This is a genomic window from Blautia coccoides, assembly GCF_034355335.1.
GTDB lineage: Bacteria > Bacillota > Clostridia > Lachnospirales > Lachnospiraceae > Blautia > Blautia producta.
The window spans coordinates 4,872,501-4,930,171 of the sequence record NZ_CP136422.1 but is presented as its reverse complement, the minus strand read 5'-3'; the positions used below and the strand labels follow the sequence as shown (position 1 = coordinate 4,930,171).

57 protein-coding genes, 2 tRNA genes and 1 pseudogene (2 of these 60 cut by a window edge) are annotated in these 57,671 nt (G+C 42.9%); 26 read left to right on the top strand and 34 right to left on the bottom strand.

Translation table 11 applies throughout. The features are described from left to right. Positions 1–1,057, top strand: the 3' portion of a protein-coding gene (locus BLCOC_RS22175; RefSeq protein ID WP_174717625.1) for a phosphotransferase enzyme family protein. It extends 50 nt beyond the left edge of the window; 1,057 of the gene's 1,107 nt are visible here — the last part of the coding sequence; its start codon lies beyond the left edge, outside the window; the stop codon is at positions 1,055–1,057. Between the two features lie 91 nt (positions 1,058–1,148). Beyond that, on the top strand, positions 1,149–2,165 hold the full coding sequence (gene galE, locus BLCOC_RS22170) for a UDP-glucose 4-epimerase GalE (protein WP_018596906.1): 1,017 nt from the start codon (positions 1,149–1,151) through the stop codon (positions 2,163–2,165). Positions 2,166–2,319: 154 nt separating this feature from the next. Here the strand turns inward: galE and BLCOC_RS22165 are convergent, their stop codons facing one another. Then, positions 2,320–3,795, bottom strand: a complete 1,476-nt coding sequence (locus tag BLCOC_RS22165; protein ID WP_018596905.1) for a DUF1846 domain-containing protein — start codon at positions 3,793–3,795, stop codon at positions 2,320–2,322. Between the two features lie 240 nt (positions 3,796–4,035). Between BLCOC_RS22165 and ftsH the strand changes: the two genes are divergently transcribed. The 4 genes from ftsH (at position 4,036) to BLCOC_RS22145 (ending at position 10,165) form a co-directional block, all read left to right on the top strand. Continuing rightward, positions 4,036–6,081 carry an ATP-dependent zinc metalloprotease FtsH gene (gene ftsH / locus BLCOC_RS22160; RefSeq protein WP_018596904.1) on the top strand — a complete coding sequence of 682 codons (2,046 nt, stop codon included), beginning with the start codon at positions 4,036–4,038 and terminating at the stop codon, positions 6,079–6,081. A gap of 133 nt (positions 6,082–6,214) precedes the next feature. After that, a complete protein-coding gene (uvrC, locus tag BLCOC_RS22155) occupies positions 6,215–8,092 on the top strand; it encodes an excinuclease ABC subunit UvrC (protein WP_115623379.1) in 1,878 nt (625 codons plus the stop codon). Between the two features lie 187 nt (positions 8,093–8,279). Continuing rightward, a complete protein-coding gene (hprK, locus tag BLCOC_RS22150) occupies positions 8,280–9,224 on the top strand; it encodes an HPr(Ser) kinase/phosphatase (RefSeq protein ID WP_018596902.1) in 945 nt (314 codons plus the stop codon). Continuing rightward, entirely contained in the window at positions 9,224–10,165 is a 942-nt protein-coding gene (locus BLCOC_RS22145; RefSeq protein WP_018596901.1) for an ROK family glucokinase, read from the top strand. The genes hprK and BLCOC_RS22145 overlap by 1 nt, the downstream gene beginning before the upstream one ends. Before the next feature lie 111 nt (positions 10,166–10,276). On the opposite strand, the gene BLCOC_RS22140 is transcribed toward BLCOC_RS22145, so the two are convergent. From BLCOC_RS22140 to BLCOC_RS21980, 32 genes and pseudogenes are all read right to left on the bottom strand, one after another. Then, the gene (locus BLCOC_RS22140; RefSeq protein ID WP_115623378.1) at positions 10,277–12,880 is read right to left on the bottom strand and encodes a PBP1A family penicillin-binding protein; all 2,604 of its coding nucleotides are present in this window, start codon (positions 12,878–12,880) and stop codon (positions 10,277–10,279) included. A gap of 726 nt (positions 12,881–13,606) precedes the next feature. Beyond that, a pseudogene (locus BLCOC_RS22135) lies at positions 13,607–14,698 on the bottom strand (IS110 family RNA-guided transposase); the annotation flags it as partial. Between the two features lie 172 nt (positions 14,699–14,870). After that, entirely contained in the window at positions 14,871–16,061 is a 1,191-nt protein-coding gene (locus tag BLCOC_RS22130) for a site-specific integrase (protein ID WP_115623377.1), read from the bottom strand. Between the two features lie 78 nt (positions 16,062–16,139). Next, positions 16,140–16,343 carry an excisionase gene (locus BLCOC_RS22125; RefSeq protein ID WP_002347229.1) on the bottom strand — a complete coding sequence of 68 codons (204 nt, stop codon included), beginning with the start codon at positions 16,341–16,343 and terminating at the stop codon, positions 16,140–16,142. Between the two features lie 375 nt (positions 16,344–16,718). After that, positions 16,719–16,973: a helix-turn-helix domain-containing protein gene (locus BLCOC_RS22120; RefSeq protein WP_074034212.1), complete on the bottom strand. Its 255-nt coding sequence runs from the start codon at positions 16,971–16,973 to the stop codon at positions 16,719–16,721. Between the two features lie 3 nt (positions 16,974–16,976). Next, positions 16,977–17,396 (bottom strand): RNA polymerase sigma factor, encoded by a 420-nt coding sequence (locus BLCOC_RS22115; protein ID WP_074034215.1) that lies wholly within the window; start codon positions 17,394–17,396, stop codon positions 16,977–16,979. Positions 17,397–17,690: 294 nt separating this feature from the next. Then, on the bottom strand, positions 17,691–18,695 hold the full coding sequence (locus BLCOC_RS22110) for a sensor histidine kinase (RefSeq protein ID WP_074034231.1): 1,005 nt from the start codon (positions 18,693–18,695) through the stop codon (positions 17,691–17,693). Beyond that, positions 18,692–19,351 carry a response regulator transcription factor gene (locus BLCOC_RS22105; RefSeq protein WP_074034217.1) on the bottom strand — a complete coding sequence of 220 codons (660 nt, stop codon included), beginning with the start codon at positions 19,349–19,351 and terminating at the stop codon, positions 18,692–18,694. Before BLCOC_RS22105 ends, BLCOC_RS22110 begins: the two co-directional genes overlap by 4 nt. Positions 19,352–19,409: 58 nt before the next feature. Continuing rightward, complete coding sequence (locus BLCOC_RS22100) at positions 19,410–21,386, bottom strand: ABC transporter permease (RefSeq protein ID WP_074034219.1); 1,977 nt, start codon at positions 21,384–21,386, stop codon at positions 19,410–19,412. Continuing rightward, positions 21,376–22,146 carry an ABC transporter ATP-binding protein gene (locus BLCOC_RS22095; RefSeq protein WP_074034221.1) on the bottom strand — a complete coding sequence of 257 codons (771 nt, stop codon included), beginning with the start codon at positions 22,144–22,146 and terminating at the stop codon, positions 21,376–21,378. The genes BLCOC_RS22100 and BLCOC_RS22095 overlap by 11 nt, the downstream gene beginning before the upstream one ends. Before the next feature lie 166 nt (positions 22,147–22,312). Beyond that, on the bottom strand, positions 22,313–22,543 hold the full coding sequence (locus BLCOC_RS22090) for a hypothetical protein (protein WP_074034222.1): 231 nt from the start codon (positions 22,541–22,543) through the stop codon (positions 22,313–22,315). Between the two features lie 16 nt (positions 22,544–22,559). Then, complete coding sequence (locus BLCOC_RS22085) at positions 22,560–22,760, bottom strand: helix-turn-helix transcriptional regulator (protein WP_074034224.1); 201 nt, start codon at positions 22,758–22,760, stop codon at positions 22,560–22,562. Then, positions 22,753–23,118 carry a DUF3796 domain-containing protein gene (locus BLCOC_RS22080; protein WP_009265876.1) on the bottom strand — a complete coding sequence of 122 codons (366 nt, stop codon included), beginning with the start codon at positions 23,116–23,118 and terminating at the stop codon, positions 22,753–22,755. Before BLCOC_RS22080 ends, BLCOC_RS22085 begins: the two co-directional genes overlap by 8 nt. An 82-nt stretch (positions 23,119–23,200) precedes the next feature. Beyond that, the gene (locus tag BLCOC_RS22075) at positions 23,201–24,103 is read right to left on the bottom strand and encodes a conjugal transfer protein (RefSeq protein WP_074034226.1); all 903 of its coding nucleotides are present in this window, start codon (positions 24,101–24,103) and stop codon (positions 23,201–23,203) included. Between the two features lie 16 nt (positions 24,104–24,119). After that, a complete protein-coding gene (locus BLCOC_RS22070) occupies positions 24,120–25,127 on the bottom strand; it encodes a bifunctional lytic transglycosylase/C40 family peptidase (protein ID WP_115623376.1) in 1,008 nt (335 codons plus the stop codon). After that, a complete protein-coding gene (locus BLCOC_RS22065; protein ID WP_115623375.1) occupies positions 25,124–27,370 on the bottom strand; it encodes a CD3337/EF1877 family mobilome membrane protein in 2,247 nt (748 codons plus the stop codon). Before BLCOC_RS22065 ends, BLCOC_RS22070 begins: the two co-directional genes overlap by 4 nt. After that, a complete protein-coding gene (tcpF, locus tag BLCOC_RS22060; protein ID WP_115623374.1) occupies positions 27,370–29,820 on the bottom strand; it encodes a conjugal transfer ATPase TcpF in 2,451 nt (816 codons plus the stop codon). The genes BLCOC_RS22065 and tcpF overlap by 1 nt, the downstream gene beginning before the upstream one ends. Beyond that, positions 29,798–30,196, bottom strand: coding sequence for a conjugal transfer protein (locus BLCOC_RS22055; protein WP_077710004.1), 399 nt, complete (start codon positions 30,194–30,196; stop codon positions 29,798–29,800). The genes tcpF and BLCOC_RS22055 overlap by 23 nt, the downstream gene beginning before the upstream one ends. Positions 30,197–30,304: 108 nt before the next feature. Beyond that, a complete protein-coding gene (locus BLCOC_RS22050) occupies positions 30,305–30,808 on the bottom strand; it encodes an antirestriction protein ArdA (RefSeq protein WP_074034356.1) in 504 nt (167 codons plus the stop codon). Between the two features lie 17 nt (positions 30,809–30,825). Next, positions 30,826–31,329, bottom strand: coding sequence for an antirestriction protein ArdA (locus tag BLCOC_RS22045; protein ID WP_074034358.1), 504 nt, complete (start codon positions 31,327–31,329; stop codon positions 30,826–30,828). Then, positions 31,248–31,544, bottom strand: coding sequence for a hypothetical protein (locus BLCOC_RS22040; RefSeq protein ID WP_032542234.1), 297 nt, complete (start codon positions 31,542–31,544; stop codon positions 31,248–31,250). The genes BLCOC_RS22045 and BLCOC_RS22040 overlap by 82 nt, the downstream gene beginning before the upstream one ends. Before the next feature lie 91 nt (positions 31,545–31,635). Further along, complete coding sequence (locus tag BLCOC_RS22035; protein WP_009319866.1) at positions 31,636–32,055, bottom strand: nuclear transport factor 2 family protein; 420 nt, start codon at positions 32,053–32,055, stop codon at positions 31,636–31,638. A gap of 60 nt (positions 32,056–32,115) precedes the next feature. Beyond that, on the bottom strand, positions 32,116–32,622 hold the full coding sequence (locus tag BLCOC_RS22030) for a GNAT family N-acetyltransferase (protein WP_002322989.1): 507 nt from the start codon (positions 32,620–32,622) through the stop codon (positions 32,116–32,118). A gap of 78 nt (positions 32,623–32,700) precedes the next feature. Continuing rightward, a complete protein-coding gene (locus BLCOC_RS22025; protein ID WP_002323342.1) occupies positions 32,701–32,922 on the bottom strand; it encodes a hypothetical protein in 222 nt (73 codons plus the stop codon). Beyond that, complete coding sequence (locus tag BLCOC_RS22020) at positions 32,923–33,057, bottom strand: DUF3789 domain-containing protein (RefSeq protein ID WP_005340705.1); 135 nt, start codon at positions 33,055–33,057, stop codon at positions 32,923–32,925. Positions 33,058–33,069: 12 nt separating this feature from the next. After that, positions 33,070–34,266, bottom strand: coding sequence for a MobT family relaxase (mobT, locus tag BLCOC_RS22015; RefSeq protein ID WP_074430165.1), 1,197 nt, complete (start codon positions 34,264–34,266; stop codon positions 33,070–33,072). 184 nt (positions 34,267–34,450) lie between these two features. Further along, a complete protein-coding gene (locus BLCOC_RS22010; protein ID WP_115623373.1) occupies positions 34,451–35,845 on the bottom strand; it encodes an FtsK/SpoIIIE domain-containing protein in 1,395 nt (464 codons plus the stop codon). Between the two features lie 83 nt (positions 35,846–35,928). Further along, the gene (locus BLCOC_RS22005) at positions 35,929–36,291 is read right to left on the bottom strand and encodes a helix-turn-helix domain-containing protein (RefSeq protein ID WP_115623372.1); all 363 of its coding nucleotides are present in this window, start codon (positions 36,289–36,291) and stop codon (positions 35,929–35,931) included. A gap of 180 nt (positions 36,292–36,471) precedes the next feature. Next, positions 36,472–36,855, bottom strand: a complete 384-nt coding sequence (locus tag BLCOC_RS22000) for a YdcP family protein (protein ID WP_115623371.1) — start codon at positions 36,853–36,855, stop codon at positions 36,472–36,474. 14 nt (positions 36,856–36,869) lie between these two features. After that, entirely contained in the window at positions 36,870–37,196 is a 327-nt protein-coding gene (locus BLCOC_RS21995) for a YdcP family protein (RefSeq protein WP_002606075.1), read from the bottom strand. A gap of 238 nt (positions 37,197–37,434) precedes the next feature. Continuing rightward, positions 37,435–40,479, bottom strand: coding sequence for an SrtB-anchored collagen-binding adhesin (locus BLCOC_RS21985; RefSeq protein ID WP_115623370.1), 3,045 nt, complete (start codon positions 40,477–40,479; stop codon positions 37,435–37,437). A gap of 263 nt (positions 40,480–40,742) precedes the next feature. Continuing rightward, the gene (locus BLCOC_RS21980; protein WP_242998990.1) at positions 40,743–40,856 is read right to left on the bottom strand and encodes an IS110 family transposase; all 114 of its coding nucleotides are present in this window, start codon (positions 40,854–40,856) and stop codon (positions 40,743–40,745) included. 258 nt (positions 40,857–41,114) lie between these two features. Here BLCOC_RS21980 and BLCOC_RS21975 point away from each other — a divergent pair, with 258 nt between their 5' ends. The 11 genes from BLCOC_RS21975 (at position 41,115) to BLCOC_RS21925 (ending at position 51,409) form a co-directional block, all read left to right on the top strand. After that, positions 41,115–42,128: a Gfo/Idh/MocA family protein gene (locus BLCOC_RS21975; RefSeq protein WP_115623369.1), complete on the top strand. Its 1,014-nt coding sequence runs from the start codon at positions 41,115–41,117 to the stop codon at positions 42,126–42,128. 13 nt (positions 42,129–42,141) lie between these two features. Then, entirely contained in the window at positions 42,142–43,473 is a 1,332-nt protein-coding gene (locus tag BLCOC_RS21970) for an ABC transporter substrate-binding protein (RefSeq protein ID WP_029467950.1), read from the top strand. 60 nt (positions 43,474–43,533) lie between these two features. Further along, the gene (locus BLCOC_RS21965) at positions 43,534–44,430 is read left to right on the top strand and encodes a carbohydrate ABC transporter permease (protein WP_029467951.1); all 897 of its coding nucleotides are present in this window, start codon (positions 43,534–43,536) and stop codon (positions 44,428–44,430) included. Next, on the top strand, positions 44,427–45,293 hold the full coding sequence (locus BLCOC_RS21960) for a carbohydrate ABC transporter permease (RefSeq protein ID WP_115623368.1): 867 nt from the start codon (positions 44,427–44,429) through the stop codon (positions 45,291–45,293). The genes BLCOC_RS21965 and BLCOC_RS21960 overlap by 4 nt, the downstream gene beginning before the upstream one ends. 24 nt (positions 45,294–45,317) lie before the next feature. After that, a complete protein-coding gene (locus BLCOC_RS21955; RefSeq protein ID WP_044953419.1) occupies positions 45,318–46,436 on the top strand; it encodes a Gfo/Idh/MocA family protein in 1,119 nt (372 codons plus the stop codon). Further along, positions 46,433–47,575 (top strand): mandelate racemase/muconate lactonizing enzyme family protein, encoded by a 1,143-nt coding sequence (locus tag BLCOC_RS21950; RefSeq protein WP_131918415.1) that lies wholly within the window; start codon positions 46,433–46,435, stop codon positions 47,573–47,575. Before BLCOC_RS21955 ends, BLCOC_RS21950 begins: the two co-directional genes overlap by 4 nt. Before the next feature lie 129 nt (positions 47,576–47,704). Continuing rightward, positions 47,705–48,745 carry a LacI family DNA-binding transcriptional regulator gene (locus tag BLCOC_RS21945; RefSeq protein ID WP_115623367.1) on the top strand — a complete coding sequence of 347 codons (1,041 nt, stop codon included), beginning with the start codon at positions 47,705–47,707 and terminating at the stop codon, positions 48,743–48,745. A gap of 21 nt (positions 48,746–48,766) precedes the next feature. Further along, positions 48,767–49,234, top strand: coding sequence for a RidA family protein (locus BLCOC_RS21940; protein ID WP_115623366.1), 468 nt, complete (start codon positions 48,767–48,769; stop codon positions 49,232–49,234). 16 nt (positions 49,235–49,250) lie between these two features. Then, the gene (locus BLCOC_RS21935; protein WP_029467956.1) at positions 49,251–49,721 is read left to right on the top strand and encodes a RidA family protein; all 471 of its coding nucleotides are present in this window, start codon (positions 49,251–49,253) and stop codon (positions 49,719–49,721) included. Between the two features lie 2 nt (positions 49,722–49,723). Further along, positions 49,724–50,641: an RraA family protein gene (locus BLCOC_RS21930; protein WP_115623365.1), complete on the top strand. Its 918-nt coding sequence runs from the start codon at positions 49,724–49,726 to the stop codon at positions 50,639–50,641. Positions 50,642–50,752: 111 nt separating this feature from the next. After that, a complete protein-coding gene (locus BLCOC_RS21925) occupies positions 50,753–51,409 on the top strand; it encodes a YigZ family protein (protein ID WP_029467958.1) in 657 nt (218 codons plus the stop codon). 146 nt (positions 51,410–51,555) lie between these two features. On the opposite strand, the gene BLCOC_RS21920 is transcribed toward BLCOC_RS21925, so the two are convergent. Beyond that, the gene (locus tag BLCOC_RS21920; protein ID WP_018596898.1) at positions 51,556–52,074 is read right to left on the bottom strand and encodes a peptidylprolyl isomerase; all 519 of its coding nucleotides are present in this window, start codon (positions 52,072–52,074) and stop codon (positions 51,556–51,558) included. 559 nt (positions 52,075–52,633) lie between these two features. Here BLCOC_RS21920 and tsaE point away from each other — a divergent pair. The 9 genes from tsaE to BLCOC_RS21875 all read left to right on the top strand — a co-directional run. Continuing rightward, a complete protein-coding gene (gene tsaE / locus BLCOC_RS21915; RefSeq protein WP_018596896.1) occupies positions 52,634–53,068 on the top strand; it encodes a tRNA (adenosine(37)-N6)-threonylcarbamoyltransferase complex ATPase subunit type 1 TsaE in 435 nt (144 codons plus the stop codon). A 14-nt stretch (positions 53,069–53,082) separates the two neighbouring features. After that, positions 53,083–53,811, top strand: coding sequence for a tRNA (adenosine(37)-N6)-threonylcarbamoyltransferase complex dimerization subunit type 1 TsaB (gene tsaB / locus BLCOC_RS21910; protein WP_115623364.1), 729 nt, complete (start codon positions 53,083–53,085; stop codon positions 53,809–53,811). After that, positions 53,798–54,232 (top strand): ribosomal protein S18-alanine N-acetyltransferase, encoded by a 435-nt coding sequence (rimI, locus tag BLCOC_RS21905; RefSeq protein WP_115625466.1) that lies wholly within the window; start codon positions 53,798–53,800, stop codon positions 54,230–54,232. The genes tsaB and rimI overlap by 14 nt, the downstream gene beginning before the upstream one ends. A gap of 135 nt (positions 54,233–54,367) precedes the next feature. Beyond that, positions 54,368–54,616 carry a hypothetical protein gene (locus BLCOC_RS21900; protein WP_018596893.1) on the top strand — a complete coding sequence of 83 codons (249 nt, stop codon included), beginning with the start codon at positions 54,368–54,370 and terminating at the stop codon, positions 54,614–54,616. Positions 54,617–54,685: 69 nt separating this feature from the next. Next, positions 54,686–55,597 (top strand): ribonuclease Z, encoded by a 912-nt coding sequence (locus BLCOC_RS21895; protein ID WP_018596892.1) that lies wholly within the window; start codon positions 54,686–54,688, stop codon positions 55,595–55,597. Between the two features lie 25 nt (positions 55,598–55,622). Then, positions 55,623–56,654, top strand: coding sequence for a tRNA (adenosine(37)-N6)-threonylcarbamoyltransferase complex transferase subunit TsaD (gene tsaD / locus BLCOC_RS21890; RefSeq protein WP_029467962.1), 1,032 nt, complete (start codon positions 55,623–55,625; stop codon positions 56,652–56,654). Then, on the top strand, positions 56,654–57,343 hold the full coding sequence (ispD, locus tag BLCOC_RS21885; RefSeq protein ID WP_115623363.1) for a 2-C-methyl-D-erythritol 4-phosphate cytidylyltransferase: 690 nt from the start codon (positions 56,654–56,656) through the stop codon (positions 57,341–57,343). Before tsaD ends, ispD begins: the two co-directional genes overlap by 1 nt. 68 nt (positions 57,344–57,411) lie before the next feature. After that, a tRNA-Ser gene (locus tag BLCOC_RS21880) sits at positions 57,412–57,497 on the top strand. A 124-nt stretch (positions 57,498–57,621) separates the two neighbouring features. After that, a tRNA-Ser gene (locus BLCOC_RS21875) sits at positions 57,622–57,671 on the top strand (it continues 39 nt past the right edge of the window).

Sequence of the window (57,671 nt, the reverse complement as noted above, 5' to 3'; positions counted from 1 at the left end):
TCCGGGAAAGCTGGTGGAGGAGATTCCATACGGCAGCGGCCATATAAATGATACCTTCCGTCTGGAATTCCAGACAGAACAGGGCAGGAGGAGATATATCCTCCAAAGGATGAATAAGAGTATTTTTCATAAGCCTGTGGAGCTGATGGAGAATATTGTGGGTGTCACATCATGGCTCAGGAAGAAAATCATGGAAAAGGGCGGGGATGCCGACAGGGAGACCCTGAATATCATATCAGCCGGAGACGGAAGGCCTTATTATATAGATTGTGCGGGAGATTACTGGAGGGCGTATCTGTTCATTGAGGGAGCGAGCTGTTATGACAAGGTGGAGAACAAGGAAGATTTCTACCAGAGCGCAGTTGCCTTCGGCCATTTTCAGGGAATGCTGGCAGATTATCCGGCAGAGACACTGCATGAGACCATTGTCAATTTCCATAATACCGCAAGCCGTCTGGAGGATTTCAAAGCGGCTGTGGCCCGGGATGCCTGCGGTTATGCCGGGGATGTGCAGAGAGAAATACAGTTTGTACTGGAGAGGGAGAATCTGGCCTTCGTGCTTGGAGAGATGCAGGCTGAGAAGAAGCTGCCTCTTCGTGTTACCCACAATGATACAAAGCTCAACAATATCATGATAGATAACGAGACAGGAAAGGCCATCTGCGTGATCGACCTGGATACAGTGATGCCGGGACTGGCAGTCAATGATTTCGGGGATTCCATCCGCTTCGGCGCAAGCACTGCAGATGAGGATGAGAGGGATCTGTCCAGGGTCTCATGTGATATGGAATTGTTTGAGCTGTACACAAAGGGATTTGTGGAGGGCTGTGCCGGCAGCCTGACAGATGAGGAGCTGGACATGCTGCCTATAGGGGCAATGGTCATGACATATGAATGCGGCATGCGTTTTCTGGCCGATCATCTGGATGGAGATGTCTACTTCAAGACACATCGGGAGGGACATAATCTGGACCGATGCCGCACACAGTTTAAGCTGGTTGCGGATATGGAGAGAAAGCTCTCAGCTATGAATGCCATAGTGGATAAGTACAGATAAAATTTTTCTTTTCTTTTCAGGTAAAAAGTGTTAAAGTAGTTATGAACAGAAAATGTGTTTTAAAACAGGATAGTTAGAAGGAGGAGTTAAAATGGCAATTTTAGTGACAGGCGGTGCTGGTTATATCGGAAGCCATACGGTAGTGGAACTGCAGACTGCAGGATATGATGTAGTGGTATTGGACAACCTCAGTAACTCCAGTGAGAAATCTTTACAGAGAGTGGAGAAGATCACAGGCAAACCGGTTACCTTTTATAAGGCAGATATTCTTGACAGGGATGCGCTGAACGCTGTTTTCGAGAAAGAGAGCATTGATTCCTGTATCCATTTTGCAGGGCTTAAAGCAGTAGGGGAATCTGTACAGAAACCCTGGGAATATTATGAGAATAATATTGCAGGAACCTTGACTCTGGTGGATGTCATGAGAAAACATGGCGTAAAAAATATCATTTTCTCATCCTCCGCAACCGTTTACGGGGATCCGGCTTTTGTGCCTATTACAGAAGAGTGTCCCAAGGGACAGTGTACCAATCCGTATGGCTGGACAAAATCCATGCTGGAGCAGATCCTTATGGATATCCAGAAAGCTGATCCGGAATGGAATGTAGTGCTTCTGCGTTACTTCAATCCGATCGGAGCGCATAAGAGCGGCATGATCGGAGAGAACCCCAACGGTATTCCTAACAACCTGATGCCATATATCACACAGGTAGCTGTGGGCAAATTAAAAGAGCTGGGCGTGTTCGGCAATGACTATGATACACCGGACGGAACAGGTGTGCGTGATTACATACATGTTGTGGATCTGGCAAAAGGCCATGTGAAGGCTCTGAAGAAGATCGAGGAGAAAGCAGGCCTGAAAGTTTACAATCTGGGAACCGGGATCGGCTACAGCGTTCTGGATATTGTGAAAAACTTTGAAGAAGCAACCGGCGTGAAAATTCCGTACGTGATCAAAGAACGCCGCGCGGGCGATATCGCAACCTGCTATTCCAGCGCTGAGAAAGCAGAAAAAGAGCTGGGATGGAAGGCGGAATTCGGAATCAGGGAAATGTGTGCTGATTCCTGGAAGTGGCAGTCAAATAACCCAAATGGCTATGATGACTGATCGCAGCCAAGTAAAAATCCCTGTCTGAGGTGATTCTGTATGCTTTTTTCTCTGTAGATGAGAGAGCACTGAACAGGTACAGGCAAAGAATATAATAAAAATATGATAAAAAAGCACCCCGTTCTCACAAAACGGGGTGTATTTTTTCATTATATCAATATAATTTTTTGTGTTCATAGACGGGTTCACAGGTCAGCTGTACGGACAGCTTCTGGAAAATGGTCCTGTCCACAGAGGAAAGCATCACAGAGGAATGTACCTGGCATCCCTTTAATTTGGGAAGCTGTTCCAGTGCTTTTTTTGCCACATCGCTGGTTGCGGCGGAACTCGAAAGAGCAATGAGGACCTCATCGGTGTGCAGGCGTGGGTTTTTGCTGCCAAGGTATGCTGTCTTAAGCTTCTGAATAGGCTCAATGGAGGCCGGTGAGATCACATGGGTCTCATGAGGAATCTCTGCCAGTTCCTTCAGGGTATTGAGCAGCAGTGCAGCGGATGCACCCAGCAGATCTGAGGTTTTTCCTGTGATGATACGCCCGTCATCAAGTTCCAGAGCCGCGGCGGGAGCACCTGTCACTTCTGCTCGGATCAGTGCTGCTGAGGTGACTTTGCGGTCATCTGTGGAGATGTGGGCCTGTTTCATCAGAAGCTCCAGCTTGAAGACTTCTTCCTGTGTGCGTGTGCCCTCAGCAAGGCCGTCGATAGCCTGATAGTAACGGCGGAGGATTTCCTGCTTGGATGCTTCTTTGCATACTTCGTCGTCAAAGATACAGTTTCCTGCCATATTCACGCCCATATCCGTTGGAGACTGGTAAGGACACTGTCCGAAAATGCGCTCAAATATGGCACTGAGTACCGGGAAGATTTCCACATCACGGTTATAGTTGACAGTAGTCACACCGTATGCGTCCAGATGGAAGGGGTCGATCATGTTGACGTCATTTAAGTCTGCGGTTGCCGCTTCATATGCCAGATTTACCGGATGCTTCAGGGGAATATTCCAGATCGGGAAAGTCTCAAATTTGGCATATCCCGCGTGAACGCCTCTTTTGTGCTCATGGTAGAGCTGGGACAGGCAGGTTGCCATTTTGCCGCTTCCGGGGCCTGGAGCTGTGACAACCACAAGGGGTTTGGTGGTTTCAATGTATTGGTTTTTGCCGTATCCTTCATCGCTTACAATGAGCGGAATATTACTTGGATATCCCTCGATAGGATAGTGCAGATAAACCTTGATGCCCAGTTTTTCCAGCTTGTCTTTGTATTTATTGGCGCTGTTCTGGCCTGAATACTGGGTGATGACAACGCTGCCAACATAAAAGCCTCTGCCTCTGAAGGAGTCTATCAGGCGGAGCACGTCAATATCATAGGTAATGCCTAAATCTCCGCGGACTTTATTTTTTTCAATATCGCCGGCGCTGATAACGATAACGATTTCTGCGTGGTCGGAGAGCTGCATCAGCATGCGCAGCTTACTGTCAGGGGCAAAGCCGGGCAGGACCCTGGATGCGTGGTAGTCATCAAAAAGCTTTCCGCCGAATTCCAGATACAGTTTGTTGTCAAACTGATTGATCCGCTGGCGGATGTGTTCTGACTGCATGGACAAATACTTGTCATTATCAAATCCGATTTTCATTTTTCTATGCCTCTATTCTACAAAATATTGGGGTATGTGATGTCGCCTTCCATAGTATACTACAAAAGACAGAGGAAATTCCAGTAGCAACGGGAAAAATATATCATTTTGTTCAGATTACACAGAATAACAGGGAAATTAACAAAAGTTTTATAAATGTGTCGTCTTTTTCATAATCTTCTTATTGATTTATCAAGTTTCAATCCGTATAATAGAAGAGATAATAATAGGAGGAAAGAGATGGATCAAAACCAAAATAAAAACCAGGACCCAAACAAAAAAAGTCCTCAAAATAAGCAGTCCCTTTTGGTGCTCCTGATTTGTATAATAGTCATGCTGCTCTGCATGAATATGATGACAAAAATAGGCAGAGGAGATTCCAGCAAAATAAAATACAGTGAATTTATCACCATGCTGGACAAGGGGGAAGTAGAAAGTGTAGTCCTGAAATCCGACACACTTACCATCACCCTGAAGCATGGTACAGGAGTGGCAGCACAGACAAAGACTACCACACTGATGGAGGATTTGAGCGAACTTACCAAAAGGCTTGAAAAAGCAGGCATCAAAGATTTCGACAAGGAGCAGCCGAATATAGCAGGGGAGCTGATATACAGCCTTCTGAGCATTCTGATACCGGTTGTCTTAATGGTGGCCCTGTTCAGCTTTATGTTCCGCCGAATGAACAAAGGCGGCGGCATGATGGGCGGCGTAGGCAAGAGCAAGGCAAAAGCCTATGTGCAGAAGGAGACAGGGGTCACTTTCCGGGATGTGGCCGGTCAGGATGAGGCCAAAGAATCACTCCAGGAGGTAGTTGATTTCCTTCACAATCCCGGCAAATACACAGCTATCGGGGCAAAGCTTCCGAAAGGCGCTCTCCTGGTAGGACCTCCGGGAACCGGTAAAACTCTGCTTGCCAAAGCAGTAGCCGGAGAAGCCCACGTTCCATTTTTCTCCCTGTCCGGTTCGGACTTTGTGGAAATGTTTGTAGGTGTGGGAGCCTCCCGTGTGCGTGACCTGTTCGAGGAAGCCAAGAAAAATGCCCCCTGTATTATTTTTATCGATGAGGTGGATGCCATCGGTAAGACACGTGATACCAGATTCGGCGGCAATGATGAGCGTGAACAGACATTGAATCAGCTTTTGGCTGAGATGGATGGATTTGATACATCAAAAGGACTTCTGATCCTGGCAGCAACCAACAGGCCGGAGGTATTGGACCCGGCACTTCTGCGTCCGGGACGTTTTGACAGGCGTGTCATTGTAGACAGACCGGATTTAAAGGGCAGGGTAAATATTCTCAAGGTACATGCTAAGAGTGTTTCTCTGGATGAGACCGTGGATTTGGAGGCCATTGCCCTTGCCACGTCAGGAGCCGTAGGTTCTGACCTGGCCAATATGATCAATGAGGCGGCCATTCTGGCTGTCAAGAACGGCAGAAAAGCAGTTTCCCAGAAGGATTTGCTGGAAGCTGTGGAAGTGGTTCTGGTAGGTAAGGAGAAGAAGGACAGGATCCTCAGTGCGGAAGAGCGGAAAATTGTCTCCTATCATGAAGTAGGGCATGCACTTGTAAGTGCCCTCCAGAAGGATTCCGAACCCGTTCAAAAAATAACCATTGTACCCCGTACCATGGGAGCTTTGGGATATGTTATGCATGTGCCAGAGGAAGAAAAGTTCCTGAATACCAGAAAAGAACTGGAAGCCATGCTAGTGGGATATCTGGGAGGCCGTGCGGCTGAGGAGATCGTGTTTGATACAGTGACAACAGGTGCTGCCAATGATATTGAGCAGGCTACCAAAGTGGCCCGTGCCATGATAACCCAGTATGGTATGTCTGACCGTTTCGGATTAATGGGCCTTGCGGATACGCAGAGCCAGTATCTGGACGGCCGTGCGGTTTTAAACTGCGGTGATGCTACTGCGACAGAGATCGACCATGAGGTGATGAAGCTTCTGAAAGTTTCCTATGATGAGGCAAAGCGTCTGCTTAGTGCCAACAGGGAAGCCCTTGATAAAATCGCTGATTTCCTGATCCAGCGGGAGACTATCACAGGCAAAGAGTTCATGAAGATTTTCAGAGAGATCAAGGGAATCAAAGAGCCAGAGGAGAAAAAGCGGATCGGCGAAAAAAATGGAGCCTTGCCGGCTCCGGCAGAAAATGAAGTGCCAGTGGATACGCTTAATGTTCCGACGGATGGGGCTGCATCGGTGAGCCAGTCTCCGGAGCAGGATACGGTCATCCGTACTGTTTCAGGCAGCAGTGCTGAAGAGGAAGAAAAAAAATAATCGTACACCTGTTCCTTTTGACAGGAGGATATGATAGAATAAAAGGAGTTATCGCGCGGCGGTAACTTCTTTTTCTTTAATATTTCCGGGTTAAGAGATATTTTCTATAACCGGAAACTGTGAGGAGGAATACATGTTTAACATAGAGGAAGAACTAAAAAAGCTGCCGGCAAAGCCTGGTGTCTATATCATGCACGATGCCGACGATACTATTATCTATGTAGGCAAGGCCATCAGCCTGAAAAACAGGGTGCGCCAGTATTTTCAGGGCAGCCGTAATCTGGGAATCCGTAAGGAGCAGATGGTGGAGCAGATAGCCAGATTTGAATATATCATCACAGATTCCGAGCTGGAAGCTCTGGTTCTGGAGTGCAATCTGATAAAAGAACATACGCCGAAATATAATATTCTTTTGAAGGACGATAAGACATATCCCTTTATCAAAGTCACGGTTGGGGAGGATTATCCCCGAATACAGATCGTGCGCAGAGTTAAGAAAGACAAATCCCGTTATTACGGCCCATATTCCAGCGCCATGGCGGTAAAAGACGTGGTGGAGCTGACCACAAAGCTATACCGGCTCAGAACATGCAGCAGGAATCTTCCAAAAGATATCGGCAGGGAACGCCCCTGTCTGTATCATCAGATCCACCAGTGTGATGCGCCCTGTCAGGGATATATTTCCAAAGAGGAGTACAGGAAGAAAGTGGATAAGCTGTTGGATTTCCTTAACGGCAATCACAAGGAAATCCTGAAAGAACTGGAAGAGAAGATGATGTCGGCATCTCAGGAGATGAATTTTGAAGACGCAGCCCAGTACAGGGATCTGATGCAAAGTGTAAAGCGGATTGGGGAAAGGCAGAAGATCACAGACCAGCACGGGGAGGACAAGGATGTTATTGCCGTTGCCCAGGATGGGGAGGATGCCGTTGCCCAGGTATTTTTTATACGGGGCGGCAAGCTCATAGGAAGAGATCACTTTTATTTGAAAGTTGACAAGGAAGACCTGCGTTCACAGATCATCTCCAGCTTCCTGAAACAGTTTTACGCGGGAACACCTTTTATTCCGAAAGAAATCATGATCCAGGAAGAGATTGAGGACAGTGAAGTGATTTCCCAGTGGCTGGAAAAGAGAAAGGGAAGAAAAGTACACATACGGATACCAAAGAAGGGAACAAAGGAAAAACTGGTGGAACTGGCCCAGAGGAATGCTGAGCTTGTCCTCAGCCAGGACAAAGAGCGTATCAAGCGTGAAGAAGGCAGAACCATCGGTGCGGTCAAAGAGATTGCCCTGAAACTGGGACTGCCGGGAATGGAGCGGATAGAAGCCTACGATATATCAAATATCAGTGGGTTTCAGTCTGTTGGCTCCATGATCGTATATGAGAAAGGCAAGCCAAAACGCAGTGATTACCGCAAATTCCGCATCAAATCCGTTCAGGGACCAAATGACTATGCAAGTATGGAGGAAGTCCTTACCCGCCGTTTTGTCCACGGCCTGGATGAGCAGGAAGCCAGGAGAAAGGAGAATTTGGACGAGGAATTTGGCAGTTTTACACGCTTTCCGGATCTGATCATGATGGACGGCGGCAGGGGACAGGTGAACATTGCACTGGAGGTGCTGGGCAAGCTGAATCTGCAGATCCCGGTCTGTGGTATGGTAAAAGATGATAAGCACAGAACCAGAGGACTCTATTTTAACAATAAGGAAATTCCCATAGACAGAGACAGTGAGGGATTCAAGCTGATCACCAGGATCCAGGACGAAGCCCATCGTTTCGCCATTGAATTCCACCGTTCTCTCAGAAGTAAAGGACAGGTGCATTCTATTCTGGATGATATTCCCGGTATAGGTCCTGCCAGGAGAAAGGCTCTTATGAAGCAGTTCCCGGGACCGGATAAGATCAAGGAGGCATCCATGGAGGAGTTAAAGGCAGTTCCCTCCATGAATGAGCGGGCAGCAGAGGCTGTGTACCGGTTTTTCCATGAGGAACAAGAAAAAAAGGAATAGTTTGGGCAGGTTTGTTGAACTTCCAAATGCCTTATGATAAACTAGATAGGAAGAACAGCAACTGTCCGGCAGGTCCGCACCTTATGGGGTGGATCGTGAGAACATGTCTGCGGCAGGCGGAATCCATGGCTGAAAGGATATAGACTCTGAACAGTTGCGAAGAATGTTGAAAAGGAGAGCGTGCCATATGAAAGGTGTAGAACTGAAAAAGCTGATACAGGAACTAAGGCTGTATAATAAGACACCGGATATTGATATTTCCAAGAACAGGATCACCACCCCGGATATTAACCGTCCAGCATTGCAGCTGACAGGGTATCTGGAGCATTTTGAGAATGAGCGGGTACAGATAATCGGATATGTAGAGTATACATACCTGCTTCATTTGGGGCGTGAGAAAAAAATAGAGGCCTTTGAACGTTTTGTTTCCAGTCAGATTCCCTGTGTGATCTTCAGTACCATGACAGAACCGGATGAGGATATGCTGGCTCTGGCTATGAAATATCAGGTACCTATTCTGGTCACAGAGCAGACAACCTCCACTTTTATGGCTGAGATCATCCGCTGGCTGAATGTGCAGCTTGCGCCCTGTATCTCTATCCATGGTGTTTTGGTGGATGTATATGGTGAAGGTGTGCTGATCATGGGTGAGAGCGGTATCGGAAAAAGCGAGGCAGCTCTGGAACTGATCAAAAGAGGACATCGTCTTGTCAGCGATGACGTGGTGGAAATCCGCCGTGTCAGTGATGTGACCCTGGTAGGTTCAGCGCCGGATATTACCCGTCATTTCATCGAACTGCGGGGTATCGGGATCATTGATGTAAAGACCCTGTTTGGTGTGGAGAGTGTGAAGAACACCCAGTCTATTGACCTGGTCATCAAACTGGAAGAGTGGAACAAAGACAGAGAATATGACCGTCTGGGGATGGAAGAGGAATATACAGAGTTTTTAGGCAACAGGATCGTATGTCATTCACTTCCTATCCGACCAGGCAGAAATCTTGCTGTCATTGTAGAGTCCGCTGCTGTCAACCACAGACAGAAAAAGATGGGCTACAATGCGGCTCAGGAGCTGTACCGCCGTGTACAGGAAAATATGGCAAAGAAGAGAAGCGAGGAGGACGAAGACTGATGGCTGCATGGTGTTTTGGAATAGATTTGGGAGGAACCAGTGTAAAATGCGCCCTGTTTCAGACAGATGGAACCGTGGAGGAAAAGTGGGAGATCAAAACCCGCGTGGAGAACGAAGGAAAAGAAATTCTTCCGGATATTGCTAAAACGATTCTGAAGAAGATGGAAGAGAAAAAAATTGAAAAAGAAAATGTAACCGGTGTGGGAATCGGAATTCCCGGACCTGTAAATGAAAACGGAGAGATTCCCTGTGCAGTTAATCTTCACTGGGGAAGGAAGAATATCGAAAAGGAACTGGCAGACTTGACAGGTCTTGTGGTAAAGGCCGGAAATGACGCAAATGTGGCAGCCCTGGGCGAGATGTGGAAGGGCGGAGGAGAAGGCTCTAAAAACCTGATTCTGGTCACTCTGGGAACCGGTGTTGGCGGTGGTATCATTGTTAATGAAAAAATGGTGACAGGCGCTCACGGAGCCGGCGGTGAGATCGGACATGCATCTGTGGAGATAAATGAGGAAGAGGCTTGTAACTGCGGCAACAAAGGATGTCTGGAACAATATGCTTCAGCAACGGGTATAGCCAGACTGGCAAGGCGTGCTATGGCATCCTGCCAGGATGAGTCTGTACTGCGCGGTATTGGGAATGTGACCGCAAAGGATGTCTTTGACGCCTATAAAGAGGGAGATGCCCTGGCTGCTCAGGTGGTGGATCAGTTTTCGCGTTATCTGGGCAACGCTCTGGCTGTGTTTTCCTGTGTTGCAGACCCGGATGTGATCGTGATCGGCGGCGGTGTTTCCAAGGCCGGACAGGTTTTGATCGACTGTGTTGAAAAATACTACAGACAGTATGCATTTACAGCCTGCAAAGACACAAAGATCAAGCTGGCAACTCTGGGCAATGATGCGGGCATTTACGGTGCAGCTAAATTGATCCTGAGTAAATAATGTAAGAAAAAAGGTAACAATGCCCGTAACGGTTCAGTACCACACAGTTACGGGCAAAATAAGGGAGCAGCATCTATTGGTTTGAATAGATGCTGCTCCCTTTTCTATGACTTACTCTGTCTCACCGCCGGTTCCCTCTCCGCCTTCATCAGGAGGAGTTGGAGTATCGGGATTGTCGGGAGTATCCGGTGTGTCCGGGTTGTCCGTAGGTGTATCACCTCCCGGATTATCTGTCGGTGTGTCACCGGGAGTATCCGGCGGCGTATTATTGTCTGTGGGCGGATTAGCCGGGTTGTCTGTGGGGGTATCTGTCGGTGTGTCAGCAGGCGGTTCGTTGGTTTCCTCCGCCGGCGGAGTATAGACTCTATTAGAGTGTACATTACACCGTTTCTTTGGAATCTCGTCGGATTCAAAATACTCCGTTATAGTTGGGCAGGCATAATTGGGAAGAAGGCCTGTCTCACTGCAGACGGTGGCTTTTTCCACTGTGGCCGGCATCTTGAAATCCGTATCTGTCTTGTCCTCATGGAGCCTCTGCATAACCTTGCGCCATAAATCCTGATGATAAGTTCTGTAATCACCGGACGGCAGTTTTGTGTTGTCATCGTATCCCGACCAGACCGTGCAGGTGTAGTAAGGGGTATATCCTGCAAACCAAAGGTCATTATAACCCTCTGTTGTACCTGTCTTACCGGCTACATGCATATTGTTCAGCTGTAGTCTGGTACCTGTACCATGGTCTACAACATCCTCCATAGCACTGGTGAGCAGATATGCGGTACTTGGTTTAATGACTTTTGTCTTTTCTGGTGTATTGTCAAGGAATACATTGCCATCTTCATCCAGGATCTTTGTGTAAAACATAGGCTTGATATAAGTTCCGTTGTTGGCAATTGCCGCATAGGCGGCAGTCAGTTCCAGGTTGCTCACACCTCTTGTGATACCACCCAGAGCGGTGGGCTGTCCGATATCAGAGTACACATTGCCGTCTATGGTGAGTGTATCCACAATAGTGGTGAAACCGAATTTAAGCAGATAATCATATGCAAGCTGTGGTGTTATATCGGTAATACATTTTACAGCTACTACGTTGACAGAATTAACAATCGCTTCCCGTATTGTTGTAGGTCCGCCGAAGCTGCCTGTCAGCCAGTTGTTTACCGGTTTGCCGCTTTTGTATTGGTAAGGTTCATCATCATAGACAGTTGCCAGTGTCTTGCCGCACTCATTCAGTGCCGGCGCATAGGTAGACACAATTTTGAAGGTAGAACCGGGCTGCCTTACCGTTCTGGTGGCTCTGTTCAGGGACAAACTGGTTGCTTTTTCACCGCGTCCGCCTACGATCGCTTTCACATATCCTGTATGCTGGTCCATAATGCACATAGAGGACTGGGGCTGAGGCGTAAAATATTTCTGCTCCGCAATGACTGTGCTTCCATCCTCGGTCTTGGCTGCCTTAAAGGCTTCTATATAGGATTCGGCCTGTTCCTGGCTGTCAAAAAGAAGAGAAAAATTAGGATCTTCAGCCTTGAAATAGGTGGTCATCATCTCTTTGCTGAAATTTTCCTCTGTCCCGTCTGGATGGGCGATCGTCAGTGCATAATCAAGTCCCACCTGTGTCCCGGCAGGGAAGTTTTCCGGGTTGCTGTATTCCTCGTCGCAAATCTGCTGGATCTGCGGGTCCTGTGTTGTGTAGATACGCAGACCGCCACTGTACAGAGCATTGTAGGCCTGCTGTTCGGAATAGCCTTTCTGAGTCATCAGGTCGTCGATCACCTGTCTTGTCAGCTCATCGATGAAGTAGGTATAAGTATCGTCCTCCTCAGAGGATTCCGCCTCTACTGCCTGGATGCGGTCATAAACATTGTCTGCCAGACATTCGTCATATTGCTCTTTTGTAATATAACCCTGGTCCAACATGTGATCCAGGACATCTTTACGTCTTTTCGCGTTCTCTTCCGGATTGACTGCCGGGTTAAAACGCGTTGGGTTCTGGCTGATACCAGCGATAACTGTGGATTCCGAGAGTGTCAGCTCGCTCACATCCTTATTAAAATAACCGTGTGCGGCAGCCTGTACACCATAATTGCCATTGCCCAGGTTGATCGTATTCAGATAGCTCTCCAGAATCTGATCCTTATCTTTTAACTGTTTTTCAAGCTGGATGGCCAGGTACTGTTCCTGGAATTTACGTTTAAAACGTTCCACCATAGACTCATTGGTCCAGTCTTTGAATACATTGTTTTTCAGAAGCTGCTGAGTAATGGTACTGGCGCCTTCTGAGAATTTAAAACCACTTGTGATGCCTTTTACCCCCGCGCGGACAATACCGCGCAGATCAATACCGTTGTGTTCATAAAAACGCTCATCCTCAATGGCGACTACTGCATGCTGCAGATCTAGAGGAATTTTATCAATAGTGACCGGCATACGGTTAGAGTTAGGTGCTGTCAGTTTCTGAAGCTGATTGCCGCCAGAATCATAGACAAAGGTTGCTGAACCGATTGGCATTATATTTACGTCCCTAATATCCGGCGCATTATCCAGCAGACCCTTGAAGGCACCAAAACCTACGCAGCCGCCGATTACCATAATGGCAATCAGGGAAATGAAAATGATGCGTATAAAAGAAACATGGGCTTTCTTCCCCATCATGGTAGAGCGGGAGGAAAGCGAATTACGCTTCTTGTCAGTCGCACGTTTTCCAAAATTCATGTAGTTTGCCTCCTTTTCCTGATTATATACCATACCCATACCATCTATACAGAATCAGGCCGAACCATGGCCTGCGGAATCCGTTTTCCGGTAAAGATAAGAGGGCAATATAAGCAGTATACGTCCCTATTATAGCAAAATGGCATACCGAAATAAAGTAGAACTTATAAATTTAATGGAATTTAAGAGAAAAGTTATAACTTATAGCAATTTTTTTGGAGTGATATTGTTGTGTACAGCAGAAGGTGTGATAGGATGCCCACCATCTTGTAAGGGTAGAAAATTTATGGTACGCAGTTTGAAATAAATATTATTTAAATTGTAAACGTTTGCAAAAATGGATCATAAATTCAATGAAATAAATATAACAACAATATAAAAGGGGGTAAATGAACAAAAAACTGTGAATTAAAGAAAAAGTTTTTCATAAACTGTAGCAAACGCGATGTAACTTATGCCCAAAATGGATGAGATAATTTTATTGAAAAGGTAAAAATGCACAAAATGTATTGACAAAATCTGAAATAAAGGATACGATAAAAATGTAAACGTTTTCGTAAATAAAAAAGACTAACTATTAAAGAAAGTCAATAAATAGTTTCAAAAACAGAGATGTTTTGAGTATAGTGGCGATGACTTATTCATCGCAATCAGTACCTTGAAAATTGCATGACAAATAGAGCATCGAGTATGATGCTCTGACAAGAAGATATGATGTTGGAAGAATTAGATTGCTTTTTGGTATTGCTGTCCAGTGCGTTCGAGATGATAAATTAGCCGAACTAGTTTCTTGGTCGCGTGAGACATTGCAACATAGTAATGCTTGCCTTCAGCTCGTTTCTTGGCAAGATAAGCCTTGTAGGTTGGATCCCATAGACAAACATATGCGGTTGCATTAAACAGAGCATATCTAAGGTATCTAGAACCACGTTTTTCCATTCTGGCATAACAGTTATCTAACTGGCCGGATTGATAGGTAGAAGGCGACATTCCTGCATAAGCAAGGATCTTATCTGGAGAGTCGAATTGGCTAAAGTCACCTATTTCAGCAATAATCATGGCACCCATTCGATAGCTGATTCCAGGAATGCTAAGGATTGGAGAATTGATTTCATCCATGATGACTTTAATCTCGTTTTCAATCTCTTCGATTTCAGAATCTAGCTCTCTAATGAGCTTAATGGTGTGCTTTAATTCAAGCGATTTAGCTGGCATATTTGAACCGATAGAGGTTCTTGCAGCCTCTCTAAAAGCGATAGAGGTTTCTTTTGTGTAGTGGCCTTTAGATGCGGTTTCAAGAAGATTTGAAAGTCTTGTGAGATGTGCATTAGCTACCTGTTTTGCACCAGGAAATTCGTAGAGTAACTCATAAACAGAATTCTGATGAAGTGTTGGAACAAGCTTTTCTAACTCAGGGAAAAGGATACATACAAGACGGGATATAGATGTTTTAAGCTTCGCGCGTTCTTTAACTTTATCAAAACGATAGCGAGTAAGTGACTTAAGCTCTTCGTTGTGATACGATGTGTCTGAGTAGGACTTTAAGTTCACGTCAGACATTAGCATAGAAGCAATTGTATGGGCATCAACTTTATCCGTTTTCGTCTGTCTAAGGCTTAGACTTTTTCTGTACAGATTAGTATGTAACGGGTTGATAACAAAGGTGGCCAGACCTTTATCAAGCAGATATCCGAGAAGATTGTAACTATAGTGTCCAGTGGCTTCTAGGCCTACTTTTACTTTAGAAGCATCTTCCATAACGGATTCTATTTTCTGATAAAGCTCGTCGAACCCATCGAGATTGTTTTTGATGGTAAAAACTTACTAAATTTCTGATTATCTTTTCATAAGTTGGTAAATGCCGATATATCCCGTATTTTAGGGCTTTATCGGTATTTTCTTTTTGGAAGATACCTTGCATAAGCTGGCATTTACCAGCATGAAAATGCAACCAAAAGTAGTAAATGAGTAGTAAATATAAGCTCCGATATTAACAAGCCAGTCTTTCCAGTTCTGCTTTTGCAGATTGAAATGTACCGTGTGCATAATAGCCAAGTGTCATGGTTATGTTAGCGTGTCCCATGAGATATTGCAGAGTGTTTGGGTTCATTCCTCTGTTTGCCATATTCGTACAATAAGTATGTCTGAATGAATGTGGTGTGATGTTCGGTAACTTGTCCGTGTGATACTTGTTATACTTCTTAATCACCCCTCGCACCATGCCCTCATAGTTTCCTGCAACTTTAGGCAAGCCCTCACGGTTTAAGAATAGGAAATTGCTGTAACCACCTACAATCAGCGGTTGTGCCTTTCTTCTGTTCTTTAGTATTCTTTGGATTGCTTGATAAGCCCGTTCTGTCAATGGAAGTTCCCGTTTTCCGTTTTTGGTCTTTGGCGTTTCAATATAGTAGCCCATTTCGCTATCTTTCAATAACTGGTGGTCTATATTGAGTATTCTGTTCTGCATATCAATATGCGTCGTCAGTCCGCAAAATTCAGAAATACGAAGTCCCGTTTCCAGCAGAAGCACAACCTCATCATAATACTTACTATAAATCTTGTCCTTTTCCATAAAGGCAAGCAGGCGTTCTTCCTGCTCTGGTGTAAGGATAACTTTCTGTTCCGTATCATCTTCCAGAACATCACTCAGCTTAAATTCAAACGGGTTCTTTCTGATACAGTCGTCTTGTATCGCCATGTAAAATGACGCTTTCAAGGAACGCTTATAGTTATCAATCGTTTTATAGGCATATCCTTTTTCACTCATTCTGATAGCCCATTCTTTAGCGTCCGACTGCTTGACAGTATCAATCGCCCTCATACCCAACGGGTCATTTTTCAGAGCGTTCATAAGATACTGTCGTCCCTTTTCAGTAGCCCTCTTGATGTTCTTTCTTTGGCTGTTCTTCTTCTCGTAAAGCTGGCAGACTGTTATTTTACCGCCGACTGTGTCGATACCGTCGTTAAGGTCTTTTTTTATCTGTGCTTCTTTTTCCCTCAACGATATATCATCACGCTTTCCAGCAGGTGTCTTGTCTGTCGGTACAAGTTTCCAAGAATAGATAAATTGTGGCTTTCCGTATATATCGGTATATTTATAAACGTATCTTCCGTCTTTTCGTTGGCTCTCTCCATTACGCAAATTGCGATTTTTACTGTCTTTTCGTTTTACATTAGACATAGTGTAAAGCTCCTTTCCGTCATGGAATGAGCCGTGATACGCTATACCTTATTATACCATATCTACGGCTCAATGACATTAGATTTCGTCCAATGTATCTATGATTTTTTCAAATTGTTTTCGCTTAATCTGAATACGGTTGCCGTTCACGATAACCCAGCCAGCGTCAAGATTTTCTTCGGCTAATTTACGCAATTTCTTTTCGCCAATGCGGAAGTATTTAGACGCTTCTTCAATCGTCAGCGTATATTTTTCCCAGATAGGCACATCAGTATTGTTCATAATCTATGCACCCCCTTTACTGTGTGTCATTTTTTACAAGCAGGCAGACGGCTTTGGAAAACTCCGTTAGTATCTCAACTATTCCCATTTTTGTGGGCAGAACCGCACCATGCGGACGTATCATTATTCTGTGAGGATAGGTCGTGGCAAAACGACTTTTCCAACAGTCGCTCTCGGATCACTGCGTGGGTCGCTCGCTTTCTTTTGAAAAGGTCGTGGCGTACAGTCCCCGTGGCTCGCTATCTCACAAACGTATCTGTCTGCTTTATTCAGTTGTCAAAGAGCTGTGGCGAAAGCGTGTTGCTTTCATGTGTAAAAACAGTAGCGGAGCAGGAAAGAGGGGGGGACATTAAATCATGCTCCGCTAAAAACTGCTTATTCTTCTGGTTCTAAGTTCATATCTTCAATATCAAAACCTAAAATCATTTTGATAAGTGCTTCTCTGATACGTCCTTTTAACTCCATATCTACAACGATATAAACATTGTCGTATTCATCATAAAGTGAACGTAAACAGCATTTTGATATGTAAGGGTCATAAAATGCCAGCAATTTCTCAATCGCTTTTTCGTTTCCGTCCATAGCTGATGAAATCAAGTAATAGGACGGCTTCTTAAATAACTGTTTCATTTTCTATTGTTCCTCCTTGAGTATTTTTTTCATAGTTTCCAAAGCATGATGTCGGTTTCTAAATACACCGCTTTGCGTGATTTTCTGTAAGTTGGCAATTTCACTTTCTGTCATTTCCAAGAAGTAATACATCAACAGAGTATTGCGTTTTCTTTCTGGAAGTTTCTTCAAGGCTTCTGCCAGTTCATCATCAAGGACACGAATATCAATGCCACATACTGAAAAGATTGTATAATCTGTTTCGTAATCGTCCCAAACAGCCATTTTATCTACAAGGACATCTGGTAATTCGCTGAAAGATATTTCTTTATTCTTACGGCGTTTTAATTCCTTGTAATAATCTTTCACGACACTACGGACAACTTTCTTTAAACAACTTTCAAAACGACATTGAACTGTTTTCTGGAAGTCAGACGGTTTCATCAATCTCACCCCCTTTCCTTTATGATTTGAAAAGTGTTTATCCCTCTTTCCGCACCATATAAGGACAGCTAGGTGTGATTTAATGACCTCTTTTGAAAAATTTTTTAATTTTTTTCGGGTATGAAAAAAGCCCGCACAAAACATATAGTCTGTACGAGCCTTTAAAGCTAAAACATATTCAATTTTTAATAGTGTGCTATTAGGTGGGATTTGATTGCAAATAATTGTACTTAAAGCTTTCCATAACGCAAGCCCCCTTAAAGCACCGTATCAATGTTGGCATGGTTTTTCAAATTACTCTGAAAAATTATGAACTGTTCCTTTTGGAAATGTAATTGTCAGTCTTGTATATTCTTTTTCCGTAGAAGCAATATCCAATTTCAAACCCAATCTATCGCATAATTTTTTCGATAAATACAGTCCCATACCCGTTGCATTTGCTTTGCTTCTATTTGAACCAGTAAAACCTTTTTCAAATACACGGGATAAATCAGATGTTTTTATTCCACAGCCGTTATCTTCAATCACAAGCAGTATATTTGTTCCGTTGTCTTGACTGTATATCGTCAGTTTATTTTCCTGCTTATCAAAATACTTAATCGCATTTTGCACGATTTGAGATAGAATGAATGTCAGCCATTTTTCATCAGTATAAACGACATTCTCTATGTCATGGATATTGATAATTACTTTCCTTTCCATAAGTGCATGACGGAATTTCAGAATGACATTATGTATCACTTCGTCCAACTGCAACTGTTTTACAAAATAGTCTTTTTCTGTATTTTCACTTCTTGCATAATAGAGCATTTGCTCCACTAACTGAAATATCTTGTCTGTTTCTTTTTTTAACGTGTAATTTTTCGCATTATCAAACGTCAAAGACAATGCTCCTATCGGTATTTTAATTTCATGGGCGAAACTTTCCACATATTCTTGATAATCCTGCTTTTCTTCTGTGATTTTATCGATTTCATCATTCATAGATTTGCAGGCTTTTTTTAGTGCGTAGTAATAGGCTTCATTTTGAAATTCTTTTGGCTTTGGTAAAACGTCTGCAATATAGTAGGCTTCTTCCAGTCCATCTACTAAATCAATAATATGTTGTGAAGCGTTACGTTTCTTCCGATACAAGCACCATTGAAAAAGTCCTTGTATGCTGATGAACAGAATTACCAGCAATACAACAAACAGCGTATCTACACCGTAGAAAATCAAAAGAAATGTTACTAAGGCAAGAAAGAAAAGTTGAAACAATATCTCTGTTATTTTTTCTTCTAAGAATGTAAAAAAGTTCACAGTTTCCAACCCTTTCCTCGTATATTTTCTAGTAAGTGAACAATACCGATTTCTCTCATTTTCTTTTTTAGACGGGTCATATTAACCAGTAATACATTTTCGTCCAAATAATACTTGTCGTTCCACAGCTTTTCCAGCAGTTCTTCTTTACTAATAACTTTATCTTCGTTCATAAAAAAGTAGTATAAAATACGAAATTCATTTCTTGTCAGTTCAATGCTTTTCTCTTGATAATTCAAAATGGATAAATGTAAATCAAGGGCACAATCTTTTTTGACAAGCTCACGGAAATTATTCGGGTTTGACAACTGCAATGCACGCTTGATCTTCTCAAGAAGAATAAGCGTGTCATACGGCTTTGTGATAAAGTCAATCCCACCCACTTGAATACTTTTCAATTCGTCTGCATTTGTATCTCTGCTTGTTACAAAGATAATAGGTACTGGCATGACTTGTTTTATTTTCCTGCATACTTCATAGCCATTTTCATACGGCAGGTTAATATCAAGCAGAACCAACTCTACGGAATACTGCTTTAGTTCCTCTGGTAGATTTTCAAAATCAGTCAATAAAACTGTTTCATATCCTTGTGTTTTTAGTAATTTAGAAAGCTCCAGACGAGTGATTTCATCATCTTCGATAATTGCTAGCCTCATTTTCACACCCCCTTGATTTATCATCATAATAATTTCATAGCAGGAGAGCTAGAATAACCTAACTCTCCTCATTGATATTTCGTTTGAAACCGATATATGTTGCTATCCAATAAATTCCATAAATTAGGAAGAAGAAAACTAAATTTAATCCGAAGTAAATTAAATAAAGATATTTATCTCCTAAAATTTGCTGATACACATTATTCAATGATGACATCATCACAAAAGAACATACTATTGACGATATAGCAGGGACACAAAATAATATCAATAATTGTTTTCTAACTGTCTTAAATAACGACTTATCATTTACACCTAATCTTCGTAAGGTCAAATAGCGATATTTGTATTTTGAAGAGTCACTTAATGATTGAATAGCTAAAATCGTACCTACTGCGGAAATCAAAATGAATGCAATATACATAAATAGACTAGCTACCATTGCAGTCATTGCTTTTTGCTCTTCAATCGCAGACCCTCTAACAGAGACTCTATAATACTCATAATCTTTTTCGCCATTTTCATCTTTTACTGCTAATAAATGATTTAATTCTGTGTCTATCTTTTCTGATAATTTTGTCGTTGTTTCTTCTTTTGTATCAATAACTAAATGTTGTTCACATATTTCTAAACCTTGTACATAGCTATCAGGAACAATTATAACAAATCTACCACTATTGACTAGGTTTCTCCAATAAGATTTTGTATCATATCCTTTTAAAGTTAATTTTTTATCGGATAAGCTAATGGTTTCAATGTCTTTATTATCCTCAATTCTATAAGATTGTTTGCTATCTGTAACTATAAAATATTCGTTATTTTCTAATGAGAGTCTATCCATACCTCTTATTGAAAGTAATTTGTTATAATCGCTTAGCTTCATTACTGGGTCAAATTCATAGAACTGCATACCATAATAATTTTGTATCTGATGATTTGGCTCTTTGTAAATATTATATTCAAAGTTTTCCTTTATCGTATAATCTTCATCTACCACATTTATATATTCTTCAAAATTGTCAAATGGTGGCATATCGTCAAATACATGAACGTCATAAGGTGCAATTAAATTTACACTTATTTCATATGTTGCTTTATTGATACTAGAATAGTTCAAAGCCAATAACGAAACTAAAATCAACATTGACAATGTTCCAAATGTAAAACTCATAGTTCGTGCTTTTGACGCAAAAGTTCTTATTACAAAAAGATTATCTTTTTGGTATTTCGTTTTCTTGCTCTTTAGCAAAACAGACAAGAACATATCTGCACAAGTCGCAGATATACCATAAATACCAATAATTAACACAATAACACTAATCATCAAATAAGTAAGTGTTTCCTGCTCACTAAATTTTTCCATAGTACAGCGTGAATGCCACAGAAAAAGTGAAGCAATAGTAAGGATAATGCTGATAATAAAGAAAATGTTCCTTTTTTTGTTATTGCGGAACATTTTCTTTTCATTCTGCTTATCAAAATAAAGAAAATCATGTACCGTCATTTTTTTAATTCTTCGTAAAAGATTAACTAAAACCAATACATATATTGCCAAAAAGTAAATTGCAAGCAGTCCTACTGAAATAAAATTTAATGAAATGAAGATAACTTCTGGAATACCCAACAATTTTATAATCACTAATGACACAAATTGACTGAATACAAAACCAATAGGAATAGCTAAAGTTAAAGCAAGAAAACCTAACATTATATTTTCAATTACAAGTAATCTTGCTATTTCTTTTTTTCTAATTCCAAGAAGCATATATGTTCCAAGCTCTTTACTTCGTTTTTCAAACATGAACCTTGTCGTATAGTTAATTAAAAAGCATATTACAAAAATGATAAGAATATTGACAGCAAGCAATGTATTTTTAAATGTGCCCATACTGGAAGATAACTTTACTACTTCATCTGAACTTGCCACTAAGTTAAAAGCAAATATAAGAGAAAATGCGATAGTAACAGTTATCAAATAAATCAAATAATCTTTAATATTTCTTTTTGTATTTCTAACCGCTAACTTACCTAACATTTCCCACTTCACCTCCGAGCAAGGTTAATATATCCAGTATTTCATTGAAGAAATCTTTTCTGCTTTTTTCCCCTCTGAAAATCTCATTGAATATCTTACCGTCTTTCAAGAACAGAATACGTTCACAGAAAGACGCACTAAACGGGTCATGTGTTACCATTAAAATAGTAGCCTGCATTTTCTTGTTGATGTCAGACATTGTTTCTAGTAACAATCTGGAAGATTTTGAGTCCAAAGCTCCCGTCGGTTCATCAGCTAAAATCAGTTTTGGTTCATTGATTAAAGCCCTCGCACAAGCACAACGCTGTTTTTGTCCACCCGAAACTTCATAAGGAAATTTTGATAAAATTTCTCGAATACCTAATTTGTCGGCGATAGTATGAACCCGTTTCTCAATCTCGGCAGGGTTCTGTTTGTTGATAACCAATGACAAAGAAATGTTTTCCTCAATCGTCAAGGTATCTAAAAGGTTAAAGTCTTGAAAAATGAACCCTAGATTTTCACGTCTGAAATCAGCAAAATCTTTATCCTTGATTTTGGTAATATCTTGATTATTAACTGTAATGTGTCCGCTGGTTACGGTATCAATCGTAGAAATACAGTTTAATAGGGTAGTCTTTCCAGAGCCACTAGCTCCCATGATTGCGACAAATTCGCCCTTATCCACATACATAGAAATACCGTCTACTGCCTTTGTGATATTTCCAGAGTTACCCCCGTAGTATTTTTTTACTTGTTCTAAATTCAAAATGTGTTCCATTAAAAATCGCTCCTTTCTTCCTGCCACATTTATTTGTTTGGGAATACAATTAGATTATAGCAAGGGCAGTATTCAATTACACTTACAGTTTTGAAAGTAAACGGAGAGCAAAAGAGCCGTGATAATGCAGATCACAATTCTGTGAAGCATTTCCACGACCCCTTTATTATAATTTTACCTTTGTCTTTTTCGTAATGGTATAAATGTATTCCTCTGGTGTAGGGCGTTTATTTCCAAAATACTTTCTGAAATTCGCCTGCACTTCTGGGTCGGTACTGTTCATAGCTTCATCAATCGTAGCTTCAATATCAGCCCAAACATCAGCCAATGATACACCGCCAGCCTTTGCTCCAGCTTTCAATGCTTTTTTTATATCTCGTTTTTTTAGTCCTATCATGGTATCACTCCTAAATTCAATCGTCTATTACTGTAAAAACTTCTTCAATCGTTACATGAAATGTCTTTGCAATATTCCAAGCTAATACAAGAGAGGGATTGTATCGTCCTTTTTCAAGGTTGCCAATCGTTTCCCGTCGAACACCGACTGCTTTCGCTAAATCGTCTTGTTTCATATCATATTTTGCCCTAAATTCTTTAATACGGTTTTTAATCATTACATATTCCCCATTTTTCTTTCATTCCAAAGTATGCGGTTGATATAGAGTAAACAATTACAGAAATCGCCCACCCTAGAGCCAATCCATTAGTAAATGCTTCATTTCCAGAACTTTGTTTTATCAAGAAAGAATATAATGTAATGCAGGCTGTGGCAATCATTCCACAATAGAAACCACGGGACGCTGATTTATTCATATATTCATCTAACATTTCATCTTGTTTCATAAACCAATACTCAAAGTTTATTGCAAATACAAAGAAAGGTAAAAATTCCTTTTCATTACTCATAACACCGATAACACCTAATAACGAAAGAAAACCAGTTGCACCATACAAAAACTTTCTTACTGTCATAACATTCACTCCTTATGTGGTATATTTCTATCTTTACAAGAGAAATATACCACATTTAGAAGTCGTTTGTCAATCCACTTGCTTATCCAACAATCTTCCAGTTGCTATCCTTATGTAGCACAAGTTCATACTGCGATACCTGCGTTGCCTTTGTCTGATTATCAAGGAATTTCACAGCTACTTTAACTTTTACATTGTCCCCGTCCTTTGTGAAGATAGGGTTTACCAGTTCAGAATAAAGATAGTCCCTGCCGATAGGTTCAAGCACATTCCCCGATACATAATAGGCAAGCTCTTTTTCTGTGGCTGTTGGATAGAGCTTAAAGAATGTTTCCAGAAAAGAGGTAGCGTCGTTGACGGTATCAGCGTCTACACTTGCGTCTGTTTCTGGTGTCTTAGGCTCATAGTCCGACTTTTCGATTACTGGTGCAAGGGTAGGGTTCTGAATGATTACCATATCCCCGTCAGCGTCTACATGGACTTTTACAGTATAGGTTGCCTTGACATTACTTGTCTGTTCTCCCTCTTTTATCTGCTGATCTACTTCGTAGGTAGCAGAAAAAGTGTCCGTTCCCGATTGCTCGATATGCCATACAATCACATCTGTAACTGTGGAGCTGGTCGGTATATCCGTTCTGATTGTATCAACATTCAAGTCCTGCAATTCCTTTGTCAGATAACCGTTGATTGCCTGCGTCCTTGCTTCGATAGCTTCTTTGCTGTTACTCCATGTGTAATAGGACTTTGCAAAGTTCTTTACGAAATTTTCTATCCCGTTGGTGTCCTGCAAGCGAAGTTCAATGATTTCTTTTTCATGGGTCGTGTGCTGGTCGATAGCCGTAAAATTCTTATACACCCCAAAGCTCACGCTTGCGATAAGCACCACCCACAACGCAATCACGGTTTTCTTATGTGTGCCTACCTTGACAGTACGCACCTTTTTTTCTTTGACATTTTCTGTCTGTTTCTTATTCTTCTTAAACATATTTTTCAAGTCCTTTCTATTGTTTTACTCGTCCTGCACCGATTAAGTGCTGTTGCCAGTAACTACTACTTAGGTCTGCATATCCTATCGGGTCGCCTGCATGGTACATCTGGTTATTTCCTACATAGATACCGACGTGGGTCACATACGAACCAGCGTTATAGGTAGAATGGAAAAACACCAAGTCCCCAGCCTTTGCCTGCGAGAGTGGAAGATGTTGGGTAGCGTCATACTGTGCTTGTGCTGTTCTCGGTAAAGAGATACCAGCTTTTCCATAGCACCATTGCACAAGTCCGCTACAATCAAAGGAAGTGTTCGGGTTACTGCCACCATACACATACTTCCAGCCTTGATATTTCAACGCTTCATTCATAATCGCTTGTGCCGTCGCATTATCAAAGTGTGCCACGGTCAAATATTGATTGACTAATTCCACATAGAACATATTTCCATAGCCATACCGCCAGCCCCCGTTCTTTGCAACAGCTATCGGGTTGGTGTAGGTTACTTTCTTTCCACCCGACTTCTCACGAGCGAAGCTCTCTGCAAGGTTAAAGGTGTGTTTTTTCCCTTTTCCTGCCACATATCCCACATAGCCACCGCCATAGTTATAAGACTGTATCGCTACATTCAAATCGTCGATACCTTGATTTTTGCAGGAAGAAAGCAGGGATGCAAAATACTTACACCCCTGCTTGATTGAGCTTTCCGTATCTAAAGAGTTGGGTGGTAGTCCCAGACTTTCCGAACTCTGCATAATATCTTCTGCCGTACCGCCACTTTCTACTTGAATGATAGCCAGTAGCACATTGACATACTCGGAAATACCGTATTCTCTGGCGTACTTTTCTACCATAGGCTGATGTTTCAAGACTTCTGCGGATAAGTTCATACCCGTAATGCCAGAAGAAAAGTTGCTGTTCTTGTCGTCGCTGTCCGCACTAATCAAGACACCAAAGAAAAGCACCAGAGAAAAGAGGATAGGAAACAGACTGCCAATGAGAGCGATATGTTTCAGTTTCATTTTTTCTTCTGTCCTTTCTTCGTTACAAGGTTACGAGTTTTCTCTATGGTCTGCTGGTTCTTCTGGACGCTCTGCGTCTGCTGAACCTTTGTCCTGCGGTCTTTGGTGTAATTCTGGCGTGTTTCCTGCGATACCACTTTTTCTACATTCTGCCTATGTACTGTCTGTGTAGGCTGGGTCGCTTTCCTATCAGAAACACCAGAAGATAACGGACGCTCTTTCACAACATTTGTCTTGACTGGTTCACTTGCTTTTGAAGTGGTCGCTGTGGCAGGACGTTTCACTTCCTGCATTTTTTCAGCACTCGACTTTGGAATAGTTGAAGTTGTGGCTGGTCGCTTGATTTCCTGCATTTTTTCAGCACTCGGCTTTGAAGCTGTGGCTGGTCGCTCATGGGGACGGGTAGCTCCCGTTGTCGCTGATCCGTCAGCCTTTCGCTGTACCTGCCTTGCTTCTTGTGCCTTTTGAAGCTCCATACGCTTGTCAGCGATATTTTTCTTATGCTGTTCCTGCTTTTCCAATCGTCCCATCTGTCTGGATTGCTGTTCCTGCACCATGCCACGCTTGAAGTCGGACACGCTGGACTTTGCCTTTTCCTTTGCGGAATACACCGCATAAGCGGTCTGTGTCGGCATATCCTTGATATTCTCTTTGACAGCGGTTGCCTTGTCTTTCACTTTATTTTTCGTATCTAAGACAGCCCCCACCTTTGAACCTGCACGCTGTCCCATGCTGGAAGTGGTATTGCCCCGACTGTCTTTTGTGGCTGTGTTCCTTGTCGGTTTTCTGTTTGAAATCGTGCTACCTGCCACCGCACCAGCAACACCGCCAGCAGTAACCGCACCAGCAAGCCGTCTTTCCATACGCCTAGCTCTATGTCGCATAAACAGATACGGTCTGCGGAATATCCTGCGTCCCATGTTTTGACTGTCATTAGCGTTCAAAGAGAACATATTCATTAAGTCCCCTAACTTGATAAAGATACCTGCGAAACACACTATCTGTAAGAACGCCACCATAAAAAACGGGTACTCTTTGGAGATGTTATAAAACATACTGGAAATACTGAACGCCACCGTTACAATGAGCGTTATTCCTGCCCGTGTCATTATGGTATTAAACACCCTCACGATTGCCTGCTTTGCCAGATTTTCTTGACTGGGTATCATGGAAAGAAGAAAACTGATAGGTAAAAACATTGAAAAGATAATAAAGAGTATCTGGCTTAATATCATTATTCCTGTCAGTAGGAATACAAAGATTGTGATACCTATATTAAAAATGAATAGGAAGAACACCATGCCTAAACGGTTCACGACCTGCGGTATCGTCAGATTGTTGTTGTCGTTGTCCTCTATTTCTGTTTTCACGACTTCTTCTCTGGTCTTTCCGTCCTCGTCCTCTGGGCTTGCCGATACAAGAGCTTCCACACGGTCTGTCCCGATTTCCTCTGCATTGCTGTTCCCGAATTGTAAGAGTAGCCACGGCTGTTCCACTTGAATAGAAAATAGGCTGTCCCGTATCAAGTCCACGCTGTCCTTGCCCTCGCTGTCAGAGTTGGGGAGCATGATTTTTGTTCCCAAATCAAGTGAAGCGGTACTGATGTCTGATGAAAATTCATTTATCTTCTTGATGTAGTCGGGGGCATAGGCGATAAACGAAGCGGACAGCAAGAACACCACAAGAAAATTGATAACCGCTTGAACCGCTTTGCTGGTTTCTCTTTTTATCAGTCCCGTATAGGCAACATAAATACCAATGATTAAAATTATCAGTAATAGAGAACCCACATAAAATCCCGTACTCCCGAAGCCATTCTCGGTAACGCCTGCAAGGGTCTGTATGCTCTTTCCGATACTGTCTGCCATATCGTTGATGAAGTCCAGCTTATAGGCTTCCTGCACCACATAGCCCGTTGCATTGCTTAAATAAAGGCTTATCGTCCAGACAAAGTTGGTAATGCAGTAAAGCCCGTACTGCACCGATTTTCCAATCCCGTCCAGCCAGTTCCACGGAAGCCACGACCAGCTATTATCTACATAAAAATCAAGCTGGTAGTTGGAAAGGGGATATTTTGAATATAGATTTTCTGCGTTTATGGTATCGTCCACAAGACCCGTCGCATGAGCCACCGTCCCCAGAAGTGAAAGCAGGATAAGGGAGAGTGCCACCACGAACAGAGCCATTTTGAAAAAGTGGAAAATCTTCTTTTTTGTGAACGCACCTTTTATCCTTTCTTTCATCACTCCACCTCATTTCTCTGTACGGGCGGTCTGGTATCAAAAGCGTGTAGCAGTTCTTCAAAGACTGGGTGTATCTGCACCACACCGACACGTCCGTATAAGTCCTGCAATAAGCATTGTCCGTTCTCTAAATCACGCAAGCGTTTCTGGTTGTTCTCGTCGTCCTTGTCGATACCGAAAAATTCTAAGGTCTGTTTTATCTCGTTGATGTCAGTAGAACGAAAGGCAAACTTCAAGCCGATATTGTTTTTCAGACTTTCCTTTGACACGTCCCCAGAAGATTGTGTAACGAAATAAACGCCTGCCTGCATAGCTCGTCCAGCACGAACCAGCTTGTTAGAGAGCGTTTCTCCTTGTGCCACATTTAAGAACGCCCACGCTTCGTCAAGGTCTACAATCTTAAAAATACTTCTGTCCGAATGGATAAAATCAAGGGCAAAGGTACTAATCACAATCAGCATAGACACCGATAATAATTCAATGGTCGTGTATTCCTCAAAGGTCGTGTCCTTATCTGGCAACACAAGGTCGGCTACTTGAATGATATTGAGCTGGTTATCCAGACTGATTGCATTTTCTACTGTACCGTCCGAAAACAGCAGGTGTGCAAAGTCGTAGTCCGTGAAGCTGTCGATATGGTCTGCGATATTCCTTGATACTGGCGTAGCTTCACGGCGTAGCTCGTCTATCACATGGAGCAAGCCCCGACTGTCACTCTGGGTAACGGAGCGTACCGCCTTACGAAGTACGGGGAATTTTTCGCCGTCCCTAGAGGAAATACCCGTAAGGAATGTCAAGATGTCGATTGCCAGACTTTCAGCGTCTTTTACATTCTTCATAATCACAAACGGGTCAAGAAGTCCTGCATTATCTTTATCGCTGGTAAGATTTACGATATTGATTTCATGGGCTATCTCTGGAAGCGTTTCTTTCCAGTTGCCACGCTCGGACTTTGGGTCTAAGATAACCGCTTGTCCCCCAAAGAGAACCGAATAATACACCAGAAGATTGTTGCAGAACGACTTACCACCGCCAAGCGAACCGACAAAAGCAGAAGCAAGGGCATTTGTAACTGTGCCTTTTACGCCCTGCGAAGCTAAAGACGGTTGCAGGTACACATTTCTTCCCGTATCAACGGAATAGCCCATATAGATACCCGTAGTTTCCCCTAACTGTTGTGTCGCACCAAAACCAAGCCCTGCCAAGAAGTCTGATTTTACATACTGCACATAGTCGTTGATATATCGCTTGCTGGCAGGAAGAAATTCAGAATGAAGCCCCAGCATATCCCCAGCAGGACGCACCAGCTTTACATTGAGGTCGTCGTAAAAGTCTTTGACTTCATCACAACGGCGTTTCAGCTCGTCAAGATCGGGTGCAGACACCCGTATCACGTAGCTTAACTTATACATACTTTCTTTGCTCTGGTCTAAGTCTGTTTCCAGCTCGTCCACGCTGTCTAATGCGTCCACCACATTTGAGCTGGTTTCACTTCCTGCTTGATAAGCGTGATTGTCAAGGTCTTTCAATTCCTTTTTCTTATTTCTTACTGTGGTAAGTGCTTTTCGGTTCTCCACGATTTCTACATTCATAGAAGTATCAACGGGGAATGTGAATTGCTGTTGCTGGAAATAGAAGATTTCAGACGACGGAAAATCAAGCTCGCCTACAATCGCATTGACAGTAAAGTAGGACACATAGCTTTCCTTGTCCTCATGTTCCAATCGTAAATACCGCTGGCTTTCCTCAATCACACACCTTGTCGGACGGATAAGGTCGTAGTATTTTATCAGCGTTTCTTTCTGCAATTTCTTCTTTGGTAGCTGGTACTCATAATCTTCATAGGCGATACCGTCCCTGCCGTAAAGATGTTCCATGAGATACCCAAAATCATTGATTTCCAAGCGACGCACCTTAAAGCGACGGGAGATTTTATTTTCCAGTAACTTTTCCATTTTCATGTAACGGTTGATTTCATCATTCGGCATGGAAACAAAATCATTCATCAGCGTGTGGTTCACTTCATGGAGAAATTCCGTGAACGTCAGCCATGCCGATTTTTTAATATTCTTCAGATTGAGTTGTTCTTCCGTAACCATGAGCTTAAAGCCAAGAAAAAAGCGGTAGTCCACTTGATTGTCCCCAATCATAGATACTAACGCTTCGGTCTGTTCGTCTATCTTCTGATAGGCAACTTCCTTTAATTTTCCAGTTACCAGTTTCTTTGACTGCTCCTGCTGACTTCGGATTGAGCTTTCTGTGGCAATCTGCAACGCATGAATTTTACCCTCACGGGACTGTGCGATAAGCTGTCGAAAGCTGTCATGCACGATAAATTTCTGCTCTGCGGATAAGAAAGAATAGTTGTACGGTATCAGCTCATAGTAAGCGAACACCTCATTGTCCTTGTTCCAGACAAGGTTATTGTCAATATATTTTATCGGTAACATAGTTCACACTCCTTACTGCCGTGATTGTTTCATTCAAGGTCTGCTTATGCAGTTTTACGGCTTTTCCTGCATAAGTGATTTTAGGTCGCAGGGCATAGGTTATCTGTGATTTCAAAAAGTTGTACGGCTTCTTTCCGTCAAAGGTTTTCTGCGACATGAACCAAGTGAGAGCAACGGGAATACCAAAATATTTGAGAAATGCTCCCTCAATCATGGAAAGTGGGGGAATATCCCCAAACAGAATGATGATAAATTCCGTAATCACAAACCATGTAATCTGTGTAAAGGTAACGGGAAAGGGTAAGTTAAAGTCATTGATTGCATACAAGACTTTTTCCACGTTCCAGATACCCGTGTAGCTTTTAATCTTTTTCAAGTTCTTTCAGCTCCTTTCAAAATAGAAAAGGACAGCCATTTTCAGACTGTCCCTTAAAAGAGAAATACGCTGTCAGTAGCAACAATGCTTGTCGCTGATCTTCCAGCGTTAGTATGGTATCTCGCACATACCTCGGCTTGTTTCAATAAAGCAACCGCCCATATCCAAATCTCGCCCGTAGGCTTCATAGTCAATGTAGTTCTGTAAGCTGGGTGGAATGTCGCCAAGTGCCTGTAATTCGTCTATGTAGTAGTAGGCAACGTCTGTCATGGTTTCACAGTCGGGATAATAATAAATATTGTCCTTGTGTTCCACGACTTCTTCCAGCGTCCCGTAGTGGCTGATAAATTTGTCCAGACACTCTACGATATAGTCGGGAAGTTCCTCTATCATTTCATACATCTCATTGAGTTCTTCAATAGAAACATACTCGCCAATCGCAATGGGGAAGTTATCGGTATCATGGATTGCGTATTCCTCATACTGTTCATTCAATCCGATTTTTTCTTTTACATCTTCCTCGTCAATAGGAAATGTGAACCAAGCACCGACTAAATAGCCCTCATTGTATTTGCCAAGATTAGCAATGTAAACCGCCATATCATCAATCATAAGCACCACCTCATTTCCTACTCTGGCAGTTCAAAAATACCGTGTTCCGTTATTAAAAATTTCCCGTGTTCCTGCAAGTGAGAAGCGTAGGCTTCAAAGTCAAAGTAATATTCTTGACAGTCCTCGGACAGATGTTTGAACGTCGGGTCGTTCATCAGCTTTTGCCTTGCAACATCTATCATGATTTTGCAGTCGGGATAAACCGTAATCACATTTCTGCAAATATAAAGTGCTTCTAAATTTTCATACACCGTAAGAAGTGCTGTATATTCTTCCTGCATATCGCTCGAAAGCTGGCGGTACATAAAATCTAATTCGTTGAGCTGGTACACGCTGGTATGTTCGTGGACTTCATCAGCATAAGGCAACACCTTTTCGATAATGCGGTAATCCCCACTTTCTGCACCGACACCCAGCTTTTCTTCAAACTCGGCAACATCTATCGGCAGGTCGAACCAGTATGATATTGTTTCTTCGCCAGTTGTTCCTCTCGTTTCCACCAGCACCCTTGTTTCCTGCATTGTTCCTCACGTCCTTTCTGTTGTTTTATCACATCTTTTATGGTCTGGTACGACATACCAAACACATACTTTGAAAAATCTTCTAACTGTCTTTCTTCATAGTCGGCAGGGTTCAGTCGTTTCATTTCATGCCACACCTTACGCTTGTAAGAGGGCAGGTCGGAAATGTATTCACAGCCGACTTTTACCTGCATATCCTTAAAAATATCGTTCATTTCATCACTCCAATCTGAAATTTAGGTAAGAAAAAAGCAGTCAATCCTAAGACTAACTGCTTTGTGTGTATAGATATAATTTGATTAAGTTTTAAAACCAGCTTATTTTTTCATCTCTAAATTGAGGGTTATCGCTGTGCTGATATGGATTGTAGTTATTCAAATTGCAACCATATTCTTTTAATGATTTGATTTTGTTATCTTCTGTCCATTCAATTAAGGAAATACCGTCAAATTCTTCAACACTTCCCGTATTCATTTCATTTTTAAAATACCATTCGACGACAGTTTGATTTTCTTTATGAAAGAACTGTTTAATATCCCAAATAATGACTTTACCACGAGTATTCCATTCATTAAACCAATGTTTTACTGTTTTAAGATTTTCATATTTAGGACACCAGCTTTCCGTATAAACAACATCTTCTGTAAAAATTTTATCCATTCCTAAATCTTGCTGTTTAAGCCACATATCGAACCATAAGCGAATGATTTTTTCTCTCTCATTCATAATAAAACACCTCAATCCTAAGACCAATTACTTTGTAAATAATGAAGTTGAAAATTTATTTTATAGAATTTTTGCCATATAAAACTCATCAACAAAGGAACCAGCAACAAACATTGATTTTTTTCTTATTCCTTCAATTTTAAAACCATTTTTTTCATACAAATTTTTTGCAGTATTATTACAACATTCAACTGTCAGTTCCAAACGGACAATATTATTTGTTTTAGCCCATAAATCTAAATTATTAAAAAAAGTAGTTCCAATACCTTTTCCTCTATATTTTTTTAAGATACCTATAACAATATATGCCGTATGAAAATTTCTTTCAAATTTTCCTCTTTCTGCTCTAATATAACCAACTATTTTGTCATTTTCTGTTGCCACTTGCAAAAAATCAAAACCTTGAATTACATTGTCTTGAATATCTAATTTTAATTCTTGAATAGTAGTTTTCGCTTTTCTTTCATTTGGTTCGTACATCATGTAATCTGTTTCAGTATCTAAACGATTTAATAACTCCCAAAAATCTTTTATTCTATTGATTTCCAATTTGCTATAAATAATCATATTTTCAACCTCCAATAGTATTCACTTTATTTCATATTCTAAATTATACCATTCTCATATCAGCACCACAATAAAATTTTATGCACCGATAATCTTATTGAATAGTTCTAACAATACATCTTTCACACCGCCAGCGTTGAACACCAAGCCGACAGCAATCAAGGCAACTACCAAGAAGCCGATAAGTTTTGAAAACTCACGCTTGAACCCTAAGTAGATACCGATAACCACAATCGCCATAAGCACTAAGCTCTGTGCGTTTGATAAAAACCATTGATATAAATTCTGTCCGAAATTCATTTAATTGTCCTCGCTTTCTTCTAATTGTTTCATTTCATAGTCAGCTTCTTTGCCGACATTCAAAATACACATCAAGACTACGCCGATACCCATTCCCATAGATACCAGCAGGAAGTCTTTTAATAATACCCACATTTTTCATCACTCCTAACTTTCCACCAAATCTTTTGCAGGGGTCGTCTGCTGTTTGATTATCATTTCATGCTTTTCTGTGAGCTTTGCCTGCTGTTCGATTGTTTCCATGTAGTCTGTACCATTTCCTTTATCAATCTTTTTCAGCATTTTCAAGGTCGGTGCTACCTGCCTTTGTACCCACCGCAATGTGCGGTCTAAGGTGTAAGGCTCTGGCTTTGTCGTCAGCTTCAAGCTCTGTCTGTTATCGCCGATAAACCAAGCCCAGCGGTCATTAAGTTTCCAGTCATTTTTCCGCTTGTCTGGTTCTTCATCAACAAACCGCACATACTGGTTGATAATCGAAAAGGCGGTCTGCTCTGCGTCATAATAGGTCAGCAAATCTCGTACTGCATAATAGGCACGTTCATTTCTAAGCCGTATCTCAAAACGATTGATAATGTCGGCTTCTTCCAGCGGTGTCCCCAGCTTGACGTACTGCTCATAGTCCTTTTCATAGATACAGAAATACACATCTGATTTCAGCGAACCAAGATAAAGAGTACGTCCCATATATTCTCTGTCGTCCTCTCTGTGCTTGATAAGCTCGCCCGACTGGTAAAACTTATAGCTTCTGGACTTTCCGATATATTCCCGTTTCCTGCATTTCTCCGCAAGCTCTGGAATATCCAAAATGCCCGTATGGTCGTTGATAGCAAGGTCGATACGCTTCATCACGCCACCGTCTACTAATGCGTCCATGAGAAAGTCATACCAGCTTCTTTGCTGTGCCAGCAGGTAACTTTCAAACTGCCTGCAACCACGCCCCTTTAATTCTAAAAGGACACCTTTTTCTTCGTCAGCCGACGTATAGATAAAGATGTCCCCTAAAGAATAATGCTCCGTATAACTGTAATGTCCGTAATCTTCATGGAGCATATAATTGACATTCAGTTTTAATATATCTTTGATTATGTGCTGTATATCCAGCGTGGGAAAACGAATTTTTACATAATCAAACAGCATGGTAAGCGGTGCTTCTGGATTGAACCTTGCCAGTTCTTTATGCAGAGTTTCCAGAAGTTCCTTTGACGGCTTCATTTTTCCGCTTTCTATCTTGTTGAGATATTCCCTTGTGATACCAGAAGCCACCGCCAGCCTGCCTTGTGAGATACCATAAGCAATCCGTTTCTCCCGTAATTCTTTTATCCATTGTTCTTCATTCAGAACCATACCCCCAATCTGTAAAGTGTGAAGTTTTTTCAGGCGACTTCACAACTGATTTTTGCTGGAAAACCATGCCAGAAGCCTTATGTTTCCTATGTTTTTTCGTCTATTGTCTATTTGCAAACGTACCCCTCTGTTAGATACCGAGGGGTTTTACCTGCTGGCGTGGCTTACGCCACACCAGCAACGGCTAGTCCGTGCCGTCGCCTTTCACTTCGCACGTCGCCGTCCCGTCCTGCCTTGCTTGTGCAAGAGAGCCGATAGTCTGCAAAAAATCATGTTCTTTCGGGACTAAAGGCGTGTAAAACTCACTGATAACGCTTGTCCCCACATCACAATAGCCACGCCCCTTGATACGCTTCTGAAAAAACTGCTTTTTCACATCTGAACCGAACAGCATACCGTAACCTAATTCGCTGATACGCCCCAATCCCACACGGAAATTGAAGTTATCTCTGATACCGTCCGAGAAATACTTTGCGTCTGGACGCTGGCAGGCAACGATAAGGAAATAACCTGCTTGTCGCCCTAACATAACAATTTTCTTTAACTGGCTAAGTAAGCTCACGCTTTCTTTCGTCCCCAGCATTTCAAAAAATGCCACATATTCATCAAAGATAAGAAAGCAGGGTGGCAGTCCCAGATAGGCGTAGTTTTCGCCCGTCTTATAGTTTGGGTGTCGCTTCATTTCCTCACTTCGCTGTACCATTCCCTCATAAAAGGAATTGACGCAATCAATCATTTCTTCTTTGGTGTGATACACATTTCCCATAACTGTCCCTAAGTCTGCAAGGTCAGCGTTCTTCGGGTCTAAGATATAAAGGACAGCGTTAGTATGCAGTAAGGCTTCAATGAGCGTCAGCAGAAAATACGTTTTACCGCCACCAGTCCCACCAGCAATCAGAGCGTGAGGGAGTGCGTCATATTCCCAGACAAGATTTTTCATCAGTCTAAGACAGCCGTTTTCTGCCCGTACTTCATCAATGGTAATGCGGTTCGCTATCATATCATAAAGCAGGGTATATTCGATATAGCCGTCATGTAAGGTCTTGTCGGTCAGCTCGCAATACAAGCCACTTTCCAATTTATCCTCTAACCGTAAAAGCTGGTCTTGATATTTCCCCAGCGTAATTTCACAGCGGATATGAAGCAGTCCCTTTTCCATTTGATAATAAATCTTTGGAAACCAGACGATTTTTTCCCTTGATCTGCTTTGCAGGTCAGTAAAAAAACCGCTGTCTTGTACGGTATCAGTTTCATACCACTTATTTTCCAGTATCATTCTTGCCAGCTTTTGACGGTGTAGGAGCTTCTTGAAACTGTCGTAACAGAAGCGGTAATACAGAAAAGCGACCAATGCACAAACACCAGTCGCTATCAGTATGGTTATGAAGTTGTATGTGGAAAGCGTCAAGCCGTTCTCTAACAAGCTGAAATGCTCCCAATCGGTACGCATGAGCTGTGTCATATTCAGTAGCAAGAGAACCGCCACGAATATAAACAGAAGCGTCCCTATGGAAAAGTGGTAGACAAGGTACTTGTCGCTGGCTCTGATACGGTGTCCTTTATTAAAAATCTTACGCATAAATCAATCACTCCTTTCTGGATACGAAAAAAGCAGTCAATCCTAAGACTAACTGCTTTGAGTGATATACAAGAATTTACATTTTATTTTACAAAGAATATTCCATACGTAACAATCATTGCAAAAAAGATAAGAACTACTACACCAATAGCAAGACAAACTCTAATAAAATTTTTTGCTTCATTCATATCGCTATATATTGAAGATAGTTTTTCGTTATTCAAGTTTTTTTCTCTTACCTCTTGTACATCAATATCTCTTACTAATTCGTCTAATGTTAATCCAAAATAATCGCTTAACAATACTAAGCGTTGAAAATCTGGATAAGATTGACATGACTCCCATTTTGAAATTGTTTGTCTGGAAACTTTTAACTCATTTCCTAATTCTTCTTGAGAAAGTCCCTTTGATTTTCTAAGGTTTATCAGCTTTTCATTAAAATTCATATATTGCCTCCTAATAGTATTCTTTATTTGCGACCGCAAGAATAGTATTACAAAAATAAGAGTTTTCTTCAACCAATCTTTGTTGGCAATTTGTCAACCTGCTTTAACATTATAAAAAGTATACATAGATTATAACTTTTCTTTACTGTTTATTCAAAGTAAAAAGCTGATTGTATCATTTTATTTCTTCGGCTGTCCCTGCGGTGTAGGGTTCTGTGGATTGCCTGCGTTCTGATTACTTTTATTCTTCAACACAATATCCTCTGCCTTTACATACCAGTCCACATCTGCACCCGTATAGGTCTTTCTTGATACCGTATCGGCTACTGGATTGACAAGCTCCACAACTGCATTGTACGGAAATTCCCTTAATGGTACTTCTGGCGGTACAGACACGGGGATAATTCCACCATGCAGACTGCACTTCAAATCATAGATACGCTTTTTCAGTTGGGTACTCGGTGTCCCGTCCTCGTTCTGCAAGAACACATCACGCACCGCTGTAAACTTTAATTCTCCAAATGTTTTTTCTTTGTCAATAACAAACCCGTTTGATAATCTCATAAATCTTCACTCCTTTACTTTTCTTCAACTGCTACAATATCGTCAGCAACTAACACATAATCGGTATGTCCCATATCCCCGATTGCATAACCTCTGCCGTATAATTTCGGATTGACAAGTTTTACTTTCTGTTCATACTTGAAATGCTTTTCACCAGCTTGCACGGGAATTTCCACGACAACATTTTCGCCTTTTTGTACGTCAGAATAAAGGTTATAGCTTCGTCTTGCTAAGACCCTGCGGTTATTTTTATCTCTTTCAAAGACTGGCTCACTTTCGCCTGCAAATTCAAGAGTTCCAAAAGACTGTGCCATATCTGGCACGACATATTTCATTTCCATATTGTTTTACCTCGTTTCTTTCTATTTTTGATAAGTTTTTTGATTGTGATTTCTTATTCTGGCGGTTTGGGAAGTACCAGCAATCCCCCAGATAGTAAAGGGTAAAATCAATGCTTACGCACCCTTGACTATCCGTGTTCTTGCAGGTTGTAGGCAGACAAGCCAGAATAAGCGGAAGTCTGCCGTTTGACAGCTTCGGCGGAGAGCGTGATTTTTCTTTCATCATACCGTTACCGCCTTATGATTTCTTCATTTTACGGCGTTTGTAAAGATATGTTCCAGCCAGTCCACCAGCAGACGCAAGCAACATCACGATAAATGCCATTACATTTGTACTGTCGCCCGTTTTGGGACTGTCGCTAGGTCTGTTAGGCTTTTCTGGTGTCGGTGGTGTTTCGGGTTTCTCTGGTTCTTCTGGCTTTTTCTTAAAGGTAATTGTCTGTTCCTTATCCTCAATATCCTTATGCTCGGTAACTTTCTTCGGTTCGTCTGGATTGCTCAAATCGTACAATTCTTCAAAAGTTACAAGTTGTTTGCCGTCAAGAGAAGTAGCGTCAAACGTAAAAGCAACTTCCACTTTCATAGTTTCGCTGTCAGCAGTAAAGGTGTAATCACTTTCCACACGCTTTCCATTGATAAGAAGCTCTGTATTTTCTTCTTTCAACATCTGCCAGCCCACAAGTTTGTACTGTGTACCGACTTCTAAGCCCTCTAAGGTTACTGTATCAATGATTGTAACGTCTTTTCCAGCTTCAAGCTCTTTGTTGCCGTCCTTATCGGTAGCAGTCGTATGAATTTTGATGATACGCTCTGTGATAAGTACCGTTTGCCCGTCGTCCTCAATGTCCTTATGTTCTGCAACTTTCACGGGTTCGTCTGGATTGCTTAAATCATACAATTCCTCAAAGGTAACAAGGTTTTTGCCACCTAAAGCAGACGCATTAAATGTATAGGAAATTTCCACTTTCATAGCTTCATCATCAGCGACAAAGGTATAATCGTTTTCTACACGTTTCCCGTCAATGATAAGCTCGGTGTTTTCTTCTTTTAACATCTGCCAGCCTTTGAGCTGGTATTTTGTGCCTTTTGTAAGTCCGTCTAATTTGACAGTATCAACGATTGTTACCTCTTTTCCTGCAAGGATAGTTTTTTCTCCGTCCTTGCTGGTCGCTGTGGTATGGATAGAGATTTCTTTTTCGTATTCATCAGTCAGCGTTCCTAAATCAATCACAAGATTATTTCTTGATACCACGATTTCAAAAGGTGGGATAAGTTCAAAACCTTTGTTACTGTCGCAACGCATTTCTTCAATGATGTAGGTATCATAAGGTAACGCCCCCTTGCTGTCGTCTGGTTCAGAAGTTCCAAACCACACACCGTCCTCGCTGGTCTTGCCTGCGTTGGTATTGTGCTTATGAGAAGCCCAGTCAGCAGAAGTGGAGAATTGCCCGTTATCATCAGTTACCACTACATGACTTTCGCCCGTTGTCTTGCTTGTGATCCTAAAAGGAACATCAGCAAGACGCTTATGTGTGCCTGCACCGATTTTCACACCCTCAATATCTCCACGCTTAATCTGATTGTAGATAGAATGGGCTTCGTCGGTTAAGTCCACGATTTTTCCATTTTCTGTGATTGCAAAATCAATCGGCTTCGCACCGTCAGTTAAGTAACCGTTTGGAGCTTCACTCTCAACGATACGGAATTTTCCATAAGGTAAGAGGTCAGAAGAAGTAGAAGCGATACCCTCAATATCTGTACGAATTGTTTTTACCACTTCATTTTTCTTGTATATCTTGCCCTCAACCAATACTGCATTATCATTTAAGGAAATAATGTCAAAGGCAGTATCTTTCAAAGTGGCACTTCCTTGTGGCTTTGTATCGCCCGTTTCTAAATCTCGTTTCTGAATTTTTACACCGCCACGGATAACCTTGTCTGATACGGAAAACTGGTTACTTCCAGATAGTACGGCAAGGTCGCCGTCCTCGGTAATCTGTGTTACATATAAGCCTTTTATCTGTTCGGACTTATCGCCAGCCTGCATATATGCACCGTCTAACAAGTAGCCGTTTGGAGCTTTTGTTTCTTCAACGGTTAGTGTCCCAAGTGGAAGAACCGCCTTACCGTCCTGCATATAGAAACTGTCGCCAGATACCTTGTATGTGTCCGCTAATTTTGTGATGTAATGAGTTGTCCCGTCGCTGTCTGTTTCAGCGATTGTCTTTGTAACCCATGTACGAGTGGCATCGGCAGGGAGATTTTCTTTATTGTAGAAGCCAGCATAATACTTCCATGTAAATTCCGCACCTGCTAAAGAAGCGTTTCCCTGCGGATTGTCTTTCTGTGTTTCCATATCAATCTTGAAAAGCTCAATCAAAGTGTCCGTTACTTTTGGTTTATCAGATACTTTCAAAGTCGCTGTTTCGTCAGCTTTGATTGTTAATGGATAGATTGTTTTATCCACTTTATATCCTGCTGGTGCAGAAAGTTCCTTGATATAAACTGTACCAGCCGTTACCTCTGCAACATCTGTATTTCCATTTTCATCAGTCGTAAGGGTGGCAAGCTGTTTCGTGCAGTCCTTATCAGCAAAGACACCATAGGTTGCACCTGCAATAGAGTAATTTCCGTTACCGTCGGTAATGCTGGTATTACTGGAAGTCTTTTGTAGTTTTGCATTTCCGACATTCAGCTTCGCCCAGAATTGTCCTAATTCCTGCCCCTCGCCAGAGTAGATATAACCGCCACATTCATAGCGTCCTTTATTTTCTTTGACAAAGGCTCTTGCACCAGAGAAAACTTCGTCCTGTGTCGCCTTTGGAATTTCATCATAAGAAGCTCGCACGTTATCACATTGCCAGCCAAGATGTACGCTCAATCTCTGCCAGACTACAAGCTGTCTTAAAAGGTAAGCGTGATTTTTGCTTATTCCGCTGTGGCTGTCTGTGTACTGTTTTACATATTCAATAGATAAGGCAACGTCGCTTATCTGGTCGGCACTCATGCGTGAGCTTGCGTCATCTCTGGTCTTGTAGCCATTCTTAAAGTCTGTGTTAATGTCGATACAGTAAGCGTCCTCGCCCTCAACGGTTAAATGTCCCTCATTAAAAGTAGAACCAATCGAACCGTCATTCATTACTTTTTCAACAATACCGACACGCTCTTTTGACTCCGTCCAGTATTGCTTACTTTCTGCATGGACGGGTGTAGTCGGTAAAGCAGTAACGACAGTCGCAAGAGCTAAAAAGCCCGTACACAATCGTTTCCATGTCTTTTTCATAAATCTAATGCTCCTTTCATTTTGAGTAATAAAATAGCCGTCCAATAAGAACGGCTGGAAATAGAAAAGGAACGTCATTTTAGGCGTTCCATAGTCTATAAGTTATTCGATTTTTCTTGTTTCAATACTGATGTGCTGTACCATATCTTTGCATATCTAGGAAAACTTGCGTATCAAGGCTCATTCGTTAGTAGTAAATAAGTAGTAAATTGATGTGTTTGTTTCCTTGAAAATGCTGATAGATACTGTGTTTTAGCGGATAATCAGATTTTTATTGTGTTTTTTATTTTAAAAGCCTTGAAAAGGACTTCGCCATCAGAGTTTGTGATAAAGCAATCATGCTTATCTTTTGCGACATCAATTCCTACGTAAATCATATAGGACCTCCTGATATAAAGTATTGATACTGTCTTAAGATCCACAGGGCTCCTTGCAATCGTAACCTACTTCTTGATAAACCGTCATGCGGTAACTAACTGATTAACAAATAAACAAAGAGACTGTGGTTGGAGCCTTTTTTAAACCATCAAGTGGTAGGAGGTGATAACCAATCCACAGTATCTTAAAATAGCATAGTCAAACCTGTAGAAAAGGTAAAGAAAGACTATGACTTTATATAATAGTAGGAGGTTTTTATGCGGGTAGCTGTGATTGGAGCGGGGGGAATGGCTGCATCTCATTTCAAAGCATACCAGAGGATTCCGGAATTTGAGGTAGTTGCTGTCTGCGATATCAGCCGAGACGCGGCATTGAGAGCAGAAAAAGAGATGGGGTGCAGGATTTTTACAGATATGGATGATATGTTGGATATCTGCAGACCGGATGCGGTAGATATCTGTCTTCCGTCATTTCTCCATTATGAGACAGTAATGAAATGTCTGAAAAGAAATCTGCATATTTTCTGCGAAAAGCCAATGGCCCATACATGGGCGGAAGCAGAACGTATTCTTGAGGAAGCAAAAGTGAGAGGACGTGTCATTCAAATTGGACAAGTATTGAGATATTGGCCGGAATATCAATATCTTCATGAAACAGTCCGAAGAAAAAAGTTGGGTGAATTATGCCATCTGTTGATGCAGCGTCAGTTTGGCGCACACGAAGCAGGTAGCTGGTATATGGATCCGAACAAGTGTAAAATGTCTTGCTTTGAGATGCATATCCATGACACGGATTTTATCAACAGTATGTTTGGTATCCCTGATTTTGTAGACAGCGTGGGGGAGGAAAGGCCGGAGATACATTTGAGTTATATCTCCACAAGGTATGTGTATGAAGGTGCAGAAACCGTGATTCAGGCTGAAGGAGGATGGAGTGACTCGTCGCTGGAATTTGCAGCCGGATATAGGGCTGTGTTTGAACATGGAGTTCTGGAATACAAGGAAGGAGTGGTAAAAGAATACCCCGCAAATGAGAAAGCAAGAGAAATAAAACTACAGGGGAATAAGGGAATACCTTCAGATATTGTGGGGGTTATCAGAGAACTGAAGGAATTTGGGGCAAAAGTAGAAGGAAGAGAAGTGATTCCCCTTATATCAGCGGAAAGTGCTGCTGATACCATTTGGATACTGCAGAGAGAGCAGGAATCCGTACAGCAGGGGAAGAAAATTTGCTGCAGGAGGAAATGCAGAGTCGCCACAGAGCGGAAATAGGAGGGTCTTACATATGAAAAGAAGAATGGTTGTATTATTAGCCGGGTGTATGGTGATAACGGCGCTTGCAGGCTGCGGGAACACGAAGGGAGAAGAAAAAGCCTCCAACACAGAAGGAAATGAAAAACAGGAAGACACAGATAAGAAAGAGGATATACAGAAGGGCAGTGATGCAGAGAAGTCTGTCAGCGGGGAGGTGACCATGTGGACAGGAACCTGGAATGACGGCCTGATGGACACGCTTTTGGAGGGATTTTACAAAGAGTACCCGGATGTTAAAGTGAATTTTGAATATCTGCCATGGGATGGCATGGAGGATAAATACCTTTCTGCTCTTCAGGCGGAGGCAGGACCGGATGTGCTGGATATGGCCATAGCCTGGACAATACCCTACGCGTCGATGGGAAAACTCCAAAAATTGGACGAGTACATAGAGAAAAATAGTATTGATGTGTCCGATTATTACGAAGGTGCGGTAAAGACGTTATACGTAGACGGTAGTTACTATGCACTGCCCTATCGCAGTGAGACCATGTGCCTGTTTTATAACAAAGATTTATTTGAAACAGCAGGTCTTGATCCGGAATCTCCCCCTGCCACTTGGGAGGAATTACGGGATGATGCCGTGAAGCTCACCGGCGGGGATGTCTATGGATTTGGTCTGTGCGGCAGCAATGCAGGCAATACAACGGCACAATTTTACAGTATGATGTTTTCAAAGGAAGTATCTTTGCTGAATGAGGACATGACAGAGGCGGCATTTAATACAAAAGATGGCCTGGATGCATTCTCCTTCTGGGCAGATCTTTATCTGAAGGACGCAGTGGTACCGAAAAGTGTGTTGGAAAATGACAATACCACCAACAGAAATCTGTTTGCAGAGGGAAAGCTGGCAATGTTTGTTTCTGGAAGCTATGATATTGAACCGATTATGGAAGCGAATCCTGATATGAACATGGGTTTTGCACTCTGTCCGGGTTTTGAAGGAGAGACAAGCGCTGCACAGCTTGGAGGATGGAATCTGGGAATGTCGAATACCTGTAAAAACCCGGATGCAGCTTTTGCTCTGATGAGTTATCTGGCTTCACCGGAAGTTTCGGTGGATTTCAGCAGCACGTTCTCTTCCTGTAAATCAGCAGTCAGTAATGAGAAATATGCAGATGAAAGTCTGAAGGTATTTATTGAAGCCATCAATTATGGTGTTCCCCTTCCTGGCAGTCCGCATATGAATCAGATCACTGACATCCTTTATAATGAGGCTCAGGCCGTATTATCCGGAAGCAAGGACGCTGAGACTGCGCTTTCAGATGCAGAGGAAAGTGTTAACAAAGCACTGGATAATTAACCGGAATAACAGGAGCCGGCCATCCAGGCAGGCTCCTAAAGTGAGGGGGCGGTATACAGAATGAAGAATAAAAGAAAAACGATAAAGAAACAAAATTGGGGATATCTTTATATTGCCCCGGCGCTGCTGTTTGTTTTTGCAGTTATGCTGGTTCCCCTTGTTTACACATTGGTAATGGGATTTTTTAAAACGGATCTTTTTACAGGCAGTATAAGCTTTGCGGGTATTTCCCAGTTTGCAGATGTATTTCAAGATACTGTCTTTTTACTGGCACTTAAAAATACGCTTGTCTGGACTGTGGGAAGTGTTGTGTTTCAGTTCCTGATAGGATTCATCATTGCCAATATACTGAACGCAAGCCGCATTCGCGGGAAAAATATAATCAGGATAATTCTGATGGTGCCGTGGGTTCTTCCAAGTGTAGTGAGTGCAATGGTGTGGGACTGGTCTTACCATCCTGATTATGGGATTCTCAATGAGATCTTAAAAAGAATCGGCCTGATATCAGAGAGCCTGAACTGGACATCCTCTGCGAAGACGGCACTTTTATCCGCGATTATTGTGAACGTCTGGAAAATGGTTCCTTTTGTGATCCTCATGACTGAGGCGGCGCTGCAGGGGGTTTCACAGGACTTAAAAGAGGCGGCAAGAGTAGATGGGGCCAAAGGATATCAGGTGTTTTTTCATATTGTCATACCGGAAATCAGTTCCTCTGTGAATACAGTGATTCTGCTTTTGAGCATCTGGACTATGAATTCCTTTACATTTATCTATCTGCTCACAGAGGGAGGTCCTGCCCATGCGTCGGAAATACTGTCATTGTACATATACAGAGATGCCTTTAAAAATTATAGTTTTGGAACAGCAAGCGCTGCGGCTTCTGTATTGTTTGCAGTGACTGCAGTGATTGCGCTATTGTACAACAGATATGTGATAAGGAGGGACAGGGATTCATGAAACAGATACAGTCCAATATGCATTCTAAGATAAAACCGCTGGAAGCCGTTGGGATTCTCTGTGCCTGTGTGTTTCTGGCAATCTGCTGTCTGGCAGCACTTTTTCCGGCTGTATGGATGTTTTTATCCTCCATAAAACCGGCGTCGGAGTTATTCATATCGCCCCCAAGGTTCTTTACAGAGACTCCGACTTTTTCAAATTTTGCCCGTGTTTTATTTGAGACTTCCATACCAAGGTCCTTTGCCAACAGTCTCGTGGTTGCTTTTGCAGCCACGGTATTTACTCTGATTGTCTCTTTGCTGGCGGGGTTTGGGTTTTCCAGGTTTGAATTCAAAGGCAGCAGGACATTGTCCGCATCACTGCTTTTTGGGCAAATGATGCCTGCCATCGTGCTGCTTCTTCCTCTTTATAAGATTTACAGCAGGCTGCATTTGATCGATACCTATCAAGTCAACATCATTTCTAATATTGCATTAAATGTACCTATGGCTGTGATGACACTGACTGCATTTTTGTCAGGAGTTCCCCGGGAACTCGATGAGGCAGCAATGATTGATGGATGCAGCCGGCCAGGAGCCTTGTTCCGAATCCTGGTGCCGGTCATTTCTCCGGGGATTGTCACGGTCTGTATCTATACCTTCCTGAATACCTGGGAAGAATTTATTTTTGCATTTAATTTTACGAATTCTGCAAAATATAAGACATTGTCTATTGCTTTGAAAGAATTTAAAGGCCAGTTCATCATTGACTGGGGTGGAATGATGAGCGCGGCTGTAGTGATTGCTGTTCCTGTACTGTTGATTTTTCTTCTATGCAACAAGTATTTTATCAAGGGGATCACATCCGGGGCAGTGAAAGGATAAAAACAATTGAGAAAGGTGATAAAAATGGAAAAAATTTTGAGATGTGCAGTGGTGGGGATGGGGCTTTTGGGGAGTCAACATGCGGAACACCTTTACAAACATAAGAATACACTTGTGACAGCAGTATGTGACCAGAAAGTGGAGAAGGCCAAAAGATGGGCAGAGGAACACGCATGTTCCTGGTATGAAGATTTTACGGAGATGTACAAGAAGGAAAAGCCGGATTTGGTGGTGGTAGCAACACAGGACCCATATCATAAAGGCCCCATACTCAAAGCCTGCAAAAGCGGAATTCCGTTTGTCATCAGTGAAAAACCGTTGACTACATCCCTTGCAGATGCATGTGAGATCAGAGAGGCGGCAAAAAAATCAGGGACATGTATCAAAGTGTTGTTCCCTAATCGCTTTTATCCTCTGGACCGGAGTATACGTCTGTTGGTGAGTGGAGGATATTTGGGAGCGCCCCAGTATGGGGAGATGCGAATGGATGATTCTATTGATGTACCCAGGAACTTGTGGGGAAAGGACAGCAGGAATTTTTCTGCGATCTCTTCTCCGGCATTCTTCCTATTCAGCCATGCGGTAGATTTGCTTCACTACTATTTTACTCCCAGGAAAGTTGTCAGAGTCTATGCAAAAGGAAAGAAGAGCGTGATTGGAAGCGAGTATGATTTCCTGGACTGTCTGCTGACTTTTAACGACGGACTGATCATCCGTCTGAAGACAGAGTGGACGAAACGTATGGAAGAACTGGTGGAAAATTATGTGCAGCTCACAGCAGATAATGGCGGGTTTGCATATAATAAAACACCGGGATATGAAGCAGGACAGGGGCTTAGAATCTATTTGGAGGTTTCCGAAGAGAAAGCCAGAGAAGCAGCGGGTATTCTGGAGAGCCAGGGTATTTGTGCAGAATTAGGTTACAGTGAAAAGATGAATGCATACAGGTTCGATTTAAAGGCAGAGGATAAAAATGATTTTGACTGGAATGAGGGCGTCTGTCTGTACGCTGATTCATTTATGAATGATACAGAAGGCGGAATTCCCATCACTGATTTGGAAGAGGGCATCCGGCAGGTTGCGGTGGTGGAGGCTATATTGGATTCCGCAAGAGAAGGCAGGGAAGTGATATTGGAGCTGTGAGAATAGAAAAGGTAGAGGCATATCCTGTTAGAGTACCAATTAAGCCCCTTACAGAAGGCGGAGTTGCTCCATATAGAGGAAGCCGGGAAGCAATGGGGACCTCCTGGGTCACAGGAGTGATCTATAAGCTTACTACAGAGGAAGGGCTGGTGGGCTGGGGAGAGATGAACTTGATTTATTCTCTGGACATTACAATGTGTATCATTAAAGAAATGTTGGTGCCAGCGCTTGTAGGAGCGGAGATATTCCACCGAAATGCTATCAAGGATTCGCTGCGGTCTATATATAATCCGGATATCAATACACTGCACCTGGTATCAGGAGTGGAGATGGCACTGTGGGATTTGGAGGGAAAAGCATTGGGCTGTTCCATCAGCAGACTACTGGGAGGAAAAGTGAGGGATAGAATACCCGCGGCATATGCATTTGGATATCTGGATGAGATCGAGACAAAAAATAAAGTAAAAGAAGTATGCGACGAGGGATTCCGAACCATAAAGACAAAAGGTGGTATCTCTCTGGAGGAGGATATCAGGAGGGCTTTTTGGCTTCGAGAAGCAGCCGGAGAAGGCATGGAGATCCGTGTAGACATGAATCAGGCGTACAGGATGGACCAGGCCGTGAGATATATGAAAGCGGTGGAGCCGTGTGGTCTTCAGTATGTGGAGCAGCCGTTCAGAGTCAGAATGCTGAGTGAATACAGACAGATTCGAGGCAGATGCGGTACGCCTATCGCAATCAATGAGGATACCTATATTCCAGGCGGCATATGGGAGGCTCTGCGGTGTGGTGCGGCGGATGCCGCAGTGGTTGACATGGAGTCGCTGGGAGGAATAGGAGAACTACAGAAAGCGGCATATCTAGCAGAAGCGGCTGGTGTGTCTCTGGCACATCACTGCGCCTGGGACATGGGGGTTAAGACTGCTGCTGTCCTGCAGGCCACGAGCGCGTTACCAGCATTTCAATTGGCAATGGACACAACATATATGTCTCACGGTGCAGATATTCTTTCAGCACCTCTTGTTATCTCGGAGGGGAGCTATTTAGTTCCGGAGGGACCTGGATTGGGGGTGGAAGTTAACGAGGAAGCACTGGAGGAATACCGATGCAGTGACAGGCGATTGAGATTTGTATTTTGATATTTCAGCAGACTCCGTATCCGGAATAACAGATAGAGGGTTTTCTTGCTCGAATATGGAAAAAAAAGGAAATATGGAATATAATGAATCCAATATCTGTGTATTATACAGTCTGAAGGAGTTAAAAAGATGGGAAATGGAATCACGATCAAAGATGTTGCAAAGGCATCCGGTGTTTCGCTGGCGACGGTATCGAGAGTCATAAATGGGACAGACATGGTAAGTAAAGCTACAAAAGAGAAGGTTATGGAGGCTGTTAGGAATCTTGGATATAATCCCAATAATGCGGCCAGGGCATTGGTCAGTCAGAAAACAAACGCAATTGGTATTGTTGTACATAATCTACATGATCCGTTTTTTTATGATTTGATCAAAGGGTTTGAGGCAGGGGCGCAGCAGACAAGATATAACGTGATTTTCTGCAGTGTTCTTGGGTCTGACATTAAAAGTAAAGAAAAATATCTGAAATACCTGACAAACGGTGTGGTGGATGGAGTGATCCTGTATGGTTCCTATCTGACAGATGAGTCGGTGATGCGCTATCTGAAGGATAGGGATTCTATGAAATATGTCATGATTGAGAACGATATTCCCGATTTTCAGTGTAATAAGCTTCTGATCGACAACACTGGGGGCGCTCAATCGGCAATAAAATATCTCACAAATAAGGGACACCGGAGCATAGCGCACATATGCGGAAATCCAAATAAGAAAGTGACTATAGACAGGTTGAACGGATATCTCAATGGAATGAGACTGGCGGGGTTGGAAATACAGGATGGTTATATCGGACATACATCAACTGATTACAAAAGCGGTTATGAGAGAATGCGGGAGATGATGGAACTGCAGGACAGACCCAGCGCTGTTTTCTGTTCTGACGATGCCATAGCCAGCTATGCAGTCAGGGCAGCGCTGGATTTGGGAATGCGTGTACCGGAGGATGTATCAGTCATTGGCTTTGATAATCAGACAATTCTTCCGGATTGCTACAGGGGGCCGCAGATCACATCTGTTGAGCAGCCTTTATATCAGATTGGATATGACAGCGTGGCGCTGCTGAGCGGGCAGCTGGAGGACAGGAATGCTACCATGAATATCAGAAAGACTTACGAGACAAGGATTGTGGAAAAAGAGACTGTTGGATTCAGGCTATTGGGAGATAGCTGATTAATTGTGGAGGTAATTTTTATGGGAGAGACCGGCGATAGAATGAAACATTTGGGAATCAATCTTCCTGTCAGGAACAGGAGAGGAACAGGGGCGGTGGATGCAGTGCTCAGTGGAAATCTGCTTTTTCTTTCCGCGCATTTACCTGTGGACAGTGAAGGAAATGCGGTATATACAGGGAAAGTCGGCGGGGAAGTGGATGTAGACACAGCATATCAGGCAGCCAGACTCTGCGGCATCAATATGTTAGCCACCATAAAGGACTATATTGGAGAACTGGACCGTGTGGAGTATGTGGTCAAGGCCCTGGGGCTGGTGAACAGTACAGGAGAATTTTCCGGCCAGCCGGCAGTGATGAATGGTTTTTCAGATCTTATGGTGGAGGTTTTTGGCAGACGAGGACAGCATGCGCGAAGCGCTATGGGTGCATATGCACTTCCTATGAACGTGCCGGTTTGTGTGGAGGCGATTGTCCGCATTCGCAGCTGACAGGAGGGTGGCATTTATGGATAAGATCAATAAAGTTATTTTAAATGAAACGGAGATTGAGCTGCAGTATAAAAAGAAAAAGGGAATTATTCTTCTGAGAAAATCAGATGACCTGATTTTTGTTTCAGGCCATGGCCCTGAGGACCAGGTTACAGGCGTACCCCTATATTGCGGTAGAATTGGAAAAGAACTGACTCCTGAGGAAGGATATTTGGCAGCTCGCGAGTGCGGAATCATTATACTGGGTGCCTTAAAGGACACTCTGGGAAGCTTTGAGCGGATAGAACGCGTTGTAAGGGCTTTTGGTATGGTGAATTGTGAGGGGGCGGATAATGATTTGGAAGGCATTATGGATGGATTTTCCGATGTAATGACAGAGGTGCTTGAAGAGAGGGGATACCATGCAAGGACAGTCATGGGAACTCATAATCTTCCCAATAATAATATACCGGTAGAAATCGAAGTGATAGTATCAGTAAGGGGATAGTGATGATGACAAATTTAAATGTGCGAGAGCAGGTGATTGGTCTTACTAAGGAATGGGACCAAGAACGCTTTGAGGACGGAAGACCGCGTGTTCCGGATAAATATCTTGAAATCTTGAGAGGAATGACGCTGGAGGAAGTTTGGCTGCCACTATATATAAAAGGGTATCGCTTCCAGTTTGAGGGGAGTTTAAATCGGCTGCATCCGGCAGTGAAAATGGTTGGACGTGCGGTGACATGTACTTTTGTACCTGCAAGACCAGACCTTTGCAAAGCAGTCAAAGAATATGGAGAAGGCCGTGGCTGGAAAGGCACCTGCAACCAGTGGGTGATAGACAGTTTGACACAAGGAGATGTGGTGGTTGCAGATATGTATGATAAGATTTATAACGGTACATTTATCGGAGGAAATCTTACTACAGCCATAAAAGCCAGGACAAAAAACGGAGGGGCTGTTATCTGGGGCGGAATTCGGGATGTGGAGCAGATGCGGAAAATAGAAGATATAGAAGTCTGCTACAGAGGTGTGGACCCAACGCCTATCCGGGAATGTGTCATGACGGGATTTAATGGACCGACCAGAATAGGCAAAGCTGTCTGTATGCCGGGAGATGTGGTGTTTTCCACAGAGAGCGGTGTATTGTTTATTCCCCCTCACATGGTGGAGACAGTTATCAATGAAGCCAATAAAGCCCATGCAAAAGATATATTTGGTTTTGAAATGTTGAAGAAAAAACATTATACTACAGCCCAGGTGGACAGCACTATTTGGAGCAAAGATATGCTGGCGGAAATGGAAAAATTTCTGGAAGAGGATGAAAGAGGCGAGAAATATCGTTCCCTGGACTGGAACCTGGAAAAATTGGCAGCAGATGGAGACCCGGATGCGGAAACTGAGATATTGAAGAGGTGTCTGGAATAAAAAGGAATGCGGGAGTACAGGAATCATATCTTATACTACCCGCATTTTACAATTTGTGATATGATAGTTCCAGAATCATTATCTGCTCTTTGGCAGCAAAAGGAGGACCCCATGCTGGAACAATACAACACGATCTACGAGGGCGGCGAGGGTGAGATCACAGAAAAAAAGTCACGTTTCATCGCCACAGTAAGACTTGTAAAGTCTGAAGAGGAAGCCCTCAGTTTCATCGAAGAGATGCGGAAAAAATACTGGAATGCCACCCACAATTGTTATGCTTATATCATCGGTGAGCGCAGGGAGACTGTGCGCTGCAGCGATGACGGAGAACCCTCAGGGACCGCGGGCAAGCCAATGCTCGATGTCCTTTTAGGTGAGGAGTTATGCAATACAGCCATAGTGGTGACCAGGTACTTTGGCGGCACTCTCTTAGGAACAGGCGGTCTTGTAAGGGCCTATTCAAAGGCAGCTCAGGAAGGACTTGCCTGCAGCCGCGTCATTACAAAATATCAGGGTGTTCTTCTGGAGATAGGAACGGATTATAACGGTGTGGGGAAACTTCAATACCTCTTTGGACAGCGGGGTATCCCCATTATGGAATCCCAATATACCGAGGAGGTAAAGCTTCAGATACTCACCAAAAAGTCCGAAGAAAACTCCATAAAAAAAGCCGTCACAGAAGCTACCAGCGGCCGGGCAGTCATTACGGCCTTAAAAGAGCTGTACTATACCTCCCTGGATGGTGAATATATCACATTTGAAGACTGATATATAATAAGGTGCCGCACAAAAACAGTGCGTCATCTTATTTTCTGCGAAAAACCCAGTGTTCCACATAAAAAGGGGCTGTCACACCTATGATCTTTTGATCAATTGTGCGACAGCCACGTGTCCACGGTATCAGGGACTATGATTTAAAACTTTTCTGGTTCCGGATATTCCTCTCCGAAGGTCTCTACAGTCATACTTTTGATCGTCTGTGCTTCCATAGGACGATCACTATAGTCTGTCTGAACCTCAGCGATAGCGTTTACCACATCCATTCCGTCCGTCACCTTACCGAAGGCTGCGTACTGTCCATCCAGATGCGGTGAATTTTCATGCATGATGAAAAACTGACTTCCCGCAGAGTTAGGATCCATAGCGCGAGCCATAGACAGAACCCCGACGTCATGCTTCAGATCATTCTTAACTCCGTTGGCGTTGAATTCACCTTTGATAGAATATCCCGGGCCGCCCATTCCGGTTCCCTGGGGACAGCCGCCCTGGATCATAAATCCACGGATCACTCGGTGGAAAACAAGTCCATTATAAAATCCGCTTTTAACCAAACTAATAAAATTATTCACAGTATTCGGCGCAACATCCGGATACAATTCCGCTTTGATCACGCCTCCATTTTCCATAGTGATCGTAACAATAGGATTACTCATATTAAAAATCTCCTTTTAAACATTTTTCTCTATTATAATCTCTAAAAATAAAAGGTGCAAGAAATTTCTTTTTTATACTTGTGGCGCAAAAGATTATATTATATTATAACTTATAGCATCATTTTACAGGAATATCATTTCAGGTGAACGTCATTTATGATGAACATTAGGCAGTAAGAATATTACACAAAATGAGCATTACAGCAAAATATGTAAGTAATTATGTAAGTAAAACAATATACACAATATATTAAACTTCCGCAATAATCACAGTTCTGCAATAACCATAACCTTCAGCATTCCAACCTACCGCCTGAGAACACCAGGGGAGGCCGTTGGGAGGGGCAGGGCGTGTGATGGCGGGAGCGATGTATAGTGGAGCGGGCAGAAGATCCACCTGCCCCAGACACTTAATGAGGAAGCCTTTGCTGACGAATTTAGTGACTGGGAGCAGGTTAGCTTCTGACCAAGCGCAGCGCTTCGCTCCCGCCATCACACGCCCTGCCCCTCCCAACGGCCTCCCCGTCCGCTTCATATAAAAAAAGGAGCCACCCATAAAATGAAAATAATAGAAACCACCACCCCAAAAGAAACATTTTCCTTAGGCTATTCCATCGCCCAAAAAGCCACCCCCGGTCAGATTTACACCCTGAACGGTGACCTGGGCACCGGAAAAACCGTCTTTACCCAGGGCGTAGCCAAAGGCCTTGGCATAGAAGAGCCGGTCAACAGCCCAACCTTCACAATAGTTCAAATATACGAAAGCGGCCGCCTCCCCTTCTACCATTTTGATGTCTACCGCATCGGAGATATTGAAGAGATGGAGGAGATCGGATACGACGATTACTTTTTCGGTGAGGGCATCTGCCTCATAGAGTGGGCAGAGCTGATCGAGGAACTTCTTCCCCCGGATGTTATAAAGATCACCATAGAAAAAGATCCTTCCCAGGGATTTGATTACCGTAAAATAACTATAGAAGGCTTAAATGAATAAGGAGATAAAAAACAATGAAAATATTAGCTCTTGACAGCTCCGGACTTGTAGCATCAGTTGCTGTTGTGGAAGATGACATACTGGTAGCCGAATACACCATGAATTATAAGAAGACCCATTCCCAGACGCTGCTTCCCATGCTGGATCAGGTAAAAAAAGCCATATCCCTGGATTTGAATTCCATTGATGCCATAGCAGTAGCTGCCGGACCGGGTTCATTCACCGGTCTCAGAATAGGCTCCGCAACAGCAAAAGGTCTGGGTCTTGCACTGGACAAGCCTCTGATAGGAGTTCCCACAGTGGATGCCCTTGCTTACAATCTGTATGATACAGCGCCGGATACCCTGATCTGTCCCATCATGGATGCCAGAAGAAAACAGGTCTACACAGGTCTGTACTGCTTTGAAAACCATGCTCTGAAAATATTAAAAAAACAAGACGCCCTGCCCATGACTCAACTGATAGAGGAACTAAATAAGACGGGAAAATCCGTCATTTTTCTGGGCGACGGCGTACCTGTATACAGAGAACTCATAGAGCAGTCCTGTTGTGTTTCCTATTCTTTTGCGCCGGCGCATGTAAACAAACAGAGGGCTGCTGCTGTGGCTGCCCTTGCCCAAATTTACTATAAAGAAGGAAAAACGGAATCTGCGGCTGACCACCAGCCTGATTACCTGAGAGTATCACAGGCGGAGAGAGAACGGGCAGCCCGCCTGGCAAATGAAAAAAATGCTGACAATTAGAGAGATGCGTCCCGAAGATGCAGAGGCAGCAGCGCAGATCGAAGCGGAAAACTTTTCCCGCCCGTGGAAAGTGTCCGGTTTTCTGGAGGCTGTACAGTCTGCCAATGCAGTCTATTTTGTGGCAGAACTTGACAGTGTCATCACAGGATATGCAGGTATGTGGACCGCTTTAGACGAAGGCGAGATAACGAATGTCTCTGTAAAAGCTTCCGGCTGGGGAAATGGCATAGGACGTCAGCTTGTGGAAACGCTTCTGGATGCGGGTAAAAAAGCAGGGGTTTCCTCCTTCTATCTGGAAGTGCGCCAGAGCAACGAGAGGGCAATTTCCCTGTACCGCTCCTGTGGATTTGAAGAGGCAGGAATAAGAAAGAATTTCTATGAGGCACCTAAAGAGCACGCCGTGGTTATGTGTAAAAGATAGCAGATCTGCTATCTTTTTCTATATCTGCAACTGTTTCCCACTGGGTTTTTATACATATTTTCTGTATAATGACAGAGAAGACACAAAAAAGAGAAATGGTTTGGCTTACAAGCACAAGGCAGGAGGACAAAGACGATGCGAAAATACGAAAAAAAGGAAACGGGAACGCTCACAGAGCTATACTGCAACCGCTGCGGAAAAAAACTGCATGTGGAAAATGGCATAGCTATGGAAGGGGTACTCCCTGTTGACATAGCCTGGGGATACTTCTCCAAAAAAGATACACAGCGCCATCAATTTGACCTGTGTGAAGATTGTTACGACGAGATCATCCGCGGATTTGCCATACCTGTTACAGAGAAAATTGAAAAGGAATTGTTGTAGTGGAAAAAAATGTGTGCTAAGATAGAAACGCAGTCAATAAAGAATGGAAGAGAAATGAGGAAATGACAGATGCTGGATGTTTGTCTGTTGGGCACCGGAGGTATGATGCCGCTTCCAAGGCGGAAACTCACCTCACTTATGACCCGTTATAACGGCAGTAATTTTATGATAGATTGCGGCGAAGGCACACAGGTCGCTGTAAAAGAAAAAGGATGGAGTTTCAAGCCGATTGATGTGATCTGCTTTACACATTATCATGCAGATCATATCAGTGGGCTTCCGGGGCTTCTTTTAACCATGGGAAATGCAGAGCGGACGGAACCGCTGACTCTGATCGGTCCCAAAGGGCTGGTTCGGGTTGTTTCGGCCCTTCGGGTTATCGCTCCGGAGCTTCCCTTTGATATACATTGTATAGAACTGACACAGCCGGAGGAAAAGATGGAAATCTGCGGATATCATATCACAGCGTTCCGTGTAAATCACAACGTAACCTGCTATGGCTATTCTATTGAGATCAAAAGAGGTGGCAAGTTCGATGCGGCCCGCGCAAAAGAGCAGGGGATACCTCTGCAATACTGGAATCCTCTTCAGAAAGGCCAGACCATTGAGGCGGATGGGAAAATATATACTCCGGATATGGTACTGGGGCCTGTCAGGAAAGGGATCAAATTGACCTATACCACAGATACCCGCCCAGTGAGAACCATTGCAGAACATGCAAAGGATTCCGATTTGTTTATATGTGAAGGTATGTATGGAGAGCAGGACAAAGAGGAAAAGGCAAAAGCTCACAAGCACATGACTTTTCAAGAAGCAGCACTACTGGCAAAAGAGGCACAGGTAAAAGAATTGTGGCTGACACACTACAGTCCTTCTCTTGTCCGCCCGGAGGAAGCTCTTGTGGAAGCGGCAAAAGTATTTCCAAACGCTATAGCAGCCAGGGACAGGCAGTCCGTGGAACTGCAGTTTGAGGAAGAATAAGTTCTGTGAAAAAGGAGAATGTAAAATGGAGAAGACCAAAGAGGATGTATTGATCCTTGCAATAGAAAGCTCCTGTGATGAGACAGCCGCATCTGTGGTAAAAAACGGAAGGACCGTATTATCTAATATTATATCGTCTCAGATAGAGCTTCACAAACTGTACGGAGGCGTTGTTCCGGAGATCGCTTCCAGAAAGCACATTGAAAAAATCAATCAGGTTATTGAGGAGGCTCTGAAAGAGGCGGATGTAACGCTTGATGATTTAGACGCCATAGGTGTCACTTACGGGCCGGGGCTTGTGGGTGCGCTGCTTGTGGGAGTGGCGGAGGCAAAGGCCATCAGCTTTGCGAAAGATCTTCCGTTGGTAGGAGTGCATCATATAGAAGGCCATATTTCGGCAAACTATATTGAGCACCCTGATTTGGAACCCCCGTTCCTGTGTCTGGTAGTGTCTGGCGGTCATACGCATCTGGTGATCGTAAAAGATTACGGTGAGTTTGAAATCCTGGGCAGAACAAGAGATGACGCAGCAGGCGAAGCCTTTGATAAAGTGGCAAGAGCCATCGGGCTGGGCTATCCGGGCGGCCCCAAAATAGACCAGCTTTCCAGAGAAGGAAATGCCCACGCCTTTGATTTTCCAAAGGCAAAAGTAGATGAGGCACCATATGACTTCAGCTTTAGCGGTGTTAAATCTGCTGTACTGAACCATTTGAATAAATGCAAAATGCAGGGAGAAGAGATTGTGGCGGCAGATGTAGCGGCCTCTTTTCAGCGTTGTGTTGTTGAAGTGCTTGTAGAACACGCTATAGCAGCGGCAAAAGACTATAAGATCCACAAGCTGGCAATAGCAGGAGGCGTAGCCTCAAACAGCGGTCTTCGCACAGCTATGGAAGAAGCCTGCAGGAAACACAAGATCCAGTTTTATTATCCATCTCCTATTTTTTGTACAGACAACGCAGCCATGATAGGAGTGGCAGCTTTTTATGAATTTGAAAAAGGAACCAGGCATGGCCTTGATCTGAATGCAGTTCCAAATCTGAGATTAGGAGAACGCTGATGAAATCCACCGCAATTGTGCTGGCAGCAGGCCAGGGAAAGAGAATGAACAGTAAAGTACAGAAGCAGTTTCTTCTTATTAAGGGGAAACCGGTGCTGTACTACAGTCTGTCCTGTTTCCAAAAAAGCAGGGAAATTGAAGAAATTATTGTTGTTACAGGAAAAGAGAGTATAAATTTCTGCAAACAGGAAATTATAGAAACATATGGTTTCTCAAAAGTAAAAGCAGTGATAGCAGGCGGTAAAGAACGCTATGATTCTGTATATGCCGGTTTGCGCGCCTGTGAGAACTGCGATTATGTGTTCATTCACGATGGAGCCAGACCTTTTTTGACGGATGATATGATCATAAGAGGAAAAGAGGCGGTTCTCGCCTATGGTGCCTGTGTGACTGGGATGCCTTCTAAGGATACCATAAAAATTGCAGATGAAAATGGAATGGTAGTGTCTACACCCAGGCGAAGTCTGGTGTGGAATATTCAGACACCCCAAATTTTTTCATACACTGCGATCCGGGAAGCATATGAGGAAGCGCGGCAGCAGAGCATGGAGGATATTACAGATGATGCCATGGTCATGGAGCGCTTTGGAAACTTGAAAATTAAGTTAGTGGAAGGTTCCTATGAGAACATTAAAATCACTACGCCGGAGGACATTCTTGTCGCTGAGAAAATTTTGGAAAAAAATTAGAGAAATCTATTGACAACTTCCGACATAAGTGATAAGATACCACTTGTCGCTGACCGAGTGACAAACATGGAGAGATATCGAAGTGGTCATAACGAGGCGGTCTTGAAAACCGTTTGTCCGCAAGGGCGCGTGGGTTCGAATCCCACTCTCTCCGTTCCCGAAAGCAGATATCGAGAACGAATCAGAGTGACGAGTTCAAGATCAGTTATGATGCTTTTGGATATATAGAGAAACAGTTATTTGAAAGCTTACTTTCAAACTGTTGTTTTATTCAGCCTGGAGAAGTACCCAAGCGGCTGAAGGGGCTCCCCTGGAAAGGGAGTAGGTC

Coding starts and splice junctions, on each gene's coding strand:
- BLCOC_RS21970 (WP_029467950.1), top strand. CDS start 42,142: ATGAAAAGAAGAATGGTTGTATTATTAGCCGGGTGTATGGTGATAACG.
- tsaD (WP_029467962.1), top strand. CDS start 55,623: ATGGAGAAGACCAAAGAGGATGTATTGATCCTTGCAATAGAAAGCTCC.
- galE (WP_018596906.1), top strand. CDS start 1,149: ATGGCAATTTTAGTGACAGGCGGTGCTGGTTATATCGGAAGCCATACG.
- BLCOC_RS22065 (WP_115623375.1), bottom strand. CDS start 27,370: ATGAAAGAAAGGATAAAAGGTGCGTTCACAAAAAAGAAGATTTTCCAC.
- ftsH (WP_018596904.1), top strand. CDS start 4,036: ATGGATCAAAACCAAAATAAAAACCAGGACCCAAACAAAAAAAGTCCT.
- BLCOC_RS22020 (WP_005340705.1), bottom strand. CDS start 33,057: ATGTGGGTATTATTAAAAGACTTCCTGCTGGTATCTATGGGAATGGGT.
- BLCOC_RS22130 (WP_115623377.1), bottom strand. CDS start 16,061: ATGTCTAATGTAAAACGAAAAGACAGTAAAAATCGCAATTTGCGTAAT.
- BLCOC_RS21980 (WP_242998990.1), bottom strand. CDS start 40,856: ATGATTTACGTAGGAATTGATGTCGCAAAAGATAAGCATGATTGCTTT.
- BLCOC_RS21995 (WP_002606075.1), bottom strand. CDS start 37,196: ATGGAAATGAAATATGTCGTGCCAGATATGGCACAGTCTTTTGGAACT.
- BLCOC_RS22100 (WP_074034219.1), bottom strand. CDS start 21,386: ATGTTAGGTAAGTTAGCGGTTAGAAATACAAAAAGAAATATTAAAGAT.
- BLCOC_RS21975 (WP_115623369.1), top strand. CDS start 41,115: ATGCGGGTAGCTGTGATTGGAGCGGGGGGAATGGCTGCATCTCATTTC.
- BLCOC_RS21955 (WP_044953419.1), top strand. CDS start 45,318: ATGGAAAAAATTTTGAGATGTGCAGTGGTGGGGATGGGGCTTTTGGGG.
- BLCOC_RS22050 (WP_074034356.1), bottom strand. CDS start 30,808: ATGATTGATGATATGGCGGTTTACATTGCTAATCTTGGCAAATACAAT.
- BLCOC_RS21960 (WP_115623368.1), top strand. CDS start 44,427: ATGAAACAGATACAGTCCAATATGCATTCTAAGATAAAACCGCTGGAA.
- BLCOC_RS22075 (WP_074034226.1), bottom strand. CDS start 24,103: ATGTTTAAGAAGAATAAGAAACAGACAGAAAATGTCAAAGAAAAAAAG.
- BLCOC_RS22030 (WP_002322989.1), bottom strand. CDS start 32,622: ATGATTATTTATAGCAAATTGGAAATCAATAGAATAAAAGATTTTTGG.
- rimI (WP_115625466.1), top strand. CDS start 53,798: ATGCTGACAATTAGAGAGATGCGTCCCGAAGATGCAGAGGCAGCAGCG.
- BLCOC_RS21920 (WP_018596898.1), bottom strand. CDS start 52,074: ATGAGTAATCCTATTGTTACGATCACTATGGAAAATGGAGGCGTGATC.
- BLCOC_RS22115 (WP_074034215.1), bottom strand. CDS start 17,396: ATGAAACCGTCTGACTTCCAGAAAACAGTTCAATGTCGTTTTGAAAGT.
- BLCOC_RS21940 (WP_115623366.1), top strand. CDS start 48,767: ATGGGAGAGACCGGCGATAGAATGAAACATTTGGGAATCAATCTTCCT.
- BLCOC_RS22080 (WP_009265876.1), bottom strand. CDS start 23,118: ATGACAGTAAGAAAGTTTTTGTATGGTGCAACTGGTTTTCTTTCGTTA.
- BLCOC_RS22145 (WP_018596901.1), top strand. CDS start 9,224: ATGGCTGCATGGTGTTTTGGAATAGATTTGGGAGGAACCAGTGTAAAA.
- BLCOC_RS22035 (WP_009319866.1), bottom strand. CDS start 32,055: ATGAATGAGAGAGAAAAAATCATTCGCTTATGGTTCGATATGTGGCTT.
- BLCOC_RS22105 (WP_074034217.1), bottom strand. CDS start 19,351: ATGAGGCTAGCAATTATCGAAGATGATGAAATCACTCGTCTGGAGCTT.
- BLCOC_RS21945 (WP_115623367.1), top strand. CDS start 47,705: ATGGGAAATGGAATCACGATCAAAGATGTTGCAAAGGCATCCGGTGTT.
- BLCOC_RS21925 (WP_029467958.1), top strand. CDS start 50,753: ATGCTGGAACAATACAACACGATCTACGAGGGCGGCGAGGGTGAGATC.
- BLCOC_RS22000 (WP_115623371.1), bottom strand. CDS start 36,855: ATGAGATTATCAAACGGGTTTGTTATTGACAAAGAAAAAACATTTGGA.
- BLCOC_RS22095 (WP_074034221.1), bottom strand. CDS start 22,146: ATGGAACACATTTTGAATTTAGAACAAGTAAAAAAATACTACGGGGGT.
- BLCOC_RS21900 (WP_018596893.1), top strand. CDS start 54,368: ATGCGAAAATACGAAAAAAAGGAAACGGGAACGCTCACAGAGCTATAC.
- BLCOC_RS21935 (WP_029467956.1), top strand. CDS start 49,251: ATGGATAAGATCAATAAAGTTATTTTAAATGAAACGGAGATTGAGCTG.
- ispD (WP_115623363.1), top strand. CDS start 56,654: ATGAAATCCACCGCAATTGTGCTGGCAGCAGGCCAGGGAAAGAGAATG.
- BLCOC_RS22165 (WP_018596905.1), bottom strand. CDS start 3,795: ATGAAAATCGGATTTGATAATGACAAGTATTTGTCCATGCAGTCAGAA.
- BLCOC_RS22125 (WP_002347229.1), bottom strand. CDS start 16,343: ATGAACAATACTGATGTGCCTATCTGGGAAAAATATACGCTGACGATT.
- uvrC (WP_115623379.1), top strand. CDS start 6,215: ATGTTTAACATAGAGGAAGAACTAAAAAAGCTGCCGGCAAAGCCTGGT.
- tsaE (WP_018596896.1), top strand. CDS start 52,634: ATGAAAATAATAGAAACCACCACCCCAAAAGAAACATTTTCCTTAGGC.
- BLCOC_RS22005 (WP_115623372.1), bottom strand. CDS start 36,291: ATGAATTTTAATGAAAAGCTGATAAACCTTAGAAAATCAAAGGGACTT.
- BLCOC_RS22070 (WP_115623376.1), bottom strand. CDS start 25,127: ATGAAACTGAAACATATCGCTCTCATTGGCAGTCTGTTTCCTATCCTC.
- BLCOC_RS21985 (WP_115623370.1), bottom strand. CDS start 40,479: ATGAAAAAGACATGGAAACGATTGTGTACGGGCTTTTTAGCTCTTGCG.
- tsaB (WP_115623364.1), top strand. CDS start 53,083: ATGAAAATATTAGCTCTTGACAGCTCCGGACTTGTAGCATCAGTTGCT.
- BLCOC_RS21930 (WP_115623365.1), top strand. CDS start 49,724: ATGATGACAAATTTAAATGTGCGAGAGCAGGTGATTGGTCTTACTAAG.
- tcpF (WP_115623374.1), bottom strand. CDS start 29,820: ATGTTACCGATAAAATATATTGACAATAACCTTGTCTGGAACAAGGAC.
- BLCOC_RS21965 (WP_029467951.1), top strand. CDS start 43,534: ATGAAGAATAAAAGAAAAACGATAAAGAAACAAAATTGGGGATATCTT.
- BLCOC_RS22040 (WP_032542234.1), bottom strand. CDS start 31,544: ATGAACGATATTTTTAAGGATATGCAGGTAAAAGTCGGCTGTGAATAC.
- hprK (WP_018596902.1), top strand. CDS start 8,280: ATGAAAGGTGTAGAACTGAAAAAGCTGATACAGGAACTAAGGCTGTAT.
- mobT (WP_074430165.1), bottom strand. CDS start 34,266: ATGGTTCTGAATGAAGAACAATGGATAAAAGAATTACGGGAGAAACGG.
- BLCOC_RS22120 (WP_074034212.1), bottom strand. CDS start 16,973: ATGAAACAGTTATTTAAGAAGCCGTCCTATTACTTGATTTCATCAGCT.
- BLCOC_RS22140 (WP_115623378.1), bottom strand. CDS start 12,880: ATGAATTTTGGAAAACGTGCGACTGACAAGAAGCGTAATTCGCTTTCC.
- BLCOC_RS21895 (WP_018596892.1), top strand. CDS start 54,686: ATGCTGGATGTTTGTCTGTTGGGCACCGGAGGTATGATGCCGCTTCCA.
- BLCOC_RS22090 (WP_074034222.1), bottom strand. CDS start 22,543: ATGATAGGACTAAAAAAACGAGATATAAAAAAAGCATTGAAAGCTGGA.
- BLCOC_RS22045 (WP_074034358.1), bottom strand. CDS start 31,329: ATGCAGGAAACAAGGGTGCTGGTGGAAACGAGAGGAACAACTGGCGAA.
- BLCOC_RS22025 (WP_002323342.1), bottom strand. CDS start 32,922: ATGAATTTCGGACAGAATTTATATCAATGGTTTTTATCAAACGCACAG.
- BLCOC_RS22085 (WP_074034224.1), bottom strand. CDS start 22,760: ATGATTAAAAACCGTATTAAAGAATTTAGGGCAAAATATGATATGAAA.
- BLCOC_RS22010 (WP_115623373.1), bottom strand. CDS start 35,845: ATGCGTAAGATTTTTAATAAAGGACACCGTATCAGAGCCAGCGACAAG.